The organism is Vogesella mureinivorans (genome assembly GCF_007644035.1).
GTDB classification, from domain to species: Bacteria; Pseudomonadota; Gammaproteobacteria; order Burkholderiales; family Chromobacteriaceae; genus Vogesella; species Vogesella mureinivorans.
Map to the genome: position 1 here is coordinate 218,642 of NZ_VMTV02000134.1, position 55,316 is coordinate 273,957.

The window sequence follows — 55,316 nt, forward strand, 5'->3', positions numbered from 1 at the left end:
CGGTGAGGCGGCGCTCCACGTTCATGTGCACGTCTTCCAGGTCCACGCTCCAGTCGAAGTTACCGGCGCGGATGTCGGCAATGATCTGCGCCATGCCGTCGCGGATGGCGGCCAGGTCGGCGTCACCCAGTACACCGGATTTGTGCAGCATGGTGGCGTGAGCCAGCGAGCCTTCGATATCGAACTCGGCCAGGCGTTTATCAAAAGTGACCGACGCGGTGTATTTCTTGACCAGTTCGGAAACGGGTTCGGAGAAGCGGCCGGACCAGGCGTGCGTATCTTGCATGGTGAAAATGTCCCAAGTCTGTAAATGTATGGCGATTATCGGCAAGGATTATATGCCAGCCGATCACCATAAAGGGATAGACCGGCCGAATTTTCACCTGGCAAGCGGCCTGGCCGGGTCTAGCGCTCGGCGCTGCCGTACAGGCGGTGCGGGCTAACGGCTACGCTGCCCTGCTCGGACGACAGCCACAGCACGCCGTCCTGCACGGTGGCGTTCAGCTGCATGCTGCGCTCGCACAGTGCGGCCAGCTCGGCCAGGGTGTCGGTGGCAATGCTGAAGATGTTCAGGTGCTCAAAGCGGCCAACCTTGCCGGCCATGCCTTCCCACCAGATATCCGCCGAGCGGCCACCGTAGTTGTACAGCCATACCTGGCCGGCACGGCCGCAGGCTTTGCGCAGGCGCTTTTCGTCCGGCTCGCCCAGCTCTACCCACTGTTCGATCTCGTCGCTGAAATTCTTTTGCCACAGATCCGGCTCTTCGTCGTCGCTGATGCCACGGGTAAATACCATGTATTCGCCGGCGTGCAGGGCAAACACGGCAATGCGCAGCATCATGCGCTCGATGGTTTCGGACGGGTGTTGGGCGATGGTCAGGCTGTGGCTGTCGTAGTAGCCACGGTCCATGTCGGAAATCGTGAGGTCGGCTTTGTAAATGGTGGCTTTCAGTGCCATTGCAGGGCTTTCGCGTGGGGTACGTCAAGCCCTGCAGTGTAACGGGTTTTGCCCGCTAGCTGGCGCTATCGCTATCCAGCGCGGCTTGCATGCAGGCGGCCAGCTGCTGGTCGTCAGGCCCGCCACTGGCTAGCGCGGCGATCACGCCATGGCGGTCGGCCAGGCTGCGGTTCTGGCTGAGTTTCTCTTTGCACTGCCACTGGGTAACGGGCAGGCGAAAGCCCACAATGCCGCGCTGCATGGCGGCCATGGCGTGCGCTGGCACCGCCTGTGGCGACCAGCCATCTGCCCCTTCGAAGCGGGCGCTTAGCTGCGCCAGCAGGGTGTAGAGCGCGTCGCCGCTGATCTGTTCTGCCGGGCCGCAGTGCGCGTGCGCTACGCGGTAGTTCCAGGTGGGCACCATGCCGCTGCTGTGGTACCAGCGCGGCGAAATATAGCCGTGCTCGCCCTGGAAAATGGCCACGCTGGGGGCGTGTAGCAGTGCCTGGCTATGGCCGTTGGCCGCGGCCAGGTGGCCTAGCAGGCAATCTGGCTGGCCGGGGTCCGGTAGCAACACCAGGTGGCTGATCCACGGTGTGTTGCCGCCGGGGGTGATCAGCGTGGCAAAGGGGTGCTGGCTGGCCAGTGTGCTGGCCGTGTCCGGCGGGCTGGCAAAAGCGGGGGGCTGATACAGTGGCATGCGGTTCTCCTTTGCCTGGATTCTGGCGCGGCATGCTTCGCCTGCCCAGAGCCAGTTTGCCCGGCGTAGACAGGGCCATGAAATGGTCTCCTGCACTGATGGAAGTTCGATAATTTTCTTGGTGTATGGCACCCTCAGGCCTAGGCTGAAAAGATCAGTTTGGGGGGTGTTTATGTGGCGACAAGGCATAAGGTTGGCCGCATTGCTGCTGCCGCTGGCGGCACTGGGGGCAGAGCCACCGCTGACGGTGCGCTTTTCCAACCAGGAATACGCGCCGTATATGGCCGAAAACCTGCCATTCGGCGGCATTCTGACGCGGGTGGTGACCGAGGTTTTTCGCCGTGGCAATGTCAGCGTCAGGTATGGCTGGTACCCCAATAACCGCGCCATCCAGATGGCACGCACGGGCGATGTGGATGGCAGCCTGGGCTGGACGCCTAATGCAGAACGCCAGAAAGACCTGTTGTTTAGCGAAGAGGTGCTGCCGTTTCGCATGGTGTTGTTTCAGCGCCTGGGCGAAACCTATACCTGGAAAACCCTGGAAGACCTGGCCCCCTACCGCTTTGGTATTACTGCCGGCAACTTCTACTCGGATACCTTCACCCGCCTGCAGCATAACGGCGTGTTGAAGGTGGATGTCACCACCGACGACATCAGCAATCTGCGCAAGTTGGCCGCAGGCCGTATCGACCTGTTCCCCATGGAAGGCGAGGCTGGCCAGCTGACCACCCGCCTGCAGCTGCCACCTGCCATGGCAGCGCGCATCGTGCCGCAGGCACGCGAGTACTGGAGTACCCCGCTGTGCGTGGTGATCTGGCGCGGCCACCCGCAGGCGGGCGAGCTGGTGCGGCGCTTTAACCGCGAGCTGAAAAAGATGAAAGACAGCGGCGAGCTGGCGCTGCTGATCACCCAGACCCGCCACGCCATCTTTGCCCATATCGACAAGAAGCGCTGATCTTTGCCGCCACTGTGGGCATAATCGCCTTTTTTACCCTGCAGGCGGCCTGGTGTGAGCAAGTACGGCGAACTGGTTCAGCGCATTATCAGCAGCATCCGGCACGGCGATTACCAGCGTGGCGACACCCTGCCCTCGCTGCGCCAGCTGGTGCAGCAATACGGCGTGGGCCTGAATACCGCGCGGCGCACTTACTACGAGCTGGAAAAGCTTGGCTACGTGGTGGCACAGCCGCGCCGTGGCTATGTGGTGGCCGCCGACGCTGGCGGTGGCAGCGACAGCCTGGCCGCACCGCTGGGTGCCCCCTTCATCCACCCTGCCCTGTACGATACCCGCCCGCTGACCCACGCCTTTGTCGGTGCCATGCGCCACTATGCCCAGGCCCTGGCCGAGCCAGCGCTGGCGGGCATCCCTGCCCTGCGCCGCCAGATTGCCCAGCAAGCCTACGCGGAAGGCTGGCAGGTGCACGCCGACGAAGTGCTGATTACCTGTGGTGGCATGGAGGCGCTATCGCTGGCGGTAGCCGCGGTCACGCATGGCGTGGCACAGCCGCAGGTGGCGGTGCTGCAGCCTGCTTTCCCCGGCCTGCTGGGGGGGCTGGCCGAGCAAGGCGTGGCCATCTTGCCGCTGGTGTTGGCCGCAGATGGCAGCGTGAATACTGCCGCGCTGGAGCAAGCGCTGTCACGGGGGCAGGTGCAAGCCATCGCGCTGATGAGCGCCTATTGCCACCCGCACGGGCGCAGCCTGCTACCGGCTACCCGCCAGCAGCTGCTGGGCCTGGCACAGCGTTACGATGTGCCGGTAATCGAAGACGATGCCTACCGTTTACTGGGTTTTGATGGCACGGTGCCTTTGCCCATGAAGGCCGACGATCAGGATGGCCGCATCCTGCTGTGTGGCACGTTTTCCAAATCCATGGCGCCAGGCTACCGCGTGGGCTGGCTGCTACCCGGGCGCTATGGCGAGCTGGTGCGGCGGTTGAAGCTGGCGCAGACACTGGCCTCGCCGCTACCCAACCAGCTCGCGCTGGCCGAGCTGTTATCCGGTGGCCGCTATCTGCCGGGGCTGCGCCGCTTGCGCCAGCAGCTGGCCGACAAGGTAGGCCAGCTGGAAACCCTGTTGCGGCCAACTCTGCCCGATGGCGCTACCCTGCAGCCCGCCCAGGGCGGTTATTTTGTCTGGCTGCGCGATATCCCGGCCGACTGTGTGCAGCTGGCCGCTGCCGCCCAGCGCCACGCCATCCAGCTGGCGCCGGGTACCTTGTGCCAGCCGGACGCCGCCGGGCGCCATGCCCTGCGGCTGAATGCCAGCTATTTTTCCCCCGACCAGCAGCCCGCGCTGGACTGGCTGGCCCGCGCCATGCGCCGCGTGTAGCCAGCGTGTGGCTCAGGGCATCAGGATGCGTGACATTTCCGTGACTTTGTCCTGTGGCGTGTGGCGGTCTTGTAGGGCAATGCTGATCGGGTGGCTGCCTTTGCCCAATACCGCGGGGTCGGCCATCACATTGATGGTAAAGCTCAGTTCGCCATCGCCGGGTACCTGCAATAGCTTGGGCAGGCGCTGCCCCACTACCCCTTCACCCGCTGCGGTCAGCGTGTAGGTGCGGGCGTCCGGGCGGGTGTTGAAGATGCGCACGGTGTAGGCGTTTTCGATATAACCATCCGCCGTTTCGCGCGCCATCACGGCACGGTCGCGCAGGATTTCTACCCGGAAGGGCTCGCGTTGCCACAGGCCGACCGCCATCAGCAAGACGGTGCTGCCAATCAGGCTGGCGTAGATCACCGCCCGTGGGCGCTGCCAGAACGATGGCGGTGCAGCACCTTGCTCCATGGCATTCTGGGTAGACAGGCGAATCAGGCCACGCGGTGCGGCCAACTTGTCCATGACTTCGTCACAGGCATCAATGCACACGCCACAGCCGATGCACTCGTACTGCAGCCCTTGGCGGATATCAATGCCGGCCGGGCACACCTGTACGCACAGCCCGCAATCCACACAGGCCCCTTGCGCTTTGCTACCGTCTTTGCGGCGCGCGCCGCGTGGCTCGCCGCGCTGCTCGTCGTAGGCCACGATCAGCGTGTCGCGGTCGAACATCACCCCCTGAAAGCGCGCGTAAGGGCACATGTGCTTGCACACCTGTTCGCGCAGGTGGCCAGCCAGCAGCCAGGTGAAACCGCCGTAGCTCAGGGCAAAAAAGGCCTCCCAAAAGCCGGTTTGCCCGGCGGGCAGCCCGGCGACCAGCTGGCGCATGGGGCTGAAGTAGCCCACCAGGGTCAGGCCGGTCCACAAGGAAAACAGCAGCATGCTGCCCTGGCTGGCCCCTTTGCGTAGCAGCTTTTCGGCGCTCCATGGCGCCGCATCGCGCTTGCGCCGGGCATTGGGTGGCCCCTCGAACAAGCGCTCTATCCACACCATGATTTCGGTGTAGACCGTTTGCGGGCACGAAAAACCGCACCATAGCCGCCCGGCAATCATGGTCCACAGAAACAGCCCCAGCGCGCTGATGATCAGCATGGCCGCCAGGTAGATAAAGTCCTGTGGCAGCAGGGTCAGGCCAAACAGGTACAGGCGCATGGCGTCGAAATCGAAACGCACCGCCTGCTGGCCGTGCCAGTTCAGCCATGGGGTCAGAAAGTAGATGAGCTGGGTAGCGATGACAAAGCCGGTGCGCCAGTGGTTAAAGCGGCCGCGGCCTAGCTTGGGGTAGAGTTTGCTGGAAACAAAATGAATGGGCGTTGCCATGGTGGTTGCTGCCTTGCAGTAAAACGATGCCGCAGCTTAGGCAGCGTGCAGGCAGGCAGACAGGCACAGATCGCCGGCATCGGCAGGGCACAGCGGGCGGGATAGCCCGGTGTTTGATATGTGTCAGCTTGCCGGCCAGGCATGTTGCGGCGATGGGCGAGTGGGCCTGGCTGGTTGCCGGCCGGTGCGCGGGTCTCGCCGCCGTGACACACCATGAAAAAAGCCAGTCAGGGTGACTGACTGGCTTTGGCTGGTGGTAAGGGCAAGGGGCCTGCTAGCCGGCGCGCACCTGGTTGCGGCCTTCCTGTTTGGCCAGATACAGGGCCGCGTCGGCGCGCGCCATCATCGGCGTGGCCGTGGCGTCGCCGGGGTACAGCTCGCTGATGCCGATGCTGACGGTAAAGTGCACCGGCTCGCCGCCTTGCGGGTTGTCCAGCTGCAGTGCGGCCACGGCCTGGCGCACGCGTTCCATGATCTGGGTAGCGGTGTAGCGGTCGGTATCGGGCAGCAGGATGGCGAACTCCTCGCCGCCCAGGCGGCCGCAAACATCTTCTATGCGCACGCTGCCCTGGCAGCAGCTGGCGAAGGTGCGCAGCACCTCGTCGCCAAAAGCATGACCATGGCGGTCGTTCAGCAGCTTGAAGTGATCCAGGTCCAGCATGGCCAGCGACAGCGGGCGCTCCCAGCGTTGGCCGCGGGCGATTTCCTCGGTGCAGCGCTGCATGAACTGGCGGCGGTTATACAGGCTGGTCAGCTCGTCGGTATTGGCCAGCCGGATCAGGTCGGCCTGCAGCTTCTTGGCATCGCTGACATCGTGCTTAATGGCCACCATGCGCAGCAGGCGCCCTTCTGCCGACATGACTGGCGCCACCGAGATGGTTTCAAAATACAGTTGGCCGCTGCGGTTGTGGCTGGACAGCTCGCCGCGCCAGGTTTCACCGCCAAGAATGGTGGTTTGCAGCTCGGGTTTGAACTGCGGGTGCTCGCCCAGCAGAACGTCGTCCAGCTTGCGTTGGCCGCAGATTTCTTCGCTGCGGTAGCCGGTCATTTCCACAAACGCCGGGTTGACGTATTCCACATGCCCCTTGCCGTTGGCAATGATGATGGCCTCGGCAGCGTGGTCGATGGCCACGCTGCGGGTGGCCAGTGCGTCGGTCAGCTCGGTATTGCGCTGGAAGCGCCGCACGCCCAGTGCCAGTAGCAGGGTGCAGATCAGCCAGCCGCCCAGCATCAGCCAGGCTTTATTGCGCCAGGGTGCCAGCAGGGTTTCTTTATCAATGCCTACCGTGACCATCAGCGGCAGCCGTTCTACCTTGCGCATGGAGTGCAGGCGGGTGCGTTTGTCTAGTGCGGAGGTGTATTCATAGCTGGCTTCCACATCGCCACGCTGCAACATGCTAAGTGCTTCCGGGTCGTTTACCGGTGCTACCGGCATGGGCGATAGCATGGGTTGGCGTGCCAATAGCTGCATGCGGGTGTCGGCAAAGGCCATCACGTCGTGGTGGCCGCCTACCAGGGTGCGGTCTATCAGCTGCTGGAAGTGGCTGGTGCGGATGACGGTGCCCAGCAGGCCGATAACGCGGCCATCTATGCCCCGTACCCTTTGGGTGGCCATCACGACCAGGTCACCACTGGCGCCTTTGAAGCGCTCGCTGACAAAGCGGTCTTCCTTGCTGGGGGACAGCATGGCTTTGCAGTAGCTGCGTTCGCGGGCGTCAAAGCCGGGAGAGACTTTGAACGACAGCACCAGCTGGCAGTTACGGTCTACCAGAATCATGTCGTAGGCTTGTGGCACGCCACGCATGGCACGCACCAAGCGGCTTTCCAGTGCGGTGCGTTCTGCCGGGGGCTGCGAGGTCTGGAAGTCATTTTCTTCCAGCTGCTCGGCAACCATGTTTTGCAGTAGCTCAACTTCGCGGAAATCTTGCCGCATCCATTCGGAGAACAGCAGGCTTTCCATGCGCGCCTGGGCATGGCCTTGCGCGACAGTCGTCTGGTAGGAAGACCATAGTTCGGCAACGCCGCTGAGCAGCAACAGCAGGCTGATCAGCGCGCCGTATGTCAGTGCCTTGAAGCGGCTGTGGGAGGCGAGGTGCGAGACGTGAGGCATGATCCGCAAATCATTCGGGAATAAGCCATCATTCTTGCATGAAGCGCAGGCTTTTGCAGGTATCGATAGTTAAAGCGTAGATGACCTGTGCACTGCATGTGGTGGCTTTCCTATTGCCACGCCGGTGTTGATAGCGTTCAGGGCGCCAGTATCAGTTTCAGGCCCAGCAAGACAAACAAGGTGCCGGCAATACGGTCCAGCAGGGTGCTGCGCTGTGGTGAGGTGTTGAGCCAGCGCCCGGCATGGCCGGCAAAATAGCCCAGTAAGCCGAACACCACGGCGGCCTGCAGCGTGAATAGCAGCCCCAGCTGTGCGGTTTGCCAGGCAAGTTGCCCATGCTGGCTGATAACGAACTGCGGCAAGAACGCCAGGAAAAACAGCACGACTTTGGGGTTGATGGCGTTGGCGAGCAGGCCTTTGACAAACAGCTTGCCGGCGCTTTCGCGCGGGTTGTGCTGTTGCGCTGCATTGAGCAGGCTGCCCTGGCTGCGCCAAGCCTGCCAGCCCAGCCAGATCAGATAAGCACCGCCAGCTATTTTGAGTGCAGCAAACGCCAGCGGCGAGGCGGCCAGCAGGGCGCTGATACCCAGTGCGGCCAACAGCGTGTGGCTCAGGCAGCCCAGCGCGCAACCCAGGCCAAACGCTATGCCGTGGCGGCGTCCCTTTGCCATGCCCAGGCTCAAGACCATCAGGTTGTCCGGCCCCGGCGAGAGGGTCACCAGTACGGCGGCCGCCAGAAACCCCAGTGTTTGTTCCATGCCTAGCAGCATTGTCTTTCCTTATGCGGGGGCTTTTCTAGCCTTCGCCCCGTCATGAGCAGATCACGCTCTATCTTGTCTGGCGAAGTAGCTAGGGCCTGGATTTTATGGCCAACGATGAAACCCGGTCATGTTGCTACGCAGGCCTGGTTTCAGCCTGTCAGACATTGTGGCGATGTGGCCGCGATTTGGGAACGTTGTGCAGGACGGGTGGGTGTGAACAGTGTTTTCTGGCGGGGGGGATTTGGCTATTACGATAGGGTGGCGCGCGGGGCGGCAGGTTTTTCGTAATTTAATAATGAATTACATAAAATTATTACGTAATGAACTTGGTGTGATGCAAGTAATCTGCGGGCAAGGCTGTGGATAACCTTGTCCACAGCCTGGGCGGCCGAAGGGCTGATTTTTATTGTGTGACACAAATTGTCGTCACGCAATAATTAATCATTTGATTCTAAAGGGATATTATAGAAATGCCGCAGGCGGGCGAGGTGATGGTGGTACGTATTGCGCTGTACTGCTGGCCGGCGCCAAGCCCTGAGCCTGGCGGCCTTGCACCTTAGTCCGGCAAGATTTCCTGCTGGTTGGCTGCGTGGCGCAGCTTTTGCAGCGTAGCCACCAGGCCGTGTACCCGCTCGTGTTCTGCCGGTAGCCAGCCCAGCAGCTCTTGCGCCAGCCCGATACTGTTCTCGTCGGCCAGCTGCAGTAGCAGTGCACAGGCGTTCATGCCCAGGCGGTCATTGAGCGTGACGCTGGCGCTGTCGTACAGCAGCTTGGCGGCAGCGTCCTTTTTCTTGTCTTTGGTCAGCGATACGGCTTCGTCGTTGGTGTTTTGCAGAAAACCGTATGCATCATGTACCGCACGGATCAGGCCGATACTTTTTTTGGCCATGGCGGTGAGCTGTTCGACATCCTGGTGGGTACGCACCAAGCGTAGCGCCAGCTGTTTTACCCAGTCGTAACCTTTATAACCGTCAATGTCATCAGGCAGGCGTGCTACGGCTTCCAGAAAGCGCACGCCGCTACGCCAGCTAAGCTGCTTTTGTAGCAGCAGCGCTGCGGCTTGTTTGAGCGATTCCTGGGCATCCATCCAGGATTTGCGGCCCAGCAGGGTCATGGCGCGGCAAACGTGCAGCAGGAACACATTGTGTTCGCCCTTCAGCATGCCACTAAGCTCGTTGGCGACCTGGTCCATCTTTTCGGCATTGCCGGCTTCGCTGTGCGCTTGCAGCAGGTCGATCAGCACGTCGGGGCCAAAGGCGCTGTTGTTACGGCCGATACGCACGGCTTTTTCCAGATACAGCGCGGCTTTGGCCGGGTCGCCCGCGTTCAGGGCGCTTTCACCGGTAAGGCACAGGCGGCGAAAGTTGCGCGGCGATAGCGCCACGGCTTTTTCCAGTACTTCAAGCGATTCGGCAAACTGGCCGCAGCGCGCCAGGTTGTGCGCCAGGGTGTCGTAGGCGTCGGTATAGTGGGGGGCTTCGCGGATGATCTCGTTCAGCAGCTCGCTGCTCTCTTCTACTTTGTCCTGTGCCTTGAAAATGCGTGCCAGCCCCATTTTGGCCCAAGGGATGACGCGCAGGTCCAGTATGTCTGAGTAACACTTGCTGGCTTCCTGATAATGCTCCAGCGCCAGGTGGGTTTCCGCCAGCAGGCGCAGGACATCCAGCTTTTGTATGGGGTTGGCGGCTTTGCCGACCAGCTCATCCATGGTGGCAATAGCCAGGTCTTCGCGGCCATTCATCAGGTGCAGGTGTGCCGGTTTCAGAAAGCGCTTGCGGGTAAAGGCGGACTGCATGCGGTCGAACAGGGCCTGGCTGGAAAATGGCTTGAGGATGTAATCATCCGGGGCCACTTCGGCAGCGGCGACCACGCGTTCGTAGCTGCGTTCGCCGGTAATCATGATCCATACCGAGGTCAGCGGGTAGCTGCCGGTACTGCGCAGCTGTTCCAGCATTTCCTGCCCGTTCATGCCCTCGCCCAGGTTGTAGTCGCACAGCACAACATCGAAACTACGCTTTTGCAGGCGCATCAGGCCGTCTGCAGCGTTGGCTGCCGTTTCTGACCGGGTGACGCCTACGTTGCTGAGCATGGCGCGCAGCGACTGGCGCACGGTAAGCGAGTCGTCAATGATCAGTACGGAGGTGGTGTCGCTGAATACGTTCACGCCAGGGTTCTCTTGTCGTCGTTGTTATCGGGAGCAGGCTGTGCGCTGGAGGCTATCAATATAATCCAGCTTGCTTGAAAATCCGAATATAGAAACGGCATGTCATGTTGAAAGTGGCAAAAATGAGTGCAATAAGCTTAGATAAGAAAACCACCCTAAGCGGAGCGTAGCCATGCAATACGAAGAGGTAGTGTCCCAACATTTTCTGACCCTGCGGCGTACGCCGTTTCCGCATGTGCTGATCGAGCAGGCATTGCTGGAAATGGGCGGCAGCGGCCCCGAGGGCATGAGTTACCGCAAGAAAGTGCTGGCGGCAGCAGGTTGGCCGCACGATGGCCTGGTGCCGTTTGCCAAGTACCCGGACCAGGCGGCCGCAGCGTTCAATCGCATCCGGCAGGCCTTGGCGTCAGCGCCCGATACGGAGGGCTTGCTGGTGTTGCTGCAGGCTAAATAGCGTTTGCACGCTGGCCGGCCCTGATGGCTCTAGCGCAGCGCGGAGCCATCGTCCTGGCGCTTGCGCATTTCCAGGTGCAGGCATTGCCTACGCTGGCTGCCAAACAGTGCGCCGCATTGCTGTAAGGCGGCCTGGCGGGCTTGGCAGTGGCTATTGGCTTGGCTAGCCGGGCAAGCAGGCGGGGTGAGCTGCCTGGCCACGCACTGGCGGCGTGCCGCCCCGGCCATGTCCCGGCAGGCCTGCTGTGCGGCGGCGAGCTGTTCGCAGCCGGCGCGGTCGCGTTCGCGCCGGCACAGGGCGGGCGGGGTGAACTGCTGCAGGCAGGCGGGCAGGTTGGCCGCAGTTTGATCCTGGCAGCTAGCCAGCCCGGCTTGCTGGTACTGGCAGGCGGGTAGGGGGCTATCCGGGGTGCAGTGTGCTGCCTGGCCCGCCCAGCTGGTGTGGCTGGCAAGCAGCCCTAGCACTAACAGGCCATACCTCAGGCTATTCATAAGCGTCCCTTTGGCCTGCCAAGGCGGGCGGTAACTTAGCTGTCCGGCCCGCTATCCGGCGGTGGTGCGTTAAGGCGGTCCTGCTTTTTGCGCCAGCGATGCCAGGCTTTGGGTGGTGCCTCTGCCGCCGGCATGCTGGCCTGTCTCTCTGATGGCAGGTGCAGGCGTATCGCGTCGTGACGGCGGTAGAACTGGCGCAGGCGGCGGGCTTCTTCTTCGCTGATTTCGCCCCGCACCACGGCTTCGCGCAGGCGTAGCTCGCGCAGGCGCAGTACATCCGCCCGTTCCAGCGGCGGGGTGTGGATACCCGGCGGTGGCGGGCTGGCGTGGGCGGCGTTGCCTATGCCTAACATAATCCAGCATAGCAACATCGATAGCAGCGGCTTCATATTCTGATTCTATCCTGCGCCGTTTCGTGGCGCCATGGCAGGCCAGTGCCGCGGTGGCTAACGGCATAAAGCCTGCCGGGCAGGGCCGGGCAGGCGGGGGGATGCAGGGTCAGGCAGGTTTAGCGGCGATGGCCATGGTCATGATCGCCGCCCCACGGGGCCAGCTCGTCCGGCCAGCTGGTGCGCGCCGGGCTGCGGTCCTGGTTGTTGATCAGGGTTTTGGTCAGCGCCTGCAGCGGGGCCATGTCCGGGCGCTGTTTGTTCTGGCGGGCGCTGTCCATCAGCTTGTTGCGCTCCTGTTTGAGCGTGGCCAGCTCCTGATCGGTGAGTGCGCCGGAAATCACGGCATCGCGGAACTGCTTCATGTCTTCGCGCGGCATGCCATGCGGGCCCTGGTGTTTGTCGTGCCCGGCTTTACCGTCACGCATACCTTTGTGCATGCCATCGTGCATGCCGCCTTTCATGTGCATCTGCGCCAGCTCGGGCGGGAGTTTGTCGCGCTTCTGGGTGCGGTCGGCATTGTCGATCAGTGCCTTGGTTTTGTCTTGCAGGGCCTGATGCAGCTTCTTGGCCTGTTCGCGGTCGGCGCTGCTGAAGCTACCGTCGTCGCGCAGTTTCTTGATGGCAGCCACGGTGGTGTCGCGCTCTTTTTTCAGCGTGGCCAGCTCGGCGTCGGTCAGTGCGCCGGACAGCACGGCTTCGTGAAAGGCTTTACGGTCGGCGCGCGGCATTTTGTCACCATGGCCAAAGGCCAGGGCAGAGGCCGACAGCGCGGCCAGCAGGGAGAGCACCAGCGCAGTGGGGACGAAACGTGTTTTCATTGCAAACTCCTTATGCCATGTGGCCTTGGTTGATGGTGTCACTTTAGCGCCGGGGTTTTGCCCGAGTATGTGCCGCAGGGTGCGGAGTGTTAACGGGTGTTAAGGTTGGCCGCAGGCTTAATCTCTGTTCACACCGGGGCTGACGCTGTGCCAGCCACGCGGTAGGCTTGCAGCATTGACAGGCAGGCAGCCCGGCCTGCACTGAGATTGGGTGTTTATGGAAAACCGCAAAATACTGGTAGTAGACGACGATGCGCGCCTGCGCGAGCTGCTGCAGCGCTACCTGACACAGCAAGGCTACGCGGTAGAAAGCTTGCCCGATGCGCGCGAGCTGGATCGCAAGCTGGCGCGTAACCGCCCGGACTTGCTGGTGCTGGATGTCATGATGCCGGGCGAGGACGGCCTGGCCGTGGTACGCCGCCTGCGGGCGCAGGGCGAGCCGATACCGGTGGTGATGCTGACGGCGCGTGGCGAAGATATCGACCGTATCCTGGGCCTGGAAATGGGCGCCGACGACTACCTGGCCAAGCCGTTCAACCCGCGCGAGCTGCTGGCGCGCATTAATGCCGTGTTGCGGCGCTACGAGCACACCCCGGCGGTTACCGCCAGCCACGAGGAAGCCGAAGCACTGCACTTTGGCCCCTGCACACTGAACCCCTCTCGGCGCGAGCTGCTGCGTGACGGCCAGCCGGTGACGCTGACCACTGCCGAATACGCGGTGCTGTTGGCGCTGGCCACCCACCCGCGGCGGCCGCTTACCCGCGAGCAGCTGATGACGCTGGCCATGGGCAAAGGCGGTGGTGAATCGCAAGACCGCAGCATTGATGTACACGTATCGCGCCTGCGCAAAGCCATAGAAGACGCCGACGGCCCGCCACGCTACCTGCAAACGGTCTGGGGCTACGGCTATGTATTTGTACCCGATGGCCGTGACAAGGACGCACGATGACCTTGCCCGTGTTGCGCGGCACGTTGTTTATCCGCCTGGCCGCCCTGGTGGTGATGGCGGTGCTGGCCAGCCAGGTGTTTACCCTGTGGCTGGGTGTAAAGCAGAAAAACACCCTGCTGGCGGACCAGCTGTACGCCCAGGTGGTGGACACGCTGGCCGATTACGAGGGCGCGCTGGCGCGCTTGCCCGCGGCGCAACGCGCCCCTTTCCTGCTGACCAACAACCATGCCGGCCTGCCGCGCCTGCTACCGCTCAGTGCGGCAGAGCAAGTGCATTCCAGGGTGCCGCCGATGGGGCACGACCTGGCCGGCCAGCTATCCGATGCGCTGGGCGAGCCGGTGCATGTGCAGTTCAGCCGCGGCGAGCGGCGGGAGCTGTGGCTGCGTGTGCCGGTGCTGGACAGCCATTATTGGCTGGTGATGCCGCTGACGCGCTTCTTGCCGCCCTCTTTGCGGCCAACCTTGCAAGCTGCCGGCCTGGTGGCGCTGCTGTCTTTGCTGGCGGCTTTTGCCCTGGCCTGGCGTACCACCCGGCCGCTGTCGCAGCTGGTGGCAGCCACCCGTGAGCTGGAAGCCGGGCGCACACCGCCACCGGTGGTGCCCAGCGGCCCGCGCGAGGTGCGCCTGCTGATCGAGCGTTTTAACGGCATGGCGCAGGCACTGGACAAGGCCGCCAGTGAGCGCCGCCTGATGCTGGCGGGGCTATCGCACGATCTGCGCACGCCGCTGACCCGCTTGAAGCTGGCGGTGGAGATGCTGTCGCCCGATGAAGATAGCGCCGGGATGTTGTCTGATATCGACGAGTTGTCGCACATTGTCAGCCAGTTTATCGATTTTGCCCGCAGCGAAGAGACCCGCCCGATGCAGGAGGTGGCGCTGGGTGGCGTGATCGACAGCGTGCTGTCACGCTTTGCCCGCGATGGTATGGCGGTGCACTGGCAGCGCTGCGATGCCAGCCTGCAGGGCGATGCCTTAAGCCTGCAGCGCCTGCTGTCCAACCTGCTGGAAAATGCGCGCCGTTATGGCCAGCCACCCTTTACCGTGAGCCTGCAGCCGGGGGCGGGTGAGCTGGTGCTGCGGGTACACGATAGCGGGGAGGGTATTGCGCCAGCTTTGCAGCAGGCGGCGCTGGCACCGTTTGAAAGGTTGGCTGCACACCGGGGTACCGATGGCGGCAGCGGGCTGGGGCTGGCCATTGTGCAGCGCATTGTGCAGCAGCATGGCGGGCGTTTGCAGTTTGCCCACCCGCTGGGCGGGGGCTTCGAGGTGGCGGTCTGGCTGCCTGCCGCCGCCTAGGCTCGCCGATGCTCAGGGGGAGAGCGGTGCCCGTGTGGCCGGGCAGTCGCTGGCTTGCACCACGCTAAAGCGGCCTTCCAGCCCCGGGCGCATATGCCAGACAGGCAAGCCGTGGCGCTGTAGCAAGCTGGCGTACTGGCCGCTTTGCCATTGCTGCAGTAGCTGCTGGCGTAGCTGCTGCGCCAGCAGCAGGCCGCTATCGTTTGGCCGAAAGCTCAGTGCCGGCCATACCTCGCCCACGGCTTTGCTGGAGTCGTAGTTAAAATGGCTACTGCTGCCTTGCGCGCGCATGGCGTCTTCGCTGAGTGCCAGAAAGCTGAAGAAGTAGTTGGCGCGCCGCGCGCGCAGCATGTCCAGTGCTTTGTCTATGCTGCTGACCTCTTCCCAGCGCAGCCTGGGGTTGTGCTGGATAAACGCGTGGTTAAAACCCCGCACGACCAGCACGCGCTCGCCGGCGGGGGGGAGGTTGCCCGGGCCGGGTACCTTGTCACCCTGGCGCGTGATGAATACTTCGTAGTCGCGCACGCCCAGCGTCAGAAAGTGGCTGTCGTGGCGGCGGCACAGCAGGTCGGCGGCAAACAGCTCGCCTTCGCCGCCGCGGTAGTAGCGCTCTACGGCGCGGGCCGGGGGCAGCAGGCGCAGGGTGATGGCTTGTTGCTGCAGCTGCAAGCGCCCCAGCAGCTCGGGTATCCAGCCGTGGCCATTCCAGGCAAAGCCGGGCATGTCCAGTACCACGGCAGTTACGGCCTGGGCGGGCGGGTGCAGGGCGGCAAGTAGCAGGGCAGTGAGCAAGTGGTGCATGGCAGTCTCCCAGAGGGAGCTACCAGTGTAGGCGGCTTAGAGTTATTGCTCGACACTTCTATAATTGTCCGTGCCAGCTTGCTGTGCAGCCTCCCAGCCTAATAGCGACAGTTTGCAGTTTTCCCCCCAGCGGTAGCCGCCCAGTGCCCCGCTGGCGCGAATAACGCGGTGGCAGGGGATAAGCCAGGCGATCGGGTTGGCCCCTACGGCGCTGCCCACGGCGCGTGCTGTGCCGGGTTTGCCTAGCGCCTGTGCCAGCTGGCCATAGCTGCACAGGCTGCCATACGGGATGGCCAGCAGCGCGCGCCAGACCTGCAGCTGGAAATTGCTACCGTGTACATGCAGCCTCAGTGGCTGGCTGTCGTGTAGGTGCAGCGGCTGAAAGAGCTGCGCTACCAGCGCCTGGTGGCTGCCTGGCTGGTGTTGCAGCTGCGCCTGCGGCCAACGTTGCTGCAGCAGCATGTGTGCGGATGCAGGATCCGGCAGGGGCAGGAAATGCAGCAGGCACAGCCCGCGTGGTGTACTGGCGGCCAGCAGCGGGCCAAAGCGGCTGGGCTCGATGCTCCAGTGCAGCTGCAAGCTGGCGCCGCCGGCGCGCCACTCGCCGGGGGTCATGGCTTCCAGCGTGACAAACAGGTCGTGCAGGCGGCTGCTGCCGGACAGGCCCAGCTGGTGGGCTAGCGGCAGCAGTGCGGTACCTTGCTGCAAGCCTGCTTTGGCTGCCTCCAGCGTGATTTGCTGCAAAAAGCGTTTGGGGCTGATGCCGGCCCATTGCGTAAACAGGCGCTGCAGGTGGTATTCGGACAGGTTTAGCGTGCCGGCCAGCTGTGCCAGCGTGGGCTGGCTATGGGCATGCTGTATCAGATAGCGGATTGCCTGGGTGATGCGGTCTTCATCGCGGGGTGGGTGTGCACTGTGCATGCCGGCCTCCTGGGTCATGCTGGCAGTGTAGGGAGCCTGTGCCGCGCGGGCGACCCGATTCTTGCCATGTTGGCCGCAGGCAAGAAAAAACCCCGGTTCGCAAACCGGGGCCAATGCCTTGGCAGGCTCCCGCTCAGGGAGGTGAAGCGGGAAGGAGCGTGGCTCCTGTTTGCTTTGACGCCTTAGTCGGGGAAAGTTTCATCGATATCGTCAAATTGTTCTTCTTGCGGCATCGGGCAGGCGGCAAACCAGCCTTCCACAATGCCTGCTACTTCTTCGGTACCGGTCTTTTTGGAGCTGGAAAACAGCTGCAGGGTGATATTGGGGTAGTCAGCCAGCTGTTTCTTGACCGAGGACAGAACCTTCTGTTGTTCCTGGCGCGACAATTTGTCGGCTTTGGACAACAGAATGTGTACCGGGCGCTGGGTGACGGTAAAGAACTCGATCATCTTCCAGTCCAGCTCCTTGAGCGGGTGGCGCGAGTCCATGATCAGCAGCAGGCCCACGATGCTGTCGCGGGTTTGCAGGTACTGGCCCAGCAGAGCTACCCAGTGTACGCGGATGGCTTCGGGCACTTCGGCGTAGCCGTAGCCGGGCAAATCCACCAGGAAACGCTCCTGGCCCAGGTCGAAAAAGTTGATGTGCTGCGTGCGGCCAGGGGTTTTGGAAACGTAGGCCAGGCGGGTACGATTGCACAGGGTATTGATAGCGCTGGACTTGCCGGCGTTAGAGCGGCCAACAAAGGCCACCTCGCAACGCGTGGGTGGCAAATCCTTGAGGTGGTTTACGGTTGTGAAAAACCGTGCATTCTGAAAGATCGACATAGTAGTAAGGGCAAAGTCAATTGATATAGAATAGCAGGTTTGAAATTGCCACCTTTACAGATATTTACGCTATCTCTCATTAGGAGCGACCATGAAACGTAACATGCTGTTGGCTATCGCTGCTGCTACCTTTGCAGCCAGTGCTATGGCCTCCACCCCGGCAGCGCCTGCCAAAGGCGACCCGGTCAAGGGCAAAGCCATCGCTGACCAGGTATGTGCTGCCTGTCACGGTGCGGACGGCAACAGCGTGGCTTCTGCCAACCCGACGCTGGCCGGCCAGCACGCCAAATATATCGAAAGCCAGCTGAAGGCTTTCAAATCCGGCGAGCGCAAGAACCCGATCATGATGGGGATGGCTGCACCGCTGACCCCGGCTGACATGGCCAACGTGGCTGCATATTTCAGCAGCCAGAAAGTCAAACCGCGCGAAGCGGCAGACAAGAGCCAGATGCCACTGGGCAAGAAAATCTACACCGCAGGCAACCCGGCCACCAAAGTACCGGCCTGTATGGCTTGCCACGGCCCGGCAGGTAAAGGCTTCCCGGATCAGTACCCGGCAGTAGGCAGCCAGCACGCGGCGTATATCGCCAAGCAGCTGGCCGACTTCAAAGCCGGTACCGACCGCAAGAATGCGGTCATGCACGATATCGCCATGCGTCTGACCGACGCCGAAGTGAAGGCGGTATCCGAATACATGTCCGGTCTCCGTTAAGCGCAACTTTTTCGCGCAGATACGTTCCAAAGGGGGCTTTGCGCCCCCTTTGTCGCGTTTGAAACCAAAATGAACAGCCAAAAAAAACCTGCGTCACCCGGCTATCGCCTGTACGAGCTGCTCAGCTCCATGCGGTTTGCCATTGGTCTGCTGACCATTCTCTCCATCGCATCGGTCATCGGTACCGTACTCAAGCAGAACGAGCCCTACCCTAACTATGCCTTCGAGTTTGGCCAGTTCTGGTTCAAGGCATTCGAGTACCTGGGCTTGTACGACGTTTACCATTCGGCCTGGTTTCTCACCATTCTGGCCTTTCTGGTGACCTCTACCACGCTGTGCATCGTGCGTAATGGCCCGGTGTTCCTGCGCGACATGAAGGGCTTCCGCGAAAAAGCCGCCGAAGGCTCGCTCAAGGCCATGAAACACAGCCGCGAGTTGGCCGTGTCGCTGGATGAAGCCCAGGCCGTGGCGCTGATCCAGCAACGGGGCATGCGTTACAAACGCAGCCAGCGCGACGATGGCAGCATTGTGTTGGCCGCCAAAAAGGGTAGCGGCAGCAAGCTGGGCTATTTCTTTGCCCACATCGCCATGGTGGTGATCTGTATCGGCGGCCTGATGGATGGCAACCTGCCGCTGAAAATCGGCGAGCTTACCGGCAGCATCGTGCCGGAAACCCGCGAGCTGCCACAGGGGCAGATACCGGCACAAAGCCGGCTGGGGGCCAATAACCTGTCCTTCCGTGGCAGCGTGACCGTGGTGGAAAACAAAAGCGCCGACGTGATTTTCATGAACAGCGGCAAGGGCTACCTGGTACAGGAGCTGCCCTTTATCGTGACGCTGAAGAAGTTCCATGTGGACTACTACAGCAACGGCATGCCCAAGCTGTTTGCCAGCGATATTGTGGTTACCGACAAGGCCAGCGGCAAGGAAACCCCGGCCACCGTGAAGGTGAACCACCCCATGATCGTGGATGGCGTGGCCATCTATCAGGCCAGCTTTGGCGATGGCGGCTCGCCGCTGGAGCTGAAAGCCTGGAACCTGGCCCAACCGCAAAGCGCTGCCAGCGAGATAAAAGGCGTGTCGCTGAACAGCCAGCCACTGCGTGTGAATGGCCAGGACTACCAGCTGGAGTTTGGCGACCTGCGCGTGTTCAACATCGAAAACATGGGCAAGCGCGAGGCAGACGGCAAAACCCTGCAGCAGCGCATGCACGACGTGCGCGAAGTGAAGCAGGACACCAAAAACCTGAAAAACGTCGGCCCGTCCATTACCTACAAGCTGCGTGACAGCCACGGCCAGGCGCGCGAATTCCATCATTACATGGCACCGATGGAGCAAGAAGGCGCGCTGTACCAGATTGCCGGTGTGCGCAGCGAAGTGGCGCAGCCCTTCCAGTACCTGCGTATTCCGCTGGATGACGAGCTGAAAATCGATAGCTTCATGCGCCTGCAGGCCGCGCTGAAAAACCCGGTGCTGTACGACGAGATTGCCCGCCGTACCACCGCCAAGGCCATGCAGGGCGCGGCGATCAGCCCGGCCATGGAAAAGCAGTTTGGCGATAGCGTGAAGTGGATTTTGGCGCGCTTTGGCGAGGGCGGTTTTGTGGCGCTGGAGAAATTCCTGGACGCCAAGGTACCCGCCGACAAGCGCCAGGCGATTGCGCAGACCTATATCAAGATCCTGCAGGGCGCGGTGATCGACGTGATGGCGGTCGCGCAGGAAAAAGCCGGCCTGAAACCGTGGCCGCAGGACGAAAAGCACTACCGCTTCCTGCTGGATAGCCTGGTGACGGTCAGCGCCTTCAACGATTACAAGGCACCGCTTTATCTGGAGCTGCAGGGCTTTGATCAGGTACAGTCGTCCGGCCTGCAAATGACGCGCTCGCCGGGCAAAAACCTGGTGTACCTGGGTTCGCTGATGCTGGTCATCGGCATCATCCTGATGTTCTATGTGCGCGAAGTACGGCTGTGGCTGGTGCTGCGTGCCGGTAGCGTGCGTGTGGCCATGAGCTCGAACCGCCACAACCGCGACCTGGACGAAGATTTCGATAAAATTGTGGGTGCCCTGAGCCCGCGAGCAGGAGAGGTATGATGGAGCTGCTAATGCAACAACCGTTCTATAAGCGACTGAACCTGGCCGACTGGCTGTTTGCCCTGTTCATTGCCGTGGTCACCGGCTACACCTTCAGCCTGTACGGCAGCAGGATGGACATCTACGAAGACCTGATCCTGCTGGGTAGCGGTGCGGGTATCGTGGCGCTGGGCTGGTTCTGGGGCAGCTGGCGCTGGTTCTTCCCGCTGGCCGGTGCCATGTCGCTGCTGGCCATCGAGCTGTACGACCACAACCTGGCCCGTGCCGGCGAGAGCTTTGGCCTGAAATACCTGCTTTCCAGCCAGTCGTCCTTCATGTGGATGTGCACGCTGTTCTTCCTGGCTACCGCCATTTACTGGGCAGGTCTGCTGTCGCGCTCTGACATGCTGAACCGTATCGGTAGCGGCCTTACCTGGGCGGCCTCTGCCTTTGCGCTGGCCGGCCTGTTTACCCGCTGGTACGAAAGCTACCTGATTGCGCCGGACGTTGGCCGCATCCCGGTGTCCAACCTGTACGAAGTGTTCATCCTGTTCTGTCTGATTACCGCGCTGATGTACCTGTACTACGAGGCCAAGTTTGCTGCGCGCCAGCTGGGTGCCTTCGTGCTGCTGGTGATCTCGGCGGCGGTAGGCTTCATCCTGTGGTACACCTTCGACCGCCAGGCGCACACCATCCAGCCGCTGATTCCGGCGCTGCAATCGTGGTGGATGAAGATTCACGTGCCGGCCAACTTTGTCGGCTACGGCGCGTTTGCCCTGTCGGCCATGCTGGGCGTGGCGCAGCTGCTGTCGCGCCGAGGCATCCTGACCGACAAGCTGCCCAAGGCCGAAGTGATCGATGAAATGATGTACAAGGCCATTTCGGTGGGCTTCCTGTTCTTCACCATCGCCACCATCCTGGGCGCGATGTGGGCGGCGGATGCCTGGGGCGGCTACTGGAGCTGGGACCCGAAAGAAACCTGGGCGCTGATCGTGTGGCTGAACTACGCCGCCTGGCTGCACGTGCGGCTGGTAAAAGGCTGGCGTGGCGAGCCGCTGGCGTGGTGGGCGGTGATCGGCTTGCTGGTCACTACCTTTGCCTTTATCGGCGTGAACATGTTCCTGTCCGGCCTGCATTCCTACGGCTCGCTGTAAGCTGGCCAGCACAAACAAAAACCGGGGCGATGCTCCGGTTTTTGTTTGTGCGGTCGCCTATGGTATATCTAGCGCATCCCGCTCCTATCGTATGCCACCATGCCGACACCGACCCCTCTACCGCCCAGCGATATCCGGCGCGACCCGTCAATACAGCACTTGCTTGGCCGCATGCCGCAGGACATTGCCGATACGTTTACCGAGGCGCAGCTGGCCAGCCTCAGGCTAGCCCTGGGCGCGCGTAGCTGGGGCCGCCATGCGGTAGATGTGCGCGGTACGGTTGTGTTCTGGCGCTGGCGCTACTACTACGTATTCCTGTTAGGTAGAAACCGGCGCGAGTTGACCCGGCGGGAAAAGCAGCTGTCCCTGCTGCTGCAAGCGGTGTTTTTGTCTGCTCTTACTGTCTACCCTGCTAGGCTTGCTGGTGCTGTATCTGGTGAAGTCGGCGCTGGGAATCGACCTGTTCCCGGGTTTTTCGCTGGGCATCTGGAGCTGGTTCAAACAGCAATTTTAGGTGCGGGGTTTGTGTGCTAGATCAAATGGCTTTCCCCATGATGGGCATAGCATGGTTCTGACGCCGCGCCGCTAGCGCGCTACCCCACCAAGGAGAAAGCCATGTTCCCGGAATTTCGTGATCTGATCAGCAAGCTGAAAACCGAAGACGCCCACTTTACCCGCCTGTTCGACAAGCACAATGAGCTGGACCAGCACATCAAGAATGTCGAAAACCGCATCGAGTCCGGCTCGGCGGTAGATATCGAAAACCTGAAAAAAGAAAAGCTGAAGCTCAAAGACGAGCTGTATGTGATCTTGAAAGCCAAAGCCGCCGAAGTGCTGTAAGCCCCGGCCACAAAAAAGCCCGCAGCCAGTGCCTGCGGGCTTTTTTGTGGGCTAGCCTAGCCAGACCAGCTGGTTACGCCCTGCCGATTTGGCACGGTAGAGCCGGCTGTCGGCCAGCTCGAACAGCTCGCGCCAGTCGTCCAGATGCTGGGGTACCAGGCTGGCGACGCCAATGCTGGCACTGAGCGCACTGCTCGGCTTGCCCGGCTCCAGCAAAATGGTATTGATCTGCTGGCATAGCTTGCTGGCGACCTCGCGTGCGCCGTGCACATGGGTGTCCGGCAATAGCAGGCAAAACTCCTCGCCGCCAAAACGGCCAAAAATATCGGCGGTACGCACGTGCTCGGGAATCAGCTCCGCCAGCGCCTTCAGCGCCATATCGCCGCGGCTGTGGCCATAGGTATCGTTGATGCGCTTGAAGTGGTCCAGGTCTATCATCAGCAAGGCCAGCGGGCGCCGCTGGCGGGCGTGCTGTGCGCAAGCCTTGCGCGCCAGCTCTTCGAAGCTGCGGCGGTTGAAGATGCCGGTCAGCGGGTCCAGCGTGGCCAGCGTGCGCAGCACCGCCAGCTCCTGCTCCTTGCCGATGGCACTAAAGCACAGCGCCAGCAGCGGCGTGGCCACCAGTACCGGTAGCAGTAATAGCGGGCCGATCTCGTACACGATGAACGCCGGGTCGCTGGCACCCAGGTGCAGGGCGTACAGCAGCATATAGGTGGTGGCCAAAGCGCACAGGCCACCCGCCAGCTTGACAGGGAAAGGCCGCTCGGCCTGCAGCAATAGCAGCGCGGCCAGGCTGCCCAGATACAGGGCGGCCACCCCCAGCGCCATGGCCAGGTGCACATAGTAGACATGCGGCGGCATGGCGAGCAGCAGGCAAGCCAATAGCAGCATCAAGCCCGCGCCAAAGGGCCGCCGGCCTTGCAGCGGAATCGGCGTACGTAGCAGGCGGGCAAAGCTGCCCAGCAGCCAGCTGCCTTTGAGCAGCAGTAACAGGCAGGCCAGCAGCGCTGTATAGAGCGACGGCAGGTAGGGCGAGTACAGCAGCGTCAGATAAAGCCCTGCCCCTGCCAGATGCGCCCCTGCCCAGCGGTCGTAAATGCCTTTGCGGCTACGTTGGCCGCGCAGCAGCCAGACGGTGGTACCGCAAACCAGATAAATCAGCAGCAGGCACAGCTGGAGCGTGGCTGAGTGAACGATTTCCATCGAGTACTAAGTTGTTTAAGAGATGCTTACTAATAGATGGGTGGAATAGTAACACGCTCTGCAGGATAAATGTGACGAGGGGCGCATGCCATGTTATTGAATTTCAAGGAAAGTCTGCAGGACAGGCAGTGATAGAATACGCGCATGGAACTCTATCGCTTACTGCAACAACAAGGCTTTGGCAGCCGTAAGGAATGCCGCAAGCTGGTCGAATACGGCCTGGTAGACCTGAACGGGGAAACCGAATACAACTGGCGCCGCGAGCTGGCCCCTGGCGACATCCACTCGCTGCAGGTAGATGGCACCCCGTGGGCGCTGCTGCCCGAGCCCTTTTACCTGCTGCTGCACAAGCCGGCAGGCTATGAAACCTCGCACAAGCCCATTCACAACCCCAGTGTGTACCGCCTGCTGCCCCAGCAGATGGTCAACCTGGGTGTATCAGCCGTAGGCCGGCTGGACGTGGATACCACTGGCCTGCTACTGTTTTCTACCGATGGCCAGTTTGTGCACGCGCTGACCTCGCCGAAAAAAGATGTCCCCAAGCACTACCGCGTTACCACCAAGCACCCGGTTAGCGCCGAGCTGCTGGCACGCTTGCGCGAGGGCGTACTGCTGCACGACGAGCAGGAAACGTTGGCCGCAGACAGTGCCGAGCAGGTGGGCGAATACCTGCTGGACATGGCCATTACCCAGGGTAAGTACCATCAGGTAAAGCGTATGGTGGCCGCAGCAGGCAACCGCGTAGAGCAGCTGCATCGCCTGGCGCTAGGCAGCCTGGCGCTGGGTGATTTACCTGAAGGCGCGTGGCGCTTGCTGGCTGCCGACGAGTTGGCCGCATTGGGTTTTGCCAGCCCGCAGGTATAAGCGGGCATGATCCGATAATGAAAAAACCGCCGTGAGGCGGTTTTTTCATGGGCGGCGGATGGCTTAGCGCACGATGGGGCGCTGGCTGCTGCGGCTGGCTTCTTCCAGCCCGCCCAGGTTTTGCAGGCGGGTGTAGCCCAGTGCTTTCAGCGTGTCCAGTGCCTGTGCCGAGCGGCGGCCGCTGCGGCAATACAGCTGGATAGGCGTGTGCTTGTCCGGCACCCGCGCGGCAATGCCTTGCGCAATGCTGTCTACCGGCAGCAGCTGCGCGCCCTGCAGGTGGCCGTCGGCAAACTCTTCCGGCGTACGCACGTCGATCACCACCAGCTTCTGGCTGGCCGCCGCTTGTGCTGCGGGCTTGGCCGGGCTGGCGGCATAAACGTTGGCCGCAGTGGCCAGCGCCAGCGTGGTGGCAAGGAGCAGGGTTTTCATGCTTAGCAGCCTTGTTGCAGTGCGATTTTCAGTGCCAGCGCCTGGTGCTGCGCTGCTTTGTCATCCTTGCCCAGTGTGGCAAACAGCTTGGATAGCTCGGCGTGGGCGCACAGGGTGGGCTGCATGGAAACGCTGGCTTCCAGGTTGCGCCTTGCCCCACAGCTGCTCGGCCAGTGCCAGGCGGCCTAGTGCTAGTAGCAGCATGTGGTCGCGCGGGCGCGATTTCAGCCAGTTTTCCGCGTCGCGCATCAGCGTCAGGCGGCGCTGGCTGTCGATGTGCTCGGCCAGCATGCCCAGCTCGCGTGCCAGCTCGGGCGTGGCTTGCTCTTCGTCCGACAGCGCAGTGGCAATCAGCTCGGCGGCCAGCGGGTAGGTGTCCAGCGCAATCAGGTGACGCGAAATGTCTACCACCAGGTCCGGGTTCTGTTTTTCCACGCCGGGGATGCGCTTGAGCCAGTCGCGTACCTCGCGCTCGCTGCCCAGGCTCACCAGCTGCTGGCGATAGGCTGCCAGGCGGTAGCGGCGGGCTTGCTCGGCTTCCAGCGCGTCGGCTTTCAGCAGCTTTTCGGTAATCTGCAGTACCTGCTCCGGCTGTTTCAGCAGCATGCGGATTTTCAGCTCCAGGCGCAGGGCCGAGGTCAGGTTGCTGCTGATGGCGCGGGCGCGTTCGATGGCGGCTAGCGCTTCCAGCGGCTGTTTGGCGTCCATGCGGATCTGCGCTTCTACCATGTGGCGTGCCAGCTGGATGCGCTGAGGCATGTTTTCCAGGCGGCTCAGGTAGCCATCGCGTTTGGCGTTGTCGCCTACGCTGGCGGCCGAGCGGGCTGCCACCATCAGCGCCAGGGCGCGGTTTTCTTCCGAGTATTCGTCGTCGATGGATTTCAGCGCTTCGCGTTCGGCGCGCTGGTAGCGGCCCTCGAATAGCGAAATAGCGGCTTCACGCAGCGCATGGCGCGAGGCGCGCAGCTTTTTCTGGCGCTGGAACGTGCGCACTTCCTGCGGCAGGTTGGCCGCCAGGCCCAGCAAACGCAGCACGGCGTAGGCCACCAGTACCAGCACCACCACGGCGATGATCAGCAGGTTGAACGACACTTCCATGCGGTACGGCGGCACAAACAGGATGGCGTAGCCGGTATTCAGGGTAGAGGCCAGGCCAATCAGTACCGCCAGGGCAAACAGCCCGACAATCCAGAACACAAATCTCACGGCTTACTCCACGGTATTGCCCTGCGCATCGCGCACGGCTTTGAGGCTGGCAGACAGGTCGGGCAGGGTGACGTCCAGGCGGGCAGCGGCCAGCTCGGCCAGGGTGGCTTGCCATTTTTGCGTGGCCGGGGCGTCGCGGTCGAAGTAGCGCGCACCGTACTGGGCGGCGGCGGCCAGGTCGGCCTGGTAGGTGGCCCCGTCGCGCTGGGTTAGCGCCAAGCGGGCGTCCAGCAGGCGCAGTTTGATGTTTTCGCGCAGGAAGAAGGCCTGCTCTGGCGACAGCAGCAGCGCTTCGGGTTTATCCATGCGGCGGATGCGTACCATCTCGCCCAGGCTTTGCGTCACGTCAGCCAGCAGGCGTTCCCACCACGGGGCGTTGGCGGGTAGCGCCGGGCGGGCGGTGCTGGTGGCCAGGCGGTGGTGGTCGATCACCAGCGGCAGGGTTTCCGCCCCCAGCATCAGGGTGTCCAGTTTGACTGTCAGACCCACGCTATCCAGATAGGGCAGGGCTTTCAGGGTTTCCAGGTCTTTGGCGACGGCTTTTTTGACCGGAATCAGCGCCGGGTTGTCGAAACGGGCCAGGCGGTTGTCCACCATTTCCAACGCGGTAATGGCGCCGCTGATATTACCGGCCAGCTGCAGCTGCTGGCTGGCAATGCCCAGGGTGTGCTCTACCTCGGACAGCAGCCAGTCGCTGCGGTTTTTGGTGAGCTCCTGGTACATGGCGCCCAGCGTGGCGTACTGGCCGGCCGATTCGTTGACGCGGGCTTCCAGCAGCACCAGCTTGGCTTCGGCGGCGCGGGTGGCGGCCAGGGCTTGTTCGGTTTGTGTCTGGATGGCTTTGGTGTTGCCGCCGCTCTCGGCCAGGCGGCTGGCCAGCGCTTGCTTGGCTTCGTTCAGCTGCTGGCGGCTGTCCAGGTATTGCCAGCCGGTAACACCCAGCGCAATCAGGGAAACAATCAGCGCGAGGTTGACGGTTTTCTTGGCTGGCAGCGCGCTGCCGGTTTCTACTGGGGTGGCTTCGCTCATGGGATCTCGTGGTGACCGCAAGGTAGCCGCGCTAGGCGGCAGGGTTGCTGGATCCGGCGCGGGGCGCCGTATAACTGCAGGGCATTGTAACGCCGCCTTGGTGGGGCTGCCAGCCGCTTAATGCGCCAGCATGGCGGCCAGTGCGCTGGCACTGCCGTCGCATAGTGAAATATCGCTTACACCGTACTGGCGCAAACGCAGGGCAATGCGCGGGTGCAGGGTATAAAACGGCAGCGTGCACAGCAGGGCGCGCTGTGCCGCTTGGGCTTGGCCAAACAGCGCGTCGGCAATTTCGCTGGAGGTCACCAGCAGGCCAGCTAGCTGGCTAGACGCATGCAATGCGGCCAACCCTGCCCAATCCGGCGGGGTGACCTCGCGCTGGTAGATGTCGGCGTGGCGCACCAGCGCGCCGCGTGCGGCAAGGGTTTCCCCGAGCTGGGCGCGCCCGCCGTGGCCACGCACAATCAGCACACGCTGGCCGGCAAGCTGCTGCAGGGCGGGGTGCGCCAGCAGGGCGTCGCTGTCGTTGCCGGTTTCGGGGTACAGCACCGGGCGCTGGCTGAGCTGCATCAGCTTGTCGGCGCTGGCGCGGCCAACGCAGGCCAGCTGTACGCTGGCGGGCAGCTTGGCCGCCACGGCCGGCCAGCCGATATCGATGGCTGACGGGCTGACAAAAACCAGCCAGTGGCTCACGCGTGCCAGCGCGGGCAGGGTGGCCAGCGCGGCGTCGTCTGCCACCGTGTCCAGCACGCTGAAAGGCTGCGCGGCTACGCCCAGCGAAGCCAGTGCAGCTTGCAGGCGGGCGGCCTGGGCCGGGGGGCGCACCAGCAGCAGCGTGCCGGCCATGGTTTATTTGCCGGCCTGTTCGGCGATGACGGCGGCGATCAGCGGCGCGGCGTCCTGGTCCAGCAGCTTTTTGGCCACCGCACGGCCCAGCGCGTCGGCGTAGTCACGCGGGGCGCTGGCGCTGGCGGTAAGCATCACCGAGCCGTCCGGGTGCGCTACAAAACCGCCCAGGGTGATGAGGTTGTCGGTGAGGGTGGCAAAGCCGCCGATGGGGATCTGGCAGCTGCCGCCCAGCACGCGCGAGAAAGCGCGCTCGGCGCTGACGCAGGCGTGGGTATCGGCGTGGTTCAGTGGTGCCAGCAGGGCGACGAGGTCGTCACGGTCGGCGCGGATTTCAATGCCCAGCGCGCCCTGGCCCACGGCCGGCAGGCTTTCCGACGGCGCCAGCTCCTGGCGGATGCGCTCGCTCAGTTCAAGGCGTTTCAGGCCAGCGGCGGCCAGGATGATGGCGTCGAATTCGCCGTCGTCCAGCTTGCGCAGGCGGGTTTGTACATTGCCGCGCAGCGGTTTGATCACCAGGTGCGGGAAGCGGGCGCGCAGCTGCGATTCGCGGCGCAGGCTGGAGGTGCCCACCACGGCGCCGTGCGGCAGCTCATGCAGGCTGGTGTAGCGGTTGGACACCAGTGCGTCGCGCGGGTCTTCGCGCTCGCAGATGGCGGCCAGGGCAAAGCCTTCCGGCAGGTTCATCGGCACGTCCTTGATGGAGTGCACGGCAATATCGGCGCGGCCTTCTTGCAGGGCCAGCTCCAGCTCTTTCACAAACAGGCCTTTGCCGCCGATCTTGGACAGGGTTTTGTCCAGGATCTGGTCGCCCTGGGTGGTCATGCCCAGAATCTCTACCGTAAGCTGCGGGTACAGCGCTTCCAGGCGGGCTTTGATGTGTTCGGCCTGCCACATGGCGAGTTTGCTTTCGCGGCTGGCGATGACGAGCTTGTTCATGAACGGCGGTCCTGCGCTAAGAAAAGGATGGCCGGCATTCTAGCACGCACACGGCGGCCAACCTTGATGCAGGGCAGGGTGTGTGTAGCTGCAACATTACCTGTAGTTTAACTACACGCTACGCCGCTTTTGCGGCAGGATTACAGCAATAAGGCCAGCATCAGCGGCATGGTCAGCATGGCGGCCAGCGTCGAGGTGGTGACCACCGCGGCTGCCAGCTCGCCATCGCCCTGCATGCGCACGGCCAGGATATAGGCCGAGGTCGCGGTAGGCAGCATGCTCATCACCAGCGCCGCCTGGCGGTACAGCCCGGCAACGCCCAACAGGCCGGTGGCCAGTACGGCGATGGCGGGTAGCAATAGCAGCTTGATGGCGTTCCAGTACAGCAAGGGGCCGGCGTGGCGGCGCAGCGCGGCAAAGCGTAGCCCGGCGCCCACGGTAATCAGCCCCAGCGGCAGCGCCGCGGCGGCCAGGTGGTCGATGGCGGCAAACAGCGGATCCGGCACTGCCAGGCCCGACAGGTTGGCCGCCAGCCCGCTTGTAATGCCCCAGATGATGGGGTTACGGGCCAGCTCGTGCAGCATGCCGCGCTCGCTGCCGTGCGCCAGCTGCCATACGGCCATCACGTTGACCACCGGCACCATGCTGCCGCAGAGCAGCGCGATGGTGGCAATGCCCTGCTGGCCAGCCAGTGTGCCCATGACGGCAAAGCCGACATAGGTATTAAAGCGGTAAGCGCCCTGGTTGCCGGCGGCAAAGCTGGCCTGCGGCAGCCGGAACAGCGGTTTGGCCGTGCTGCCCAGCGCAAAGGCGCAGGCGGTAAACAGCAGGCCTGCGGCCAACATGGGCAGGCTGGCGGCCAGGTCCAGCTGCGCCCGCGCCAGCGCGCGGAACAGCAGCGGCGGGAACAGCACGAAGTACACGAATTTCTCGGCCTCCGCCCAGAAAGCAGGCGCCAGCCAGCCGCTGCGCCGCAGGGCGAAGCCGAACAGGATCAGCAGGAAATCGGGAATGAGGATCAGGGCGGTGTCCATGCCGGCCATCTTCGCAGTGTTTGTCACAATAAAATATTAGGGAAATAGAGCATGAACGATCTGGACAAGGATTTACCGCTACGCGAAGACCTGGCACGGCTGAACCGCCTGCTGGAAGCGCTGCTGCAGGAACAGGAAGGCGCCGAGGTGGTGGACGAGATTCGCGCCATCCCCAGCGGCGCGCAGCGCCACGATGCCGAAGCCGATGCGCTGGTAGAGCGCTTGTCGCCCGCCACCACCACCGCGCTGGTGCGCGCCTGTGGCTTGTATTCGCAGCTGTTCAACATTGCCGAAGACCTGCACCATGCCCGCCGCCGCCGCGCCCACCAGCGCGCCGGTAGCGCGCCGCAGCGCGGCAGCCTGTCGCGTGCGCTCGTTAGCCTGCACGAAAGCGGCGTGGATTTTGCCCGCCTCAACGCTGCGCTGCAGGAAGCCAGCGTTAGCGCCGTGCTCACCGCCCACCCCACCGAAGTACAGCGCCAGAGCGTGCTGGACGGCCACCGCGCCGTGCGCAAGTTCCTGCAGCAGCTGTCGTCGCCGGACATCACGCCAGAAGAAGAAACCGAAGTCGAAGCCAAGCTGCAGCGCGTGATCCACACGCTGTGGCAGACCACCGAAATCCGCCCGTTCAAAATGACCGTGGCCGACGAAATCGAAAACGGCGTGGCCTACCACCCGCTGTCGTTCTTCCAGGCCATCCCCGCGCTGTACGAGCGCCTGGGCCGCCAGATGCGCGAGCTGTGGGGCCAGGACGCGGCCATACCGTCTTTCCTGCGCGTGGGTAGCTGGATCGGCGGCGACCGCGACGGCAACCCTAACGTAGACGCCAGCGTGCTGCGCCACGCCGTTACCCGCCAGGCCGAGGTGGCGTTCAAGCACTATTTCTACGAGCTGGCCGGCCTGTACCGCGAGCTGTCGCTGTCGGCACGCCACGTCAGCGTGTCGCCCGCCATTGCCGCGCTGGCCGCCGCCTCGCCCGATGCGGCCATCAGCCGCCGCGAAGAACCGTACCGCCTGGCGCTGGCCACCATCGAAGGCCGCCTGTCGGCCACCGCGGCCAACCTTGGCCTGCCGCTGCGCGGCCGCTGGACTGCCGGTGAAGCCTACCCCGACACCGCCGCGCTGCAGGCCGACCTGGCTGCGCTGCGCGACTCGCTGGCCGCCAACGGCAGCGCGCTGCTGGTGTACGGCCGCCTGGGCAAGCTGGTGCGCGCGGTGGACGTATTCGGCTTCTACCTGATGCCGCTGGACCTGCGCCAGCACGCCGAAAAACACGCCGGTGTGGTGGGTGAGCTGTTTGCCCACGCCAACCTGGAGCACTACGCCGCGCTGGACGAAGCCGCCCGCGTGCGCGTGCTGCTGCGCGAGCTGGCCACGCCGCGCCTGTTGTACTCGCCCTTCCTCAGCTACAGCGCCGACAGCGAAAAAGAGCTGGCCATCTTCCGCGAAGCGGCCCTGGTGCAGCAGCAGTTTGGCCAGGGCGCCATCGCCCAGTGCATCATTTCCAACTGTGCCAGCGTGTCCGATATTCTGGCGCTGGCCTTGCTGGCCAAGGAAAGCGGCCTGCTGCGCCTGGATGGCGGCGTGCCGAGCATCAGCCTGAACCTGGTGCCGCTGTTTGAAACCATCGCCGACCTGGACGCCTCGGCCGCCATCATGCAGCAGCTGTTTGCGCTGCCGTGGTACCAGCAGCTGCTGAAGAGCCGTGGCGGTGTGCAGGAAGTGATGCTGGGCTATTCCGACAGCAACAAGGACGGCGGCTACCTCACCAGCCAGTGGGAGCTGTACCAGGCCGAGCAGCGCCTGGTGCGCGTGTTCGACGCCGCCGGTGTGAAGATGCGCCTGTTCCACGGCCGTGGCGGCTCGGTCGGCCGTGGCGGCGGCCCCGCCTACGAGGCCATCATGGCGCAGCCGGCCGGTACCGTGGTTGGCCGCATCCGCATTACCGAGCAGGGCGAGATCATCACCGCCAAGTTTGCCGACCCGGACAACGCCACCCGCAACCTGGAAGCACTGGTGGCCGCCACGCTGGAAGCCACCCTGAGCCAGGGCAGCCAGCAGGACACCGACGAAAGCGTGCTGGCCGAGCTGTCCGGCCACGCCTACCGCACCTACCGCGCGCTGGTGGAATCGGACGGCTTCATGCAGTACTTCATGGAAGCCACGCCGATCAGCGCCATTGCCAAGCTCAACATCGGCAGCCGCCCGGCCTCGCGCAAGGCGCTGGCCAGCATCAAGGACCTGCGCGCCATTCCGTGGGTGTTCTCCTGGTCGCAGTCGCGGGTGATGCTGCCCGGCTGGTACGGCTTTGGCAGCGCGGTGAAGGCCTTCCTCGCCGCCCACGGCGACGACGCCGGCCTGGCGCAGCTGCAGGCGCTGTACCGCCAGTCGCCGTTCTTCCAGGTGATTTTGTCCAATATGGAGCAGGTACTGGCCAAGGCCGATTTGCAGATTGCGCGCCGCTACGCTGCGCTGGTGGGCGACGCCGCGCTGGCCGACCGCCTGTTTGGCGGCCTGCAAGCCGAGTTCGACAAGACACTGGCCGTGTTCTTTGCCATTACCGGCCAGGACAAGCTGCTGCAGGGCAACCCCACGCTGGCACGCAGCCTGGACACCCGCCTGCCCTACCTGGACGCGCTGAACCTGCTGCAGGTAAAACTGCTGCAGCGCCTGCGCCAGGAGCCGGACGACGAGGCTGCGCTGTACGCCATCCACCTCACCATCAACGGTATCTCCGCCGGCCTGCGCAACAGCGGCTAAAGTTGGCCGCAGGGCAGCAAAAAGCCAGTCTGTGCTTGCAGACTGGCTTTTTCCGTTTATCGCCTAAGCACCGTGGTGGCCGGCTGCCTCAACCGCCGCGCAGCGTGTGCAGCTTTAGCGGCAGCGCCTCGCCCAGCCAGCGCGCGGCGCTGGTGTGGCCCACCACTTCGTTGTCCAGCTCCGGGTGTAGCAGTACCGGCAGGCCGTCGCGGTATTGCTCCAGCAAGGCAGTCACCGCCGGCAGTAGCGGCTCGGCAAAGTTGATTTCGAACATTGGCCGCGTGTGCGGGCCCACTTCGCGTGCTATCAGCCGCCCCAGCCAGCAGCCGGCCGGCAAGCGGCTGGCCAGCGTGGCGTGCAGGGTGGTGGCTTGCGCGGTTTGTTCCGGCAGAAAATAAACGTGGGCGTGATAGATAGTGGCCATTGTGTGCGTGTGCTGTGTGTCTGGTGCAATGTTATTGCATGCTGGTTGCTATTTATAGCGGGGTGCGGCGCACGCGTTCGCGGGCGTCGTCCAGCAGGCGTTGCTGGCGGTACGTCAGGCTGTCCTGATGGTGATGCCTTGGCGAAGGCGCGGGGGTAAACCAGTAGGCGAGTAGGCGGCGTAGCAGTTTCATGGCATGCTCATTGTTAAATGATTGACAATGAATACAGCATAAATCAGTTACTTTTTGCCGATAAATCCGCTATCACTCGCCATGTTGTCAAAAAGATGAAAACAATGCCGCTGCCGGATGATGTACTGGTATTCGAGGCCATTGCCCGCTTAGGTAGCCTGACCGCCGCTGCCGACGCGCTGGGTTGCACCCGCAGCCTGGTCAGCCTGCGGCTCAAAGCGCTGGAAAAGCAGCTGGGCGCGGTGCTGGTGTTGCGCACCACGCGGCGGCTGGCGCTGACCGAGGCTGGCCAGCAGCTGCTGCCGCACGCCCAGGCCATGCGCCAGGCGCTGGAGCGCATGCAGCACGCGGTAGATAGCGCCCAATGCGGGGTGGACGGGCCGTTGGCGCTGTCTACCTCGGTATCACTGGCACCAATGCTGGCGCCACTGTTGGGCGAGCTGGGGCAGCAGCAGCCCGGCTTGCAGCTACGGCTGGACGTGGACAACCGCGTGCAAGACCCCATCGCCGACGTGCTGGATTTCTGCCTGCGCATGCGCATGGTGCACGACGACTCGCTGGTGGCCCGGCCTGCCGGCTGGGTGGAAGAGGGCCTGTACGCCAGCCCGGCCTTTCTGCAGCAACATGGTTGGCCGCAACACCCGGACCAGCTGCTGCAGTATGGCTTGCTCAGCCACGAAGACGGCGAGCAGTTGACGCTGGTGCGTGGTGACGATACCTGTGTATTGCAGCCAGGCTCGGCACGTACCCATTCCGGTGCGTATATTGCCGCCCTCAGCCTGTGCGTGGCCGGTTACGGTATCAGCGTGCTGCCGCATTACATGGCGGCACCGGCTTGCCGTCGCGGCGAGCTGCAGCGCGTGCTGCCCGACTGGCAGGGCGAGCGCTGGCAGGTGTTTCTGGTGTACCCCTATCGCCAACCCATGCCGCGCAAGTACACGGTGCTGATCGACTTTTTGCTGCCGCGCATCGCCGCCGCACTGGCCGACCAGGCCTGAGGCCGCTGGCCGCCAGCCGCCATTTGCGGCACTATCACCGGGTATTCACTATGGATTCGATATGACTACCCCCCACGCGCCGTCCGGGCGCGGCATTGCGCTGTCGATCAGCGCCTCGCTGCTGTTTTCGCTGTTGCCCGCCTACGTTACCCAGCTGCGGCCGCTGGATGGCTTGGGCATTTTTGCCTGGCGCATTCTGTGCACGCTACCCGGCGTGCTGCTGATTGTGCTGCTCACCGGCAAGCGCCAGGCGTTTGCCGACAGCTGGCAGCGCATGTGGCGCCAGCCGGCGCTGCTGGCCGCCGTGGCCGGCATGGCGGTGCTGATGGGGGTGCAGCTGTGGCTGTTTCTGTGGGCGCCGCTGCACGGCCAGGTGATGGCGGTGTCGATGGGCTATTTTCTGGCGCCACTGGTGATGGTGCTGGTGGGGCGGCTGCTGTACGGCGAGCGGCTGTACCGCTTGCAGGCCATGGCGGTGGTGCTGGCGCTGCTGGGCGTGCTGCACGAGCTGTGGCTCACGCGCGCCATCGCCTGGCCCACGCTGCTGGTGGTGCTGGGCTACCCGCCGTATTTTGTGCTGCGCCGCAAGAGCGGGCTGGACCCGGTGTGCGGCTTTGCGCTGGAAATGGCGCTGATGTTCCCGGTGGCACTGGCCATGCTGCTGTGGCTGGGCCCGGCCGGCTGGGGCGTGCTGGACGAAGCGCGTTTCTGGTGGCTGCTGCCGGGGCTGGGCATCCTCAGCTCCATAGCCCTGCTGTGCAATATCGCCGCCAGCCACCTGCTGCCCATGGGGCTGTGGGGGCTGCTGGGTTATGTGGAGCCGGCGCTGCTGTTTGTGCTGGCCATCACCGTACTGGGTGAACCGCTGGGCGCGGACGGCCTGCTCACCTACGGGCCGATCTGGGGCGCGATTTTGCTGATTGCCATTCACACCCTGCGCCAGCAACGCAAGCTGGCGCTTTCACGGCGGAGCCCTGCATGAAAAACCTGTTGTTAGCCGGCTTGCTGGCCTTGTGCAGTAGCTGGGCGGCCGCCCAGCCCACCTTGGCCGTACCGGTGCGCCAGGGCTGGTTTGACGGCCAGCCGGTGTGGTACCTCACCACCGACGCCTCGCGCGCCGATGCCGCCATCGATAATGCGGCCAACCTGGTACCACGGCTGGCTAATGCGCTGCCGCTGAGCCGGCACGAGCCGAACCCGCGCTCGGTGCTGGACCGCATCTACAAGTTTGCCGCCCAGCCCAGCGTGCTGCCGTCCATCCCGCAGCCCTTGGGTGCGGCCAACCGTGACCGCGCCTACTCGCCGCTGTGGGACGTGATCATGGTGCACTGGCAGCCCGGCCGCACCGTGCGCGAGCTGCGCTCGGTAGACGACGTGCTGGCGGCCGAAGACGCCGGTGACGTGCGGCTGGAGCCGCTGGAGCTGGTGGTGAACTGCCCGGTGCTGCAGGTAGGCCGCCAGGCGCTGCCGGGTATTACGCCGCTGCCATTGCCATGACAAGCCATGCCTGGTGGCGGGCATCAGCCCTGCCAGCCATCCGGTACCTGGCCAAAGCGTAGCTGCGGTGTGCCGTGCCAGTCGGCGCACTGCTGCAGCGCTTTCAGGATGTCTTGCTGCAGGCGCTTGCCCGGTTTGATGCCGGGCTCCAGGTACAGCGCTTTGACCTCGAACACACCTTGCGCGCGGTGCGCCTTGGCGTCCAACCGGCCCACCAGTTGGCCGCGCACCAGTAGCGGCAGCACAAAGTAACCGTACTGGCGTTTGGGCGCCGGGGTGTAGCACTCGATGCGGTAATCAAAGCCGAACAGCTGGCTGGCGCGCTGGCGGTGCCACACTACCGGGTCGAACGGCGACAGCACGGTGCAGGCGGTGGCTTTCAGCGTGCCGTCTGCGGCCAACCTTAGCGTGTCTTGCAGGCTGTGGTGTACATAGCTGTCGCCCTTCAGCCCTTCGACCTGTACCGGCAGCAGCTCGCCGCTGTCGATCAGCGGGGCCAGCTCGGCGGCGCTGACTTTGCCGCGCAGGCGGTAGTAGTCGCCCACCCAGCCGGCCTGCACCAGGCCCAGTGCGCGGCAGCTGGCGCGGATCATGTCGTGGCGGGCGCTGGCGGGGCTGGGCAGGTGCTGCGCGTCGTCCCACTGTGGCAGCACGCGCTCGGCCAGGTCGTACACGCGCTGGAAGTTTTCGCGCTGGCGCACCATGAGCTGGCCGCTGGTAAACAGTACCTCCAGGTGGCGTTTTTCCGGCTTCCAGTCCCACCAGCCATTGCCTTTGCCGCCCTGGCGGGCAAAGTCACGCGAGCGTACCGGGCCGTGCTGGCGGATGTGCGCCAGCAGCTGGTCTATGTCGGCGCGGTGTTTGTCTAGCCAGCTGACCGAATACTTCCAGCCCATGGCAGCCGGGTCCAGCATGCGGTGGCGCAGCAGGCGGTAGTCTTCTACGGGGACAAAGCAGGCTTCGTGCGCCCAGTATTCGAACAGCGCGCCGTCGGCCAGCAGGCTATCGAGCCAGGCCGGGTCGTAGTGGCCCAGGCGGCTGTACAGCACCAAGTAGGGGCTGCGCGCCACCACGCTGATGGTGTCGATCTGCAGCAGCGCCATGCGGCGGATGGCGGCCAGTACGTCGTCGCGGGTGGCTTTGCGCCGTGGTGCGGCCAACAGGCCCTGCGCGGCCAGGTGCAGGGCGCGTGCGGCGGGGAGCGACAGGTGGACAGTAGGCATGGCAATAAAATGACAGGATGAACAGTGCGTACAGCATAGCTGTTCGCCAGCGGTGGCGAACAGCGGGTAGAATGCTGGCGGCCTGTCAGCACGGGCAGTTTCCCGCATGGCATGACTGTGCCAAGCTATGGGGCTGCGCGTACTGGCAGCGCTTTTGTTCTTTGAGTGCGCTACGGCGCCGGCATACCTGCCGGGCGTGGCGCTACGTGGGCCTGTGGGCCTGACCCAACCTGAACCGCGGCGGCCACCCCGCTACGGCAAGGAGCGATCTTTATGTTGTTTTCCTGGTTTGAACGCCGGGTAGATGCCTACCCGGATACCCCCCCGCCACAACCCCCTAAAGGGTTCTTCCCGTTTGTCTGGTCGGCCACGGCCGGCATGCGTGGCCTGATACTGGGCATGGCGCTGCTGACGGCCGCCATTGGTGCTTTCGAGGCGCTGCTGTTTTCCATGCTGGGCTCCATCGTGGACTGGCTCAGCCACGTGCCGCCGGCGCAGCTGTGGGACAAAGAGCGCGACAACCTGCTGCTGCTGGCCGCCATCCTGCTGGCCAGCCCGCTGCTGATTGCGCTGCAGGCCATGGCCAAGTACCAGGGCCTGTTCGGTAATTTCCCCATGCGCCTGCGCTGGCATTTCCACCGCCACTTGCTGAACCAGAGCATGGCGTTTTACCAGGACGAGTTTGCCGGCCGCGTGTCGGCCAAGGTGATGCAGACGGCGCTGGCGGTGCGCGACACGGTGCTGATCATCACCGACATCATGGTGTTTGTGGTGATCTACTTCATCACCATGGTGGCGGTGGTGGGCAGCTTCGACGCCGTGCTGCTGTGGCCTTTCCTGGCCTGGCTGGCGCTGTACGTCGTCGCTTTGCGTTTCTTTGTGCCGCGCCTGGGCCGTGCCGCCGGCGAGCAGGCCGACGCGCGCAGCCTGATGACCGGCCGCATTACCGACGCCTACACCAATATCGCCACGGTAAAGCTGTTTTCGCAGGGTAACCACGAGGCCCGCTTTGCCAAAGGCGCGATGCAGGAGTTCATGCTTACCGCCTACCGCCAGATGCGGCTGGTCAGCGGTTTCGAGATCGTCAACCACATCCTCAGCATGGGGCTGATTGCCAGCACCGCCGGTGCCACGCTGTGGCTGTGGAGCCGCGGCGAGGTGGGCGTGGGTGCGGTGGCGGCGGCTACCGCCATGGCGCTGCGTCTGAACGGCGTGTCGCACTGGATCATGTGGGAGATGTCCAGCCTGTTCGAGAACATCGGCACGGTGCAGGACGGCATTACCACGCTGTCGCGCCCCATCGCCATCCACGACGCGCCGGACGCGCACCCGCTAGAGGTTGGCCGCGGCGAGCTGCGCTTTGACAATGTGCGCTTCAGCTACGGTGGCGAGAAGGTGGTGATCGACGGCCTGAACCTGACCATTCGCCCCGGCGAAAAAATCGGCCTGGTTGGCCGCAGCGGCGCCGGCAAGTCCACCATCGTCAACCTGCTGCTGCGTTTTTACGAGCTGGAAAGCGGCCGCATCCTCATCGACGGCCAGGACATTTGCCAGGTCACGCAGGACAGCCTGCGCGCCCAGGTGGGCATGGTGACGCAAGACACCTCGCTGCTGCACCGCTCGGTGCGCGACAACCTATGCTACGGCCGCATGCAGGCCAGCGACGAGGAGATGATCGCCGCGGCGCAAAAGGCCGAGGCGCACGAGTTCATCCTGCAGCTAACCGACCCCAAAGGCCGCCGCGGCTACGACGCCCACGTGGGCGAGCGCGGCGTCAAGCTGTCCGGCGGCCAGCGCCAGCGCGTGGCTATTGCTCGTGTGATGCTGAAAGACGCGCCGATTCTGTTGCTGGACGAAGCCACCAGCGCGCTGGATTCCGAGGTGGAAGCCGCCATCCAGAGCAGCCTGTACCGGCTGATGGAAGGCAAGACCGTGGTGGCCATCGCGCACCGCCTGTCCACCATCGCCGCCATGGACCGCCTGATCGTGCTGGACAAAGGCCGCGTGGTAGAAGAGGGCAGCCACGAGGTGCTATTGGCCAAAGGCGGCCTGTACGCGCGGCTGTGGGCGCACCAGAGCGGCGGCTTCCTGGGCGAGGAAATCGACCCGGAAGAAGAAGCGGCGCTGGCCGGCAGCTAAGGTTGGCCGCAGGCCAGGCGGTAGGGAAAAGGGGCTGTGACGTTAATGCCGTTCACTTAAGCAAGTGAGCGGCATTTTTTGTCAGGATGATTTCTGGAAAAAAGAGGCGAAGCATTGAATCCGCTACGCGGATGATGCTTGAAGGTGCCGGTTCCGCCCGGCTGGCGGGAAAGGGGGCGGGTCGCCGCCCCCTTTTCATTCCCCCGCGCCCCGGGGCTGCTCGAAACCCCGGCCAAAATGGCACGCCCCAGGCGCCGCCGAACTCGCCGCGTGCTAACGTCACGCGGCTCAAACAAATCGGCGTCTTAAAACCTGGGTCGTACCCTTTTGACCGGCTCGCGCCAACGGGATGGGCGCTTGACCGACACACCAATTCTTGAATACCTAGCCAATTGCCACAAGTTTTCTGCTTGAGTGAAAGGCGTGTGCCAGTCCCCCTTTTTTTTGCGTTTGCGTATCGCTGCAGTAGTTCTGTGCCAGCAAGCAAGCTGGCAATAAAGTAGTTCCCACACTACGGCGCACTGCCGATCAGCCAGCCGTTTGCGCTTTTTACGCAACAAAAAGGCGCAACACACTAGCAAATTATCATGGCAGTTGAGTTAAAGCAGATAGGGTTGTACCCCATTGACTACAGCTGGTGGATAATGCCGCAGCCCCCCGAACAGGGCGGCCTACCAGACCCGCCCGGCTCACCGGAGAATGGGCGGGTTTCGTCGGCTGCTCTGCCCTTTTTCAAGCAGAGGTAGACATGTCCTTGCAAGCCCCGAGCTTTGTACGCCACCAGCAACTGATCAACTGGGTCGCCGAAGTGGCCGCCCTCACCAAACCGGCCGCCATTCACTGGGTAGACGGTTCCGAAGCGGAAAACAGCCAACTGCTGGCCCAGATGGTGGCCGCTGGCACCCTCACCCCGCTGAACCCGGCCAAACGCCCCGATTCCTACGCCGCGTTTTCCGACCCGTCCGACGTGGCGCGCGTGGAAGACCGCACCTATGTGTGCAGCGCCCGCCGCGAAGACGCCGGCCCCAATAACAACTGGATGGACCCGGCCGAGATGCGCAGCACGCTGAACGGCCTGTTCGACGGCTGTATGGCTGGCCGCACCCTGTACGTGATTCCGTTCAGCATGGGCCCGCTGGGTTCGCCCATTGCCCACGTGGGCATCGAGCTGACCGACTCGCCGTACGTGGTGGCATCGATGCGCATCATGACCCGCATGGGCCGCAACGTGTACGAAGTGCTGGGCGAAGACGGCCCCTTCGTGCCCTGCGTGCACAGCGTGGGCGCACCGTTGGCCGCAGGCCAGGCCGACAAGCCGTGGCCGTGCAACCCGGACACCAAGTACATCGTGCACTACCCGGAAACCCGCGAGATCTGGTCGTACGGCTCCGGTTACGGCGGCAACGCGCTCTTGGGCAAAAAGTGCTTTGCGCTGCGCATTGCCTCCACCATGGGCCGCGACCAGGGCTGGCTGGCCGAGCACATGCTGATTCTGGGCGTGGAAAACCCGCAGGGCGACAAGCGCTACGTAGCAGCTGCCTTCCCTAGCGCCTGCGGCAAGACCAACTTTGCCATGCTGATTCCGCCCAAAACCTACGATGGCTGGAAAGTCACCACCGTGGGCGACGACATTGCCTGGATCAAGCCGGCGGCGGATGGCCAGCTGTACGCCATCAACCCGGAAAACGGCTACTTTGGCGTGGCACCGGGCACCTCGGTGAAATCCAACCCCAACGCCATGGCCATGCTGAACGAAGGCGTGATCTTCACCAACGTAGCGCTCACCGACGACGGCGACGTGTGGTGGGAAGGCATGAGCAAGGATATTCCGGCGCACCTGACCGACTGGCAGGGCAAGGACTGGACGCCAGACTGTGGCCGCAAAGCCGCGCACCCGAACGCGCGCTTTACCGTACCGGCGGCCAAGTGCCCGTCGCTGGACCCGGCGTGGAACGACCCGGCTGGTGTGCCGATCTCGGCCTTCATCTTTGGCGGCCGCCGCTCGTCCACCGTGCCGCTGGTGTTTGAGGCCGGCAGCTGGGAAGACGGCGTGTACATGGCCGCCACCATGGGCTCGGAAACCACCGCTGCAGCGTTTGGCGCGCAGGGCGTTACCCGCCGCGACCCGTTTGCCATGCTGCCGTTCTGCGGCTACCACATGGGCGACTACTTCCAGCACTGGCTGGGCATGGCCGACAAGGTCAGCAAGCTGCCGCGCATCTTCTGCGTAAACTGGTTCCGCACCGACGCCGACGGCAAGTTCATCTGGCCGGGCTTTGGCGACAATATGCGCGTGCTGGAGTGGATCGTTGGCCGCGTGCAGGGCACCGCCCAGGCCGAAGACAGCCCGCTGGGCAAGGTACCGGCTTACGCCCACCTGAACTGGGCCGGCATGGACGGCTTTACCGAGCAGCACTTCCAGCAGCTGATGGTGCTGGACGAAGCTGCCTGGCGCCACGAGCTGGCCGCCCACGACGAGTGGTTTGCCAAACTGGCCGACGCACTGCCGGCCAGCCTGGCGGCGCGCCGCAGCAAGCTGGCCGAGGCGCTGGGGGTATAAACAGCGTATGTGAGTAAGACAAAGCCTGCCGAATGGCGTAATGCCATTCGGTTGGGTGAATGTGCTTGGCCATCAAGTGGGAGGGCGTGAGTGCCGCGCCCCATCCCGTTGGCGCGAGCCGGTCAAAATGATGCGCCCCAGGTTTTAAGACGCCGATTTGTTTGAGCCCCGAGCCGTTAGCGAGGGGCGAGTTCGGCGGCGCCTGGGGCGTGCCATTTTGGCCGGGGTTTCGAGCAGCCCCGGGTTGCGGGGGAATGAAAAGGGGGCGGCAATCCGCCCCCTTTCCCGTCCTATTCCCTCGCGACGCTGCGCTTGCCTCGCTCGGTCACGGGCGGAACCGGCATGTAAACATCGTCCGCATAGCGGACACATTAGTACTCTTCAAACACAACAAACCCCTAGCCCAGAAAATGCCAATCAGCGTTAACTGACTGACATTCGCCGTATGGCAGGCTTTTTTCATGCAGCATGCGGCCAACCTTACCGGGTTGGCCGCATGTTTTTATGGCAGCAGGATCAGCGAGCCGGTGGTGCGGCGTGCTTCCAGGTCGCGGTGCGCCTGGGCAGCGTCGGCCAGCGCGTAGCGTGCCGATGGCTGTACTTTTACCGTGCCGCGGGCCACCTGCTCGAACACGGCGCCGGCCAGTGCTTCCAGCTCGGCGCGGGTGGCGATGTAGTCGTGCAGGCGCGGGCGGGTGAAGAACAGCGAGCCTTTTTGTGCCAGTAACAGCGGCGAAAAGTCCGGCACGGCACCGCTGGCGTTGCCAAAGCTGACGAACATGCCGCGGGGTGCCAGGCTGTTCAGCGACATCTCGAAGGTATCTTTGCCCACACTGTCGTACACCACCGGTACGCCGGCGCCGCCGGTCAGCTCGCGTACCCGCGCCGGCACGTCTTCCTCGCGGTAGTTGATGACATGGGCGCAGCCCAGCGCGCGCGCCAGCGCGGCCTTGTCGGCGCTGCCCACGGTGCCGATCACCGTGACCCCCATGGCCGACAGCCACTGCACGGCAATCTGGCCCACGCCACCCGCTGCGGCGTGCCACAGCACGGTTTGCCCTGGCTGTACGCGGTAGGTGTGCAAAATCAGGTAGGCCACGGTCATGCCCTGCAGCATCAGGCAGGCGGCGGTATCGTCGCTGACGCTGTCCGGCAGTTTGACCAGATGCTGTGCCGGCATCACGCGTTGCTGGCTGTAGGCACCCAGCGGGCCGCCAGCGTAGGCCACGCGGTCGCCCGCTGCGACATGGCTCACGCCTGCCCCCACGGCCAACACCACGCCAGCGGCTTCGCTACCCAGCCCGGACGGTAGCGGCAGCGGATAGAGCCCGCTACGATGGTAGGTATCGATAAAATTGACGCCGATGGCGGTGTGTTGCAACAGCACCTCGCCGGGGCCGGGTTGGCCGCAGTCGACGTGTTCGGTTTGCAATACGTCCGGCCCGCCGCTAATGTCAAAACGGATACGCTGGCTCATGGGCTTCCTTATCGAATAAAGTGGGTGGCTACGCTATAGCGTAAATAGTGCACGAAAGCACGACTTGGCAGGTTAAACAGATTGTTCAGCGCGGTTCCTGGAAGGGGGGCGTATGAAAGGTGTGGTGTTTACCGAGTTTCTGGGCTTGGTGGAGCAAAAGTTCTCTGCGGATATGGTGGATGACATCATTGATGATGCCAACTTGCCGCACGGCGGAGCCTATACCGCCGTGGGCACGTACCCTTTCCCCGAGATGGTGGCGCTGATCGTGGCGCTGTCCAAGCGTACCGGGCTGGAGGTGCCGGTGCTGATACATGCTTTCGGCCAGTACCTGTTCGGGCGCTTTTTTGTGCTGTATCCGGCGTTCATTACCGCTTGCAGCAGCACCATCGAGCTGGTGAGCCATATCGAGCAGGTGATTCACACCGAGGTACGCAAGCTGTACCCCGATGCCGAGCTGCCGTCGTTTGAGGTGGAAACACATACCGCGCAGCGTCTGAGCGTGGTGTACCGTTCGCCGCGCTGCCTGGCCGACCTGGCCGTGGGCCTGATAGAGGGGGCGGTAGCGCATTACGGCGAGCAGGGCCACCTGCACCTGCAGCGGGAAGCGCTGGATGCCGACGGTACGACGGTGCGCTTTATCCTGGAAAAAACATGAGTGACGCGGACATTATCCAGCGCCTGGAAAAACGGCTGGCCCGCGAGCACGCGGCCCGCCAGGAGGCCGAGCGTTTGCTGGAGGCCAAGAGCCTGGCGCTGTATACGGCCAACTGCGAGCTGGCCGAGGCGGCGCACCTGCTGGAAGAAAAGGTGGCCGAGCGCACGCTGGAGCTGAGCCAGGCACTGGCGCTGGCCGAGGCCGGCGTGCGCGCCAAAACCGAGTTTCTGGCGGTGATGAGCCACGAGCTGCGCACGCCCATGAACGGGGTGATGGGCATGGCCGAGCTGTTGGCCGCCACGCCGCTGTCGCCGGCCCAGCGCGAGCTGCTGCATACCTTGCAGGAAAGCGCCGAGGCACAGATGGTGCTGATCGGCGATATTCTGGATTTGTCCTCTATCGAGAATGGCAACCTTACCCTGCGGCGCGACCCGGTAGACATGCCCGCGCTGCTGGATGGCTTGCTGGCGCAGTACCGTACCAGCGCCAATGCCAAAGGCCTGAGCCTGTGGCTGGAGCGCCCGGACAGCCTGCCCTGGCTGAAAGGGGACGGCGACCGCTTGCGCCAGGTGCTGGGCAACCTGCTGTCCAATGCATTGAAATTTACTGCCGAAGGCCAGATCAGCCTGCGCGTCACGCTGGATAAACAGCCCGATGGCTACGGTTACTGGCACGTGGCGGTAAGCGATACCGGCATCGGCATGAGCCCCCAGCTGATTGGCCGCTTGTTTCGCACCTTTGAAATGGCCGATAGCTCGCCCACGCGGCGTTACGGTGGCACGGGGGTGGGGCTGGCCATTAGCCACCGTCTGGCGCAGGCCATGCAGGGCGATATCACCGTGAGCAGCCAGGTGGGGGAGGGCAGCTGCTTTACCTTTAGCTGGCGCGCCGAGACGGTAGCCGCGCCGGTGCTGGCCCCCAGCAGCACGCTGTCGGCCATCGAGCTGCCCGGCCCGGCGCGCGAGCTGCGGGTACTGGTGGCCGAAGACAACGCCATCAACCAGAAGCTGATCGTGAAAATGCTGGAGCGGCTGGGGCTAAGCCGCGTCACGCTGGCAGATGACGGCCTGCAGGCGGTGGCCGTGGTGGAAACCGGTAATGTGGACCTGGTGCTGATGGACATGCAGATGCCCAATATGAGCGGGGTGGAGGCGACCGTAGCCATCCGCGCCCAGGATCTGCCGGTACAGCCGGACATTGTGGCCCTGACCGCCAATGCCTTCGAAGAAGACCGCCAGGCCTGCATGCAGGCCGGCATGGATGATTTTCTGACCAAGCCGCTCAAGCTGGACCTGCTGGCCAGCGTGCTGTGCCACGCCGCCCGCGGCGACTACGCCAACCAGCGCGACGGTGGCTAAGGCGCCGCCGGGCCGCTACGGGTTTGGCTTTGGCAGCTGGGGCAGCTTTCCTTCTATGCCCAGCAGACCGGGCAGGCATTGCGGCCAACCTTGCAGGCGATGATCGTCGCCATTCAATACCGTGGTGCGGGCGCCAGCGTAGTAGCGCACCGCTTCGCGCCAGTCTAGTACCTCATCTGCCGTGCCCAGTACCAGCCAATAGTTGGCCGCCTGCAGCCGTGGCGGGCGCAGGGCAAGCAGCTCGTCCATGTGCTGTGGGCCCAGCGTGTAGTGTTCGCCGGTATACGGGTTGTGCAGCGGGCCCATGAAGCGCGCCAGCTCGGCCTCGGGGCGGATAGCCGGGTTGATCAGCACCGCAGGCAGGGCAAAGCGCTCTGCCAGCCAGGTAGCGTAATAGCCGCCCAGCGAGCTGCCTATCAGCACCAGCGGCTGCTGCAGGCTGGCAATCAGCGCTTCGGTTTGCGCGATGGCCTGTGCCGGGTAGGGCGAGAGCTGCGGGCTGCTAAAGCCGGCCTCGGGGGCGATGGCATGCAGATAGGCCTGGGTTTCGCGAGCTTTGAGCGACTGCGGGCCAGACTGGAAACCGTGCAGATACAGATAGTGGGTCATGGTCAGTAGCAGTTGGGGGGGGCAAGCCATCAGCATAGCTGGCTGCGGGCTAGCGTCAACCGCTGGCTAGCTGGTTTTCCAGCTATAGCCTTGTATGATGCGTTTGGTTTTGCCCTGTTTTTCCAGCAGGCTGATGGCCTGGTTCAGCTGCGCTACCGTGTAGCGGCTGAACGGGGCCACGGCGCAGCGCGTTTGCAGTACCGACACCACCCAGGGCTGCAGGCGTAGCCGCTTGCCAGGCTGCGGGTTGCGCTTTACCCAGGCGGCCAGCTCCAGCTCCGAGCTGACTACCGCGTCGATCATGCCCATTTGCAGTGCTTTCAGGCTGGAGTCCAGCTGCGGGTGGTCTACCCGTGTGGCGCCGCCGTTCTGCCACAGCGGTACCAGTGCCGGGTAGTGATAGCCGCGTATCACGCCCACGCGCTGCGCCGCCAGGTCCTGGATGCCCTGAATGGTGCGCAGGTGGCTGGCCAGGGTCGCGACCCGCTCGATCTGGGGGTAGAAGTCTTGCGTCCAGCCCAGCTTGGCCGCATTGCCGAACCAGGCCGGGTTGGCATTGCACACCACATCCACCTTGCTTTGTTCCAGGGCCGATTCGATACGGTTGCGCGACAGCACACTAAAGCGCGCACTGCTACCCAGCGCCTGCGCCAGGGCCAGACCCAGGTCTTTGGAGAGGCCGCTGTCCAGCTGGCGCTGCGCGTTCAGTACCACAATCGGCGCGGCGTCGGATTCTGCGACGCCAATGTGTAGCGGCGGGGCGGCCTGGGCCGAGGCTGCGGCCAACAGTAGCCACGCCGGGCGGCAGAAAAACGTAGACATATACGGCTCCCTTGGCATTGTTATGCTCTCTTGTTCTATAGGATGGCCAGCTCGGGCCAAAATGCAATGATAAGATTAAGCTCTTGTGTCTACGTAGTTTTACTTAATTAAAGCCGCCTTTGCCATGTCAAAACTGTTATCCCACCCCGCTTACGACCTGCTTTCCCGCCGCATCCTGATTCTGGACGGTGGTATGGGCACCATGATTCAGCAGTACAAGCTGACCGAGGCCCAGTATCGCGGGGAGCGGTTTGCCGACTGGCCGGTAGACGTAAAAGGCAATAACGACCTGCTGGTGCTGACCCAGCCGCAGATCATTGCCGAGATTCACCAAGCCTATCTGGATGCGGGCGCGGACATTATCGAGACCAACAGCTTCAACGCCACCGCCATCGCCATGGCCGACTACGACATGCAGTCGCTGGTGTGGGAGCTGAACCACGCCGCCGCCAAGCTGGTAAAAGACCTGTGCGTAGCGCAAACCGCTGCCACCCCAGACAAGCCGCGTTTCTGCGCCGGCGTACTGGGCCCCACCAGCCGCACCTGTAGCATCAGCCCGGACGTGAACGACCCGGGTTACCGCAATGTCACCTTTGACGAGCTGGTGGACACCTACACCACCGCCATCGACGGCCTGGTAAAGGGCGGGGCGGATTTCCTGCTGGTGGAAACCATCTTCGACACGCTGAACGCCAAGGCGGCGGTGTTTGCCATCCACAAGTACTTCGACGAGCACCCCGAGGCCACGCGCCTGCCCATCATGATCTCGGGCACCATTACCGACCAGTCCGGCCGTACGCTCACCGGCCAGACCACCGAAGCCTTCTACAACAGCCTGTCGCACGCCGACGCACTAAGCTTTGGCCTGAACTGCGCGCTGGGGCCAGACCTGCTGCGCCCGTATGTAGAAGAAATGTCGCGCATTGCGAATACCTTTGTATCGGTACACGCCAACGCCGGCCTGCCCAACCCGCTGGCCCCCACCGGCTACGACCTGCTGCCGGAAGACATGGCGCCGCAGATTCGCGAGTGGGCCGAGTCTGGCCTGGTGAACATTATTGGCGGCTGCTGCGGCACCACGCCTGGCCACATCAAGGCCATTTACGAGGCGGTGAAAGACCTGCCGCCGCGCCCGCTGCCGCAGATCGAGCCCAAGTGCCGCCTGTCCGGCCTGGAGCCGTTCAATATCGGCGACAAAGACCTGTTTGTGAACGTGGGCGAGCGCACCAACGTGACCGGCTCCAAAGCCTTTGCCAAGCTCATTCTCAACGGTGACTACGCCACGGCGCTGGACGTGGCGCGCCAGCAGGTGGAAAACGGCGCGCAGGTAATCGACATCAATATGGACGAGGGCATGCTGGACGCCCACGCCGCCATGGTGCGCTTTCTGAACCTGATCGCCGCCGAGCCGGACATCGCCCGCGTACCCATCATGATCGACAGCTCCAAGTGGGATGTGATCGAAGCCGGCCTCAAGTGCATCCAGGGCAAGGGCATCGTGAACTCCATCTCGCTGAAAGAGGGCAAGGACAAGTTTGTCGAGCAGGCGCGCCTGCTGCGCCGCTACGGTGCGGCGGTGATCGTGATGGCCTTTGATGAAGTGGGCCAGGCCGACACCTACGCCCGCAAGGTGGAAATCTGCGAAAAGAGCTACCGCATTCTGGTGGACGAAGTGGGCTTCCCGCCGGAAGACATCATCTTCGACCCCAATATCTTTGCCGTGGCCACCGGTATCGAAGAACACGCCCGCTACGGCCTGGACTTTATCGAGGCCACCGGCTGGATCAAGCAGAACCTGCCGCACGCCAAGATCTCCGGTGGCGTGTCCAACGTGTCGTTCAGCTTCCGTGGCAATAACAAAGTGCGCGAGGCCATTCACGCCGTATTCCTGTACCACGCCATCCAGCGCGGCATGACCATGGGTATCGTGAACGCCGGCGCGCTGGAAGTGTACGACGAGGTGGACCAGGTGCTGCGCGAGCGCATCGAAGACGTGGTGCTGATGCGCGGCGACGACATCATGGCGGTGACCGAGGCGCTGATCAGCCTGGCCGAAAGCTTCCGTGGCGACGCCAAAGAGGCCAAGGGCGAAGACCTGGCCTGGCGCAGCCAGCCGGTAGAAAAGCGCCTGGAACACGCGCTGATCAAGGGCATTACCACTTATATCGTGGAAGATACCGAGGAAGTGCGCCTGAAGTGCGAGCGCCCTATCCACGTGATCGAAGGCCCGCTGATGGACGGCATGAACGTAGTGGGCGACCTGTTTGGCGCCGGCAAGATGTTCCTGCCGCAGGTGGTGAAATCCGCCCGCGTGATGAAAGCCGCCGTGGCGCACCTGGAGCCGTTCATCGAGGAAGAAAAAATCCGCATGGGCCTGCAGGACGCGCCGGCCAAGGGCGTGATCATCATGGCCACGGTGAAGGGCGACGTGCACGATATCGGCAAAAACATCGTGGGCGTAGTGCTGCGCTGTAACAACTACAAGGTGATCGACCTGGGCGTGATGGTGCCGTGCCAGACCATTCTGGACGCCGCGCGCGAACACAAGGCCGACATCATCGGCCTGTCCGGCCTGATTACCCCTAGCCTGGAAGAAATGGCGCACGTGGCCAAAGAGATGCAGCGCCAGGGCTTTGATATCCCGCTGCTGATTGGCGGCGCCACCACCAGCCGCGTGCACACTGCGGTAAAAATCGCCCCGCATTACAGCGGCCCGGTGATCTACGTGCCGGACGCCAGCCGCGCCGTGGGCGTGTGCTCCAACCTGCTGTCCGACACCCTGCGTGATAATTTTGTGCTGGAAGTCGCCAGCGACTACGCCAAGGCGCGCGCCATTTTCGAAGGCCGTGGCGACGCCAAGCTGCTGCCACTGGCGCAGGCGCGCGCGGCGCGCCACCGTATCGATTGGGCTAGTTATGTGCCGCCCGCGCCAAAATGGCTGGGTGTGCGCCGCTTCGAACGCTACGACCTGGCCGAGATCGCGCGCTTTATCGACTGGACGCCGTTCTTCCAGAGCTGGGAGCTGGCCGGCCGCTTCCCCGCCATTCTGGACGACGACATCGTGGGCGAATCCGCCCGCGGCCTGTGGGCCGACGCCCAGGCCATGTTGCAGCAGATCATCAGCGAGCAATGGCTGCAGGCCAATGCGGTGATTGGCTTGTTCCCGGCGCGCAGCGTGGACGTGGACGATATCGAAATCCTCGACCCCGACACCCGTGCCCCGCTGATGACCTGGGTAGGCCTGCGCCAGCAGCTGGCCAAAGCCACCAAGGACGGCTCTGCGGCCAACCCCAACTGGACGCTGGCCGACTTTATCGCCCCGGCTGACAGCGGCGTGCAGGACTATATCGGTACCTTCGCCGTGACCGGCGGCCTGGGTATCGACCCGCACGTAGCGCGTTTCGAAGCGGCCAACGATGACTACAGCGCCATTCTGCTCAAAGCGCTGGCCGACCGTTTTGCCGAGGCCTTTGCCGAGCTGATGCACCACCGTGTGCGCACCGAGTTCTGGGGCTATGCCGCCGGTGAAAGCCTGGATAACGAGTCGTTGATCGATGAGAAATACGTGGGTATCCGCCCTGCGCCAGGCTACCCGGCCTGCCCGGACCACACGGTGAAGCGTGAGCTGTTCGAGCTGCTGAACGCGCCGGCCATCGGCATGACGCTGACCGAAGGCTACGCCATGCTGCCTACCGCAGCGGTATCCGGCTTCTATTTCAGCCACCCCGACAGCCGCTACTTTGGCGTGGGCAAGCTCGCCCGCGATCAGGTGGAAAGCTACGCCACCCGCCGTGGTGTGAGCGTGACCCAGGCCGAGCGCGACCTGGCACCCAACCTGGGTTACAACGCGTAAGGCTTGCGGCCAACGTTGGCCGCAAGGCAAGACAATCAGGGCAGGCCGCTAGGCCTGCCCTGATCACGTTTGTGCGCTGTCGTCGCGGGTAAAGCCACGGCACACGGCGGCCAGCTTGTTGCCGTCCGGGTCGCGCACGTAGGCGGCGTAAAAATCCGGGTTGTATTGCAGGCGCAAGCCCGGCTCACCGTCCGACACGCCGCCGTGCAGCAGGGCGGCGGCATGAAAGGCTTGTACTTGCTGCCAGCTGCCGGCTTTTAGCGCCACCATGGTGCCATTGCCTGCGCTGGCCGGGCGGCCGTCAAACGGGTGGCAGAGCCACAGCGCCAGTTCCTGCCGCCCTTGGTCGGTGTAGGTTCCCCAGCCTGGCCAGGCATCTGCGTCGTCTTCTGTTGAGGTATCGCAGCGTGTCAGGCCCAGCGGGGCGAGGACGGCATCGTAAAAGCGACAGGCGCGGGGCAGGTTATTGCTGCCCAGGCAGACGTAAGTGAACATGTTTGTCTCCGTGGTAAGGGTTACCCCTGTTCTAGCCCAAGGTTTTATCGCCAGGCCAGCGTTGTGCCGCCGTGTCATGGCGATGCGCAGTTTTTTCTGTATAGAGATGCCCACCCCATGCCATCCCGCAGACAGCAGCCCCGCCGGGGTTGCCTGTTAACGGGAGACTGTCATGGACGAATTACTGGGCGTGATTACAGGCGAGGGCTACGAGTGCCAGATCTGGCAAGACGCCAGCGGGCGGGTGTATTTCATGGCCGACGCCGATATTGATGCCGATGGCGCCAACGGCCAGCACGGTGCCCCGGCAGCGTACCGCGAGGATGATCAAGGGCTGGAATGGCTGGCTAACGGCGGCATGCGCCGGGTGAACGGCAAGGTGGTGTGCTTGCACGACTGGGCGCGCGATATTGTCATTCTCGATACCGACAACGAACCCAAGGTGTTTCCCGGCGGCATCATCGCGTCGATGACCTGGTATCGCCACCCGGGCATGCCGGCGGACGACCCGGCGGCGTATGTTGATTCGGCTACCGAGCCCTATATTGTGGTGCCACCGTTGGTGGTACAGCACACGCGGGGCATCGTGCGTGGCTGCCTGGCGCGGGTGAGTTACCAGGGAAAAAGCGTGGACTGTGTGGTGGCAGACCGTGGCCCCAAAAACCTGGCGGGTGAGCTGAGCATTGCTGCCGCCATGATGCTGGGCATACCGGCCAGCCCCAGGCATGGCGGCCTGGACAAAGCACAGGTGCTGTATGAGTTGTGGCCGGGTATTGCTGCGCCGGGTTACGCGCTGCAGCCGGCCTGACGACGCGGGTAGCGATAATATTGCATTTATTAATGACTATGACATTTAATAATTTGTAATTCTTATAAGCAATGGTATAAGCTTTTTTAGTTGATACCCTGCTAATGACCCCGCATGCTTTCTTTACGCCCTTTGCTCGAGTCTGACCACGACCAGCTGTACCGCTGGCTGCAGCTAGCCGCATGGACTGCGCCAGCTGCAGCGCAGCCAGCAACGGCACAGCACGACACGCAGCCCGCGACGGCCAGTTGTGACGACTGGGGTTCCCCTTTTGACCTGGGCTTGGTGGCACGCCTGGCATCACAGGATGTCGGTGCGTGCTGGCTGCGCCTGTTGCCGGAGGATGTGGGCCTGGGGTATGTGGATATTTTTACCCCGCAGCTGGGCATGGCGCTGGAGCCGGAGTTTCGCCAGCGTGGCTACGGGCGGCAAATGTTGTCGGCGCTGCTGCACCAGGCCGCATGCCGCGGCTATGCCCAGGTATCCCTTAGCGTGCATCCGGATAACCCTGCGCTGCGCTTTTACCAGAAGGCGGGTTTTAATACGGTGACACTGCGCCAGTATTGCCATGTGATGGTCACCAAACTGTTCTGACGCCGGGCTATCAGGCCATGCCTGCTAAAAGCCTTGCCCCGCTCTGCTTTGCCCAGAACAGGCTTTTCAGTTTTCATCTCTTGTAATCGTCATGTACAGCAGGCATGTTGCGGGTCTACACAGGAAACCTGCCATGACGCTCAGTACCCACCAGCTCAAGTTGCTCGCCGCTTTTTTTGCCCTCTATGTCATCTGGGGCTCGACCTATTTTGCTATCCGTATTGGTGTGGAGTACTGGCCACCGTTCATGATGGCCGGCGTGCGCTTCACCGTGGCGGGTGCGCTGATGTACGCCTGGCTGCGCTGGCGTGGCGAAGCGAACCCGACCTGGCAGGAGCTGCGTGGCGGCGCCATTCTAGGCGTGTTGATGCCGGCTATCGGTAATGGCTTTGTGACCCTGGCAGAGAAAGACGTGTCGTCCGGAGTGGCGGCATTGGTGGTGGCCACCGTGCCGCTGTTTGCCACCCTGTTTGCCCGTTTCTTTGGCCACGTGCCGCGCAAAATGGAAGTAGCCGGCATTCTGTTGGGCATTGCCGGCATGGTGGTATTGAATATGGGCGCCAACCTGCAAGCCTCGCCGGCGGGCGCCGCCGCGCTGTTGTTTGCCTCGGCGGGTTGGGCTTTTGGCTCGGCCTGGAGCAAGCATCTGGTGCAGCCCAAGGGCTTGATGTCCAGTGCGATCATGATGCTTTGTGGCGGTGGTGCACTGTTGCTGGGCAGTGCGGCTATCGGTGAGCAGCTGCTGGCCACGCCGCCGCTGGCCGGCTGGCTGGCGGTGGCCTATCTGGTGTTTTTTGGCTCCATGGTGGCGTATACCGCCTATTTGTTCCTGCTCAAAAGTGTCAGCCCGGCGGCGGCCACCAGCTATGCCTACGTGAACCCGGTGATTGCCGTTTTGCTGGGGGTGTGGCTACTGGGCGAGCACGTGGGCGTACATGAAATGGGCGCCATGGGCATTATCGTTTTGGCGGTGGTGTTGATCGGTTGGCGGCCCAAGCCGCGTGCTGCTGGCTGATATCTGTCGCGCTTCTGCCAAAGCCTGCTGATTGCAGGCTTTTTTTATTGCTTTTTTAAGGAACCAGATCGATACCACTTTGTAGTCATAAAAATGCCAATTTTTAGCAGCCATACAGCATTTTGCACTGCAGCGATAATGCTATCGATAGAAAGCAAGACATTTCAGGGTGTTGCATTTCTTGCAATTGTGCGGCTAATAGCTAGATTGGTATTGACGTGGTGTTGTAGTGGTATTACTTTTGCGCTTGTGGAACGGCCTGTTGTGCTTCGGCAGAAAAACACAGGGTTCTACAATGGCACCTTTGAATGACCACTTGCAGGGTAGCCATATGGATAGCCGCTGGAATGCATTAAAGCCGGAAGAGACTTCCACTACGCCTTTGTACTTGCAGTTTTCACGCAAGCTGGCCGAAGCCATACACGCCGGCTGGTGGCAGGCGGATGAAGCGCTGCCTTCGGAACGCACCTTTTCCGAAGAGCTGGGCATCTCGCGTGTGACCGCGCGCAAGGCGCTGGATGTGTTGCTGGAGCAAGGCCTGATTCGCCGCCGCCATGGCTCGGGGACTTTCATTACCCCGCGTCTGGAGCAGCCGCTGTCGCGCCTGACCAGTTTTACCGAAATGTTGAAGATGAAGGGTTTCGAGCCTTCGTCGGTGTGGTTGTCGCGTGGTATTGCCACGCCCACGCACGAAGAAGTGATCAAGCTGGGTTTGTCGCCTAATGCCCAGGTAGCCAGGCTAAAGCGCCAGCGCCTGGCAGACGGTGTGGTGATGGCCATCGAGCAAAGCTCGCTGCCCCTGACCTACCTGCCAGACCCGCAGGCGGTGGGTAGCTCCCTGTATGCCTACCTGGATACCGTGGGCCACCCGATAGTGCGGGCGCTGCAGCATATCCGTGCGGTGAATGCGAACCCGGATATTGCCGCCATTGCCGGTATCAAGCCGGGCGAGGCCATGCTGCTGATTACCCGTATCGGCTACACGGCAGATAACGTAGCCATCGAGCTGACTGACACCTGGTGTCGTAACGATTACTACGACTTTGTGGCTGAACTGAGACGATGAACGCAACACGAGTTTTGCAAGGCCGCATGCTGACCAGCGCAGGCTGGATGGACGGCGAGCTGCAGATAGGTGACGACGGCAAGATTGCCGCCATACAGGGCAGGTTGGCCGCAGCCGGCCAGGCCGAGCGCTATATCCTGCCCGGCTTTATCGACCTGCACGTGCATGGCGGTGGTGGGGTAGACATCATGGAAGCAGGGCGTGCCGCCCAGCATGTGGCCAGTACCCATGCGCGCTTTGGCACCACCTCGCTGCTGGCGACCACCATGACCGCGCCGCGCGAAGCCCTGGCCGCCGTGCTGTCGGCCCTGGGCGACGCCAGCCGCAGCCGCCAGCCCGGCAGCGCACGCATTCTGGGTGTGCATCTGGAAGGCCCTTACATCAATAAGGGCAAGCTCGGTGCGCAGCCGGATAACGCGGTGGAAGCCGCGATGGAAGAGATTAACCATTACCGTTCGCTGGCCCCCATCAGCCTGGTAACCCTCGCGCCCGAAGTGGCCGGTCACATGGAAGTGATCCGCGAGCTAAGCCGCCAGGGGGTACGCGTACAGCTGGGCCACACGCTGGGCAGCTACGAAGACGGTGTGAAGGCGCTGGAACACGGCGCCAGTGGTTTTACCCATTTATTTAACGCGATGACCGGCCTGCACCACCGCGAGCCGGGCATGGTAGGGGCCGCGCTGGCGCATGCCGAGTACGCCGAGCTGATACCGGACCTGCTGCACGTGCACCCCGGTGCCATGCACGCCGCCATGCGGGCGATACCGCGGCTGTTCTGTGTGACCGACTCCACGGCCGCAGCCGGCATGCCGGATGGCCAGTACAAGCTGGGCTCGCAAACGGTGACCAAGTGCCTGGGCGGTGTACGCCTGGCCGACGGTACGCTGGCAGGCAGCACCCTTACCATGGATCAGGCGCTGCGCAACCTGGTAGAGATCGGTGTGCCGCTGGCCAGTGCCAGCAACCGGCTGTCGCTGTACCCAGCCGACTATCTGGGCGTACACGACCGGGGCAGGCTGCAAGAGGGCGCGTGGGCCGACATCGTGGTGATGGATTCAAACCTGCAGTTGCAACGCGTATTCGTAGAAGGAGAGTGTCTTGAGCTCGTTAATGCTTGATGAAGCC

At 63.2% G+C, this 55,316-nt stretch carries 53 protein-coding genes (2 of these 53 running past the window's edge); 26 read left to right on the top strand and 27 right to left on the bottom strand.

Features of this window, described 5'->3' with window-relative positions; all coding sequences use genetic code 11:
- The 3 genes from argH to FLQ44_RS04225 form a co-directional block, all read right to left on the bottom strand.
- Positions 1–286: the 5' portion of an argininosuccinate lyase gene (gene argH, locus FLQ44_RS04215; protein WP_147693204.1), read on the bottom strand. Its footprint begins 1,097 nt before the window's first position; 286 of the gene's 1,383 nt are visible here — the first part of the coding sequence; its start codon is at positions 284–286; its stop codon lies off the left edge, out of view.
- 119 nt (positions 287–405) lie between these two features.
- On the bottom strand, positions 406–957 hold the full coding sequence (locus tag FLQ44_RS04220) for a YaeQ family protein (RefSeq protein ID WP_147693205.1): 552 nt from the start codon (positions 955–957) through the stop codon (positions 406–408).
- 55 nt (positions 958–1,012) lie between these two features.
- Entirely contained in the window at positions 1,013–1,636 is a 624-nt protein-coding gene (locus tag FLQ44_RS04225) for an FMN-binding negative transcriptional regulator (protein WP_170252779.1), read from the bottom strand.
- Positions 1,637–1,808: 172 nt separating this feature from the next.
- On the opposite strand from FLQ44_RS04225, the gene FLQ44_RS04230 reads away from it, so the two are divergent.
- Positions 1,809–2,591: a substrate-binding periplasmic protein gene (locus FLQ44_RS04230; RefSeq protein ID WP_206208650.1), complete on the top strand. Its 783-nt coding sequence runs from the start codon at positions 1,809–1,811 to the stop codon at positions 2,589–2,591.
- Between the two features lie 54 nt (positions 2,592–2,645).
- Complete coding sequence (locus FLQ44_RS04235; RefSeq protein ID WP_147693208.1) at positions 2,646–3,965, top strand: aminotransferase-like domain-containing protein; 1,320 nt, start codon at positions 2,646–2,648, stop codon at positions 3,963–3,965.
- A gap of 12 nt (positions 3,966–3,977) precedes the next feature.
- On the opposite strand, the gene ccoG is transcribed toward FLQ44_RS04235, so the two are convergent.
- From ccoG to FLQ44_RS04255, 4 genes are all read right to left on the bottom strand, one after another.
- Entirely contained in the window at positions 3,978–5,333 is a 1,356-nt protein-coding gene (ccoG, locus tag FLQ44_RS04240; RefSeq protein ID WP_147693209.1) for a cytochrome c oxidase accessory protein CcoG, read from the bottom strand.
- A 274-nt stretch (positions 5,334–5,607) separates the two neighbouring features.
- Complete coding sequence (locus FLQ44_RS04245) at positions 5,608–7,443, bottom strand: diguanylate cyclase (protein ID WP_147693210.1); 1,836 nt, start codon at positions 7,441–7,443, stop codon at positions 5,608–5,610.
- A 137-nt stretch (positions 7,444–7,580) separates the two neighbouring features.
- The gene (locus FLQ44_RS04250; RefSeq protein WP_147693211.1) at positions 7,581–8,213 is read right to left on the bottom strand and encodes a LysE family translocator; all 633 of its coding nucleotides are present in this window, start codon (positions 8,211–8,213) and stop codon (positions 7,581–7,583) included.
- 547 nt (positions 8,214–8,760) lie between these two features.
- Positions 8,761–10,368: a response regulator gene (locus FLQ44_RS04255; protein ID WP_147693212.1), complete on the bottom strand. Its 1,608-nt coding sequence runs from the start codon at positions 10,366–10,368 to the stop codon at positions 8,761–8,763.
- Positions 10,369–10,540: 172 nt separating this feature from the next.
- Between FLQ44_RS04255 and FLQ44_RS04260 the strand changes: the two genes are divergently transcribed.
- Positions 10,541–10,822, top strand: a complete 282-nt coding sequence (locus tag FLQ44_RS04260) for a hypothetical protein (protein ID WP_147693213.1) — start codon at positions 10,541–10,543, stop codon at positions 10,820–10,822.
- Positions 10,823–10,851: 29 nt separating this feature from the next.
- On the opposite strand, the gene FLQ44_RS04265 is transcribed toward FLQ44_RS04260, so the two are convergent.
- The 3 genes from FLQ44_RS04265 to FLQ44_RS04275 form a co-directional block, all read right to left on the bottom strand.
- Positions 10,852–11,286, bottom strand: a complete 435-nt coding sequence (locus tag FLQ44_RS04265; RefSeq protein ID WP_147693214.1) for a hypothetical protein — start codon at positions 11,284–11,286, stop codon at positions 10,852–10,854.
- Between the two features lie 62 nt (positions 11,287–11,348).
- The gene (locus FLQ44_RS04270) at positions 11,349–11,666 is read right to left on the bottom strand and encodes a hypothetical protein (protein WP_147693215.1); all 318 of its coding nucleotides are present in this window, start codon (positions 11,664–11,666) and stop codon (positions 11,349–11,351) included.
- 155 nt (positions 11,667–11,821) lie between these two features.
- Positions 11,822–12,523 (bottom strand): hypothetical protein, encoded by a 702-nt coding sequence (locus FLQ44_RS04275; RefSeq protein ID WP_147693216.1) that lies wholly within the window; start codon positions 12,521–12,523, stop codon positions 11,822–11,824.
- A 217-nt stretch (positions 12,524–12,740) separates the two neighbouring features.
- On the opposite strand from FLQ44_RS04275, the gene ompR reads away from it, so the two are divergent.
- Both ompR and FLQ44_RS04285 read left to right on the top strand, forming a co-directional pair.
- The gene (gene ompR, locus FLQ44_RS04280) at positions 12,741–13,472 is read left to right on the top strand and encodes an osmolarity response regulator transcription factor OmpR (RefSeq protein ID WP_147693217.1); all 732 of its coding nucleotides are present in this window, start codon (positions 12,741–12,743) and stop codon (positions 13,470–13,472) included.
- Positions 13,469–14,767 carry an ATP-binding protein gene (locus FLQ44_RS04285; RefSeq protein ID WP_147693218.1) on the top strand — a complete coding sequence of 433 codons (1,299 nt, stop codon included), beginning with the start codon at positions 13,469–13,471 and terminating at the stop codon, positions 14,765–14,767. The genes ompR and FLQ44_RS04285 overlap by 4 nt, the downstream gene beginning before the upstream one ends.
- A gap of 12 nt (positions 14,768–14,779) precedes the next feature.
- Here the strand turns inward: FLQ44_RS04285 and FLQ44_RS04290 are convergent, their stop codons facing one another.
- The 3 genes from FLQ44_RS04290 to yihA form a co-directional block, all read right to left on the bottom strand.
- A complete protein-coding gene (locus FLQ44_RS04290) occupies positions 14,780–15,568 on the bottom strand; it encodes a hypothetical protein (protein ID WP_147693219.1) in 789 nt (262 codons plus the stop codon).
- A gap of 42 nt (positions 15,569–15,610) precedes the next feature.
- The gene (locus FLQ44_RS04295) at positions 15,611–16,489 is read right to left on the bottom strand and encodes a bifunctional transcriptional activator/DNA repair enzyme AdaA (protein WP_206208651.1); all 879 of its coding nucleotides are present in this window, start codon (positions 16,487–16,489) and stop codon (positions 15,611–15,613) included.
- 182 nt (positions 16,490–16,671) lie between these two features.
- On the bottom strand, positions 16,672–17,313 hold the full coding sequence (gene yihA / locus FLQ44_RS04300) for a ribosome biogenesis GTP-binding protein YihA/YsxC (RefSeq protein WP_147693221.1): 642 nt from the start codon (positions 17,311–17,313) through the stop codon (positions 16,672–16,674).
- Positions 17,314–17,404: 91 nt separating this feature from the next.
- On the opposite strand from yihA, the gene FLQ44_RS04305 reads away from it, so the two are divergent.
- The 5 genes from FLQ44_RS04305 to FLQ44_RS04325 all read left to right on the top strand — a co-directional run bounded on the left by FLQ44_RS04305 (position 17,405) and on the right by FLQ44_RS04325 (position 22,089).
- Positions 17,405–18,025, top strand: coding sequence for a c-type cytochrome (locus FLQ44_RS04305; protein ID WP_147693222.1), 621 nt, complete (start codon positions 17,405–17,407; stop codon positions 18,023–18,025).
- A 69-nt stretch (positions 18,026–18,094) separates the two neighbouring features.
- Positions 18,095–20,116 (top strand): cytochrome c biogenesis protein ResB, encoded by a 2,022-nt coding sequence (locus FLQ44_RS04310; RefSeq protein WP_147693223.1) that lies wholly within the window; start codon positions 18,095–18,097, stop codon positions 20,114–20,116.
- A complete protein-coding gene (gene ccsB / locus FLQ44_RS04315) occupies positions 20,116–21,249 on the top strand; it encodes a c-type cytochrome biogenesis protein CcsB (RefSeq protein ID WP_147693317.1) in 1,134 nt (377 codons plus the stop codon). Before FLQ44_RS04310 ends, ccsB begins: the two co-directional genes overlap by 1 nt.
- A gap of 171 nt (positions 21,250–21,420) precedes the next feature.
- The gene (locus FLQ44_RS04320; RefSeq protein ID WP_206208652.1) at positions 21,421–21,783 is read left to right on the top strand and encodes a hypothetical protein; all 363 of its coding nucleotides are present in this window, start codon (positions 21,421–21,423) and stop codon (positions 21,781–21,783) included.
- An 81-nt stretch (positions 21,784–21,864) separates the two neighbouring features.
- Positions 21,865–22,089, top strand: a complete 225-nt coding sequence (locus FLQ44_RS04325; protein WP_147693224.1) for an HP1242/YdcH family protein — start codon at positions 21,865–21,867, stop codon at positions 22,087–22,089.
- A gap of 51 nt (positions 22,090–22,140) precedes the next feature.
- On the opposite strand, the gene FLQ44_RS04330 is transcribed toward FLQ44_RS04325, so the two are convergent.
- Positions 22,141–23,292 (bottom strand): GGDEF domain-containing protein, encoded by a 1,152-nt coding sequence (locus FLQ44_RS04330; protein ID WP_147693225.1) that lies wholly within the window; start codon positions 23,290–23,292, stop codon positions 22,141–22,143.
- A 144-nt stretch (positions 23,293–23,436) separates the two neighbouring features.
- Between FLQ44_RS04330 and FLQ44_RS04335 the strand changes: the two genes are divergently transcribed.
- A complete protein-coding gene (locus FLQ44_RS04335; protein ID WP_147693226.1) occupies positions 23,437–24,156 on the top strand; it encodes a pseudouridine synthase in 720 nt (239 codons plus the stop codon).
- 63 nt (positions 24,157–24,219) lie between these two features.
- Here FLQ44_RS04335 and FLQ44_RS04340 read toward each other — a convergent pair whose 3' ends face one another.
- From FLQ44_RS04340 to FLQ44_RS04365, 6 genes are all read right to left on the bottom strand, one after another.
- The gene (locus FLQ44_RS04340; RefSeq protein WP_147693227.1) at positions 24,220–24,588 is read right to left on the bottom strand and encodes a rhodanese-like domain-containing protein; all 369 of its coding nucleotides are present in this window, start codon (positions 24,586–24,588) and stop codon (positions 24,220–24,222) included.
- Between the two features lie 60 nt (positions 24,589–24,648).
- On the bottom strand, positions 24,649–25,794 hold the full coding sequence (locus FLQ44_RS04345) for a heme biosynthesis HemY N-terminal domain-containing protein (RefSeq protein ID WP_240801177.1): 1,146 nt from the start codon (positions 25,792–25,794) through the stop codon (positions 24,649–24,651).
- 3 nt (positions 25,795–25,797) lie between these two features.
- Positions 25,798–26,823, bottom strand: a complete 1,026-nt coding sequence (locus FLQ44_RS04350) for a uroporphyrinogen-III C-methyltransferase (RefSeq protein WP_147693228.1) — start codon at positions 26,821–26,823, stop codon at positions 25,798–25,800.
- A gap of 117 nt (positions 26,824–26,940) precedes the next feature.
- Positions 26,941–27,669, bottom strand: coding sequence for a uroporphyrinogen-III synthase (locus FLQ44_RS04355; RefSeq protein WP_147693229.1), 729 nt, complete (start codon positions 27,667–27,669; stop codon positions 26,941–26,943).
- Between the two features lie 3 nt (positions 27,670–27,672).
- Positions 27,673–28,608 carry a hydroxymethylbilane synthase gene (hemC, locus tag FLQ44_RS04360; protein WP_147693230.1) on the bottom strand — a complete coding sequence of 312 codons (936 nt, stop codon included), beginning with the start codon at positions 28,606–28,608 and terminating at the stop codon, positions 27,673–27,675.
- A 140-nt stretch (positions 28,609–28,748) separates the two neighbouring features.
- Positions 28,749–29,642 carry an AEC family transporter gene (locus tag FLQ44_RS04365; protein WP_170252781.1) on the bottom strand — a complete coding sequence of 298 codons (894 nt, stop codon included), beginning with the start codon at positions 29,640–29,642 and terminating at the stop codon, positions 28,749–28,751.
- 51 nt (positions 29,643–29,693) lie between these two features.
- On the opposite strand from FLQ44_RS04365, the gene ppc reads away from it, so the two are divergent.
- Positions 29,694–32,402 carry a phosphoenolpyruvate carboxylase gene (ppc, locus tag FLQ44_RS04370; protein ID WP_147693232.1) on the top strand — a complete coding sequence of 903 codons (2,709 nt, stop codon included), beginning with the start codon at positions 29,694–29,696 and terminating at the stop codon, positions 32,400–32,402.
- A gap of 88 nt (positions 32,403–32,490) precedes the next feature.
- Here ppc and FLQ44_RS04375 read toward each other — a convergent pair whose 3' ends face one another.
- Together FLQ44_RS04375 and FLQ44_RS23520 are read right to left on the bottom strand one after the other, a co-directional pair.
- Complete coding sequence (locus FLQ44_RS04375) at positions 32,491–32,826, bottom strand: DOPA 4,5-dioxygenase family protein (protein WP_147693233.1); 336 nt, start codon at positions 32,824–32,826, stop codon at positions 32,491–32,493.
- A 52-nt stretch (positions 32,827–32,878) separates the two neighbouring features.
- Complete coding sequence (locus tag FLQ44_RS23520; RefSeq protein WP_170252783.1) at positions 32,879–33,019, bottom strand: hypothetical protein; 141 nt, start codon at positions 33,017–33,019, stop codon at positions 32,879–32,881.
- Positions 33,020–33,114: 95 nt separating this feature from the next.
- Between FLQ44_RS23520 and FLQ44_RS04380 the strand changes: the two genes are divergently transcribed.
- The 3 genes from FLQ44_RS04380 to FLQ44_RS04390 all read left to right on the top strand — a co-directional run bounded on the left by FLQ44_RS04380 (position 33,115) and on the right by FLQ44_RS04390 (position 35,514).
- Positions 33,115–34,017 (top strand): LysR family transcriptional regulator, encoded by a 903-nt coding sequence (locus FLQ44_RS04380; RefSeq protein WP_170252785.1) that lies wholly within the window; start codon positions 33,115–33,117, stop codon positions 34,015–34,017.
- A 61-nt stretch (positions 34,018–34,078) separates the two neighbouring features.
- Positions 34,079–34,999, top strand: coding sequence for an EamA family transporter RarD (gene rarD, locus FLQ44_RS04385; protein WP_147693235.1), 921 nt, complete (start codon positions 34,079–34,081; stop codon positions 34,997–34,999).
- Positions 34,996–35,514 (top strand): DUF7482 domain-containing protein, encoded by a 519-nt coding sequence (locus FLQ44_RS04390; RefSeq protein WP_147693236.1) that lies wholly within the window; start codon positions 34,996–34,998, stop codon positions 35,512–35,514. The genes rarD and FLQ44_RS04390 overlap by 4 nt, the downstream gene beginning before the upstream one ends.
- 23 nt (positions 35,515–35,537) lie before the next feature.
- On the opposite strand, the gene FLQ44_RS04395 is transcribed toward FLQ44_RS04390, so the two are convergent.
- Positions 35,538–36,737, bottom strand: coding sequence for a winged helix-turn-helix domain-containing protein (locus tag FLQ44_RS04395; protein ID WP_147693237.1), 1,200 nt, complete (start codon positions 36,735–36,737; stop codon positions 35,538–35,540).
- Between the two features lie 273 nt (positions 36,738–37,010).
- Here FLQ44_RS04395 and FLQ44_RS04400 point away from each other — a divergent pair, with 273 nt between their 5' ends.
- Both FLQ44_RS04400 and FLQ44_RS04405 read left to right on the top strand, forming a co-directional pair.
- Positions 37,011–38,876, top strand: a complete 1,866-nt coding sequence (locus FLQ44_RS04400) for an ABC transporter ATP-binding protein (protein WP_147693238.1) — start codon at positions 37,011–37,013, stop codon at positions 38,874–38,876.
- Between the two features lie 748 nt (positions 38,877–39,624).
- Positions 39,625–41,436 carry a phosphoenolpyruvate carboxykinase (GTP) gene (locus FLQ44_RS04405; protein ID WP_147693239.1) on the top strand — a complete coding sequence of 604 codons (1,812 nt, stop codon included), beginning with the start codon at positions 39,625–39,627 and terminating at the stop codon, positions 41,434–41,436.
- Positions 41,437–41,938: 502 nt separating this feature from the next.
- On the opposite strand, the gene FLQ44_RS04410 is transcribed toward FLQ44_RS04405, so the two are convergent.
- Complete coding sequence (locus FLQ44_RS04410; RefSeq protein WP_147693240.1) at positions 41,939–42,913, bottom strand: quinone oxidoreductase family protein; 975 nt, start codon at positions 42,911–42,913, stop codon at positions 41,939–41,941.
- A 112-nt stretch (positions 42,914–43,025) separates the two neighbouring features.
- On the opposite strand from FLQ44_RS04410, the gene FLQ44_RS04415 reads away from it, so the two are divergent.
- Both FLQ44_RS04415 and FLQ44_RS04420 read left to right on the top strand, forming a co-directional pair.
- Complete coding sequence (locus FLQ44_RS04415) at positions 43,026–43,571, top strand: heme NO-binding domain-containing protein (protein ID WP_147693241.1); 546 nt, start codon at positions 43,026–43,028, stop codon at positions 43,569–43,571.
- Positions 43,568–44,929 carry an ATP-binding protein gene (locus FLQ44_RS04420; protein WP_147693242.1) on the top strand — a complete coding sequence of 454 codons (1,362 nt, stop codon included), beginning with the start codon at positions 43,568–43,570 and terminating at the stop codon, positions 44,927–44,929. Before FLQ44_RS04415 ends, FLQ44_RS04420 begins: the two co-directional genes overlap by 4 nt.
- 15 nt (positions 44,930–44,944) lie before the next feature.
- Here FLQ44_RS04420 and FLQ44_RS04425 read toward each other — a convergent pair whose 3' ends face one another.
- Together FLQ44_RS04425 and FLQ44_RS04430 are read right to left on the bottom strand one after the other, a co-directional pair.
- On the bottom strand, positions 44,945–45,538 hold the full coding sequence (locus FLQ44_RS04425; RefSeq protein ID WP_147693243.1) for a YqiA/YcfP family alpha/beta fold hydrolase: 594 nt from the start codon (positions 45,536–45,538) through the stop codon (positions 44,945–44,947).
- A 66-nt stretch (positions 45,539–45,604) separates the two neighbouring features.
- Positions 45,605–46,360 (bottom strand): substrate-binding periplasmic protein, encoded by a 756-nt coding sequence (locus FLQ44_RS04430; protein ID WP_147693244.1) that lies wholly within the window; start codon positions 46,358–46,360, stop codon positions 45,605–45,607.
- A 124-nt stretch (positions 46,361–46,484) separates the two neighbouring features.
- Between FLQ44_RS04430 and metH the strand changes: the two genes are divergently transcribed.
- Positions 46,485–50,213, top strand: a complete 3,729-nt coding sequence (gene metH / locus FLQ44_RS04435) for a methionine synthase (protein ID WP_147693245.1) — start codon at positions 46,485–46,487, stop codon at positions 50,211–50,213.
- A 63-nt stretch (positions 50,214–50,276) separates the two neighbouring features.
- Here the strand turns inward: metH and FLQ44_RS04440 are convergent, their stop codons facing one another.
- Positions 50,277–50,708, bottom strand: coding sequence for a VOC family protein (locus FLQ44_RS04440; protein WP_147693246.1), 432 nt, complete (start codon positions 50,706–50,708; stop codon positions 50,277–50,279).
- 172 nt (positions 50,709–50,880) lie between these two features.
- Here FLQ44_RS04440 and FLQ44_RS04445 point away from each other — a divergent pair, with 172 nt between their 5' ends.
- The 6 genes from FLQ44_RS04445 to FLQ44_RS04470 all read left to right on the top strand — a co-directional run.
- Entirely contained in the window at positions 50,881–51,516 is a 636-nt protein-coding gene (locus tag FLQ44_RS04445; RefSeq protein ID WP_147693247.1) for a glycoside hydrolase family 75 protein, read from the top strand.
- Positions 51,517–51,630: 114 nt separating this feature from the next.
- Entirely contained in the window at positions 51,631–52,110 is a 480-nt protein-coding gene (locus FLQ44_RS04450) for a GNAT family N-acetyltransferase (protein ID WP_147693248.1), read from the top strand.
- Between the two features lie 133 nt (positions 52,111–52,243).
- Complete coding sequence (gene yedA / locus FLQ44_RS04455; protein WP_147693249.1) at positions 52,244–53,125, top strand: drug/metabolite exporter YedA; 882 nt, start codon at positions 52,244–52,246, stop codon at positions 53,123–53,125.
- Between the two features lie 295 nt (positions 53,126–53,420).
- Positions 53,421–54,191 carry a GntR family transcriptional regulator gene (locus FLQ44_RS04460; RefSeq protein ID WP_240801178.1) on the top strand — a complete coding sequence of 257 codons (771 nt, stop codon included), beginning with the start codon at positions 53,421–53,423 and terminating at the stop codon, positions 54,189–54,191.
- Positions 54,188–55,309 (top strand): N-acetylglucosamine-6-phosphate deacetylase, encoded by a 1,122-nt coding sequence (gene nagA / locus FLQ44_RS04465; RefSeq protein WP_170252787.1) that lies wholly within the window; start codon positions 54,188–54,190, stop codon positions 55,307–55,309. Before FLQ44_RS04460 ends, nagA begins: the two co-directional genes overlap by 4 nt.
- On the top strand, positions 55,290–55,316 hold the start of the coding sequence (locus tag FLQ44_RS04470) for an SIS domain-containing protein (protein ID WP_240801179.1). It continues 996 nt past the right edge of the window; the window shows 27 of its 1,023 coding nt (coding positions 1–27); its start codon is at positions 55,290–55,292; the stop codon falls past the right edge of the window. The genes nagA and FLQ44_RS04470 overlap by 20 nt, the downstream gene beginning before the upstream one ends.

What these genes read in the sequence shown, in the direction of transcription:
- FLQ44_RS04310 (WP_147693223.1), top strand. Translation starts at nt 18,095, where the DNA reads ATGAACAGCCAAAAAAAACCTGCGTCACCCGGCTATCGCCTGTACGAG.
- FLQ44_RS04250 (WP_147693211.1), bottom strand. Translation starts at nt 8,213, where the DNA reads ATGCTGCTAGGCATGGAACAAACACTGGGGTTTCTGGCGGCCGCCGTA.
- FLQ44_RS04275 (WP_147693216.1), bottom strand. Translation starts at nt 12,523, where the DNA reads ATGAAAACACGTTTCGTCCCCACTGCGCTGGTGCTCTCCCTGCTGGCC.
- FLQ44_RS04285 (WP_147693218.1), top strand. Translation starts at nt 13,469, where the DNA reads ATGACCTTGCCCGTGTTGCGCGGCACGTTGTTTATCCGCCTGGCCGCC.
- FLQ44_RS04330 (WP_147693225.1), bottom strand. Translation starts at nt 23,292, where the DNA reads ATGGAAATCGTTCACTCAGCCACGCTCCAGCTGTGCCTGCTGCTGATT.
- FLQ44_RS04430 (WP_147693244.1), bottom strand. Translation starts at nt 46,360, where the DNA reads ATGTCTACGTTTTTCTGCCGCCCGGCGTGGCTACTGTTGGCCGCAGCC.
- rarD (WP_147693235.1), top strand. Translation starts at nt 34,079, where the DNA reads ATGACTACCCCCCACGCGCCGTCCGGGCGCGGCATTGCGCTGTCGATC.
- FLQ44_RS04395 (WP_147693237.1), bottom strand. Translation starts at nt 36,737, where the DNA reads ATGCCTACTGTCCACCTGTCGCTCCCCGCCGCACGCGCCCTGCACCTG.
- yedA (WP_147693249.1), top strand. Translation starts at nt 52,244, where the DNA reads ATGACGCTCAGTACCCACCAGCTCAAGTTGCTCGCCGCTTTTTTTGCC.
- metH (WP_147693245.1), top strand. Translation starts at nt 46,485, where the DNA reads ATGTCAAAACTGTTATCCCACCCCGCTTACGACCTGCTTTCCCGCCGC.
- ccoG (WP_147693209.1), bottom strand. Translation starts at nt 5,333, where the DNA reads ATGGCAACGCCCATTCATTTTGTTTCCAGCAAACTCTACCCCAAGCTA.
- FLQ44_RS23520 (WP_170252783.1), bottom strand. Translation starts at nt 33,019, where the DNA reads ATGAAACTGCTACGCCGCCTACTCGCCTACTGGTTTACCCCCGCGCCT.
- FLQ44_RS04335 (WP_147693226.1), top strand. Translation starts at nt 23,437, where the DNA reads ATGGAACTCTATCGCTTACTGCAACAACAAGGCTTTGGCAGCCGTAAG.
- FLQ44_RS04440 (WP_147693246.1), bottom strand. Translation starts at nt 50,708, where the DNA reads ATGTTCACTTACGTCTGCCTGGGCAGCAATAACCTGCCCCGCGCCTGT.
- FLQ44_RS04415 (WP_147693241.1), top strand. Translation starts at nt 43,026, where the DNA reads ATGAAAGGTGTGGTGTTTACCGAGTTTCTGGGCTTGGTGGAGCAAAAG.
- FLQ44_RS04305 (WP_147693222.1), top strand. Translation starts at nt 17,405, where the DNA reads ATGAAACGTAACATGCTGTTGGCTATCGCTGCTGCTACCTTTGCAGCC.
- hemC (WP_147693230.1), bottom strand. Translation starts at nt 28,608, where the DNA reads ATGAACAAGCTCGTCATCGCCAGCCGCGAAAGCAAACTCGCCATGTGG.
- FLQ44_RS04220 (WP_147693205.1), bottom strand. Translation starts at nt 957, where the DNA reads ATGGCACTGAAAGCCACCATTTACAAAGCCGACCTCACGATTTCCGAC.
- FLQ44_RS04410 (WP_147693240.1), bottom strand. Translation starts at nt 42,913, where the DNA reads ATGAGCCAGCGTATCCGTTTTGACATTAGCGGCGGGCCGGACGTATTG.
- FLQ44_RS04405 (WP_147693239.1), top strand. Translation starts at nt 39,625, where the DNA reads ATGTCCTTGCAAGCCCCGAGCTTTGTACGCCACCAGCAACTGATCAAC.
- FLQ44_RS04350 (WP_147693228.1), bottom strand. Translation starts at nt 26,823, where the DNA reads ATGAGCGAAGCCACCCCAGTAGAAACCGGCAGCGCGCTGCCAGCCAAG.
- FLQ44_RS04355 (WP_147693229.1), bottom strand. Translation starts at nt 27,669, where the DNA reads ATGGCCGGCACGCTGCTGCTGGTGCGCCCCCCGGCCCAGGCCGCCCGC.
- FLQ44_RS04340 (WP_147693227.1), bottom strand. Translation starts at nt 24,588, where the DNA reads ATGAAAACCCTGCTCCTTGCCACCACGCTGGCGCTGGCCACTGCGGCC.
- FLQ44_RS04425 (WP_147693243.1), bottom strand. Translation starts at nt 45,538, where the DNA reads ATGACCCACTATCTGTATCTGCACGGTTTCCAGTCTGGCCCGCAGTCG.
- FLQ44_RS04365 (WP_170252781.1), bottom strand. Translation starts at nt 29,642, where the DNA reads ATGGACACCGCCCTGATCCTCATTCCCGATTTCCTGCTGATCCTGTTC.
- FLQ44_RS04260 (WP_147693213.1), top strand. Translation starts at nt 10,541, where the DNA reads ATGCAATACGAAGAGGTAGTGTCCCAACATTTTCTGACCCTGCGGCGT.
- FLQ44_RS04460 (WP_240801178.1), top strand. Translation starts at nt 53,421, where the DNA reads ATGGCACCTTTGAATGACCACTTGCAGGGTAGCCATATGGATAGCCGC.
- FLQ44_RS04420 (WP_147693242.1), top strand. Translation starts at nt 43,568, where the DNA reads ATGAGTGACGCGGACATTATCCAGCGCCTGGAAAAACGGCTGGCCCGC.
- FLQ44_RS04375 (WP_147693233.1), bottom strand. Translation starts at nt 32,826, where the DNA reads ATGGCCACTATCTATCACGCCCACGTTTATTTTCTGCCGGAACAAACC.
- FLQ44_RS04320 (WP_206208652.1), top strand. Translation starts at nt 21,421, where the DNA reads ATGCCGCAGGACATTGCCGATACGTTTACCGAGGCGCAGCTGGCCAGC.
- FLQ44_RS04325 (WP_147693224.1), top strand. Translation starts at nt 21,865, where the DNA reads ATGTTCCCGGAATTTCGTGATCTGATCAGCAAGCTGAAAACCGAAGAC.
- FLQ44_RS04290 (WP_147693219.1), bottom strand. Translation starts at nt 15,568, where the DNA reads ATGCACCACTTGCTCACTGCCCTGCTACTTGCCGCCCTGCACCCGCCC.
- FLQ44_RS04245 (WP_147693210.1), bottom strand. Translation starts at nt 7,443, where the DNA reads ATGCCTCACGTCTCGCACCTCGCCTCCCACAGCCGCTTCAAGGCACTG.
- FLQ44_RS04230 (WP_206208650.1), top strand. Translation starts at nt 1,809, where the DNA reads ATGTGGCGACAAGGCATAAGGTTGGCCGCATTGCTGCTGCCGCTGGCG.
- yihA (WP_147693221.1), bottom strand. Translation starts at nt 17,313, where the DNA reads ATGTCGATCTTTCAGAATGCACGGTTTTTCACAACCGTAAACCACCTC.
- FLQ44_RS04390 (WP_147693236.1), top strand. Translation starts at nt 34,996, where the DNA reads ATGAAAAACCTGTTGTTAGCCGGCTTGCTGGCCTTGTGCAGTAGCTGG.
- FLQ44_RS04450 (WP_147693248.1), top strand. Translation starts at nt 51,631, where the DNA reads ATGCTTTCTTTACGCCCTTTGCTCGAGTCTGACCACGACCAGCTGTAC.
- FLQ44_RS04445 (WP_147693247.1), top strand. Translation starts at nt 50,881, where the DNA reads ATGGACGAATTACTGGGCGTGATTACAGGCGAGGGCTACGAGTGCCAG.
- FLQ44_RS04270 (WP_147693215.1), bottom strand. Translation starts at nt 11,666, where the DNA reads ATGTTAGGCATAGGCAACGCCGCCCACGCCAGCCCGCCACCGCCGGGT.
- ccsB (WP_147693317.1), top strand. Translation starts at nt 20,116, where the DNA reads ATGGAGCTGCTAATGCAACAACCGTTCTATAAGCGACTGAACCTGGCC.
- ompR (WP_147693217.1), top strand. Translation starts at nt 12,741, where the DNA reads ATGGAAAACCGCAAAATACTGGTAGTAGACGACGATGCGCGCCTGCGC.
- FLQ44_RS04400 (WP_147693238.1), top strand. Translation starts at nt 37,011, where the DNA reads ATGTTGTTTTCCTGGTTTGAACGCCGGGTAGATGCCTACCCGGATACC.
- nagA (WP_170252787.1), top strand. Translation starts at nt 54,188, where the DNA reads ATGAACGCAACACGAGTTTTGCAAGGCCGCATGCTGACCAGCGCAGGC.
- FLQ44_RS04225 (WP_170252779.1), bottom strand. Translation starts at nt 1,636, where the DNA reads ATGCCACTGTATCAGCCCCCCGCTTTTGCCAGCCCGCCGGACACGGCC.
- ppc (WP_147693232.1), top strand. Translation starts at nt 29,694, where the DNA reads ATGAACGATCTGGACAAGGATTTACCGCTACGCGAAGACCTGGCACGG.
- FLQ44_RS04380 (WP_170252785.1), top strand. Translation starts at nt 33,115, where the DNA reads ATGAAAACAATGCCGCTGCCGGATGATGTACTGGTATTCGAGGCCATT.
- FLQ44_RS04295 (WP_206208651.1), bottom strand. Translation starts at nt 16,489, where the DNA reads ATGCACAGTGCACACCCACCCCGCGATGAAGACCGCATCACCCAGGCA.